60 protein-coding genes and 5 tRNA genes (2 of these 65 cut by a window edge) are annotated in these 55,375 nt (G+C 62.5%); 57 read left to right on the top strand and 8 right to left on the bottom strand.

The genetic code is table 11. The features are described from left to right. The 5 genes from ppk2 to hemA form a co-directional block, all read right to left on the bottom strand. A protein-coding gene (ppk2, locus tag NYR97_RS13895; RefSeq protein ID WP_205392299.1) for a polyphosphate kinase 2 crosses the window boundary here: on the bottom strand, positions 1-86 show its start. Its footprint begins 697 nt before the window's first position; 86 of the gene's 783 nt are visible here — the first part of the coding sequence; the start codon lies at positions 84-86; the stop codon falls past the left edge of the window. A gap of 32 nt (positions 87-118) precedes the next feature. Next, complete coding sequence (gene moaB, locus NYR97_RS13900; protein WP_006451977.1) at positions 119-637, bottom strand: molybdenum cofactor biosynthesis protein B; 519 nt, start codon at positions 635-637, stop codon at positions 119-121. A gap of 635 nt (positions 638-1,272) precedes the next feature. Continuing rightward, a complete protein-coding gene (locus NYR97_RS13905) occupies positions 1,273-2,979 on the bottom strand; it encodes an O-linked N-acetylglucosamine transferase, SPINDLY family protein (protein WP_316693955.1) in 1,707 nt (568 codons plus the stop codon). Then, positions 2,976-4,061: a peptide chain release factor 1 gene (gene prfA, locus NYR97_RS13910; RefSeq protein WP_316693957.1), complete on the bottom strand. Its 1,086-nt coding sequence runs from the start codon at positions 4,059-4,061 to the stop codon at positions 2,976-2,978. Before prfA ends, NYR97_RS13905 begins: the two co-directional genes overlap by 4 nt. After that, on the bottom strand, positions 4,039-5,337 hold the full coding sequence (gene hemA, locus NYR97_RS13915; protein ID WP_316693959.1) for a glutamyl-tRNA reductase: 1,299 nt from the start codon (positions 5,335-5,337) through the stop codon (positions 4,039-4,041). Before hemA ends, prfA begins: the two co-directional genes overlap by 23 nt. Positions 5,338-5,402: 65 nt before the next feature. On the opposite strand from hemA, the gene NYR97_RS13920 reads away from it, so the two are divergent. The 55 genes from NYR97_RS13920 to NYR97_RS14190 all read left to right on the top strand — a co-directional run bounded on the left by NYR97_RS13920 (position 5,403) and on the right by NYR97_RS14190 (position 49,591). After that, a complete protein-coding gene (locus NYR97_RS13920) occupies positions 5,403-7,091 on the top strand; it encodes a tetratricopeptide repeat protein (protein WP_316693960.1) in 1,689 nt (562 codons plus the stop codon). Further along, positions 7,088-7,744 carry a lipoprotein insertase outer membrane protein LolB gene (gene lolB, locus NYR97_RS13925; RefSeq protein WP_316693961.1) on the top strand — a complete coding sequence of 219 codons (657 nt, stop codon included), beginning with the start codon at positions 7,088-7,090 and terminating at the stop codon, positions 7,742-7,744. The genes NYR97_RS13920 and lolB overlap by 4 nt, the downstream gene beginning before the upstream one ends. Further along, entirely contained in the window at positions 7,726-8,613 is an 888-nt protein-coding gene (ispE, locus tag NYR97_RS13930) for a 4-(cytidine 5'-diphospho)-2-C-methyl-D-erythritol kinase (protein ID WP_205392294.1), read from the top strand. The genes lolB and ispE overlap by 19 nt, the downstream gene beginning before the upstream one ends. Before the next feature lie 3 nt (positions 8,614-8,616). Next, positions 8,617-8,693, top strand: a tRNA-Gln gene (locus tag NYR97_RS13935). Between the two features lie 131 nt (positions 8,694-8,824). Further along, positions 8,825-9,784, top strand: a complete 960-nt coding sequence (locus NYR97_RS13940; RefSeq protein ID WP_006450614.1) for a ribose-phosphate diphosphokinase — start codon at positions 8,825-8,827, stop codon at positions 9,782-9,784. A 112-nt stretch (positions 9,785-9,896) separates the two neighbouring features. Continuing rightward, entirely contained in the window at positions 9,897-10,532 is a 636-nt protein-coding gene (locus NYR97_RS13945) for a 50S ribosomal protein L25/general stress protein Ctc (RefSeq protein ID WP_104614987.1), read from the top strand. A 51-nt stretch (positions 10,533-10,583) separates the two neighbouring features. Continuing rightward, positions 10,584-11,162: an aminoacyl-tRNA hydrolase gene (pth, locus tag NYR97_RS13950; RefSeq protein ID WP_316693963.1), complete on the top strand. Its 579-nt coding sequence runs from the start codon at positions 10,584-10,586 to the stop codon at positions 11,160-11,162. Positions 11,163-11,239: 77 nt separating this feature from the next. Then, positions 11,240-12,331, top strand: coding sequence for a redox-regulated ATPase YchF (gene ychF, locus NYR97_RS13955; protein ID WP_316693965.1), 1,092 nt, complete (start codon positions 11,240-11,242; stop codon positions 12,329-12,331). Between the two features lie 153 nt (positions 12,332-12,484). Further along, positions 12,485-12,570, top strand: a tRNA-Tyr gene (locus tag NYR97_RS13960). 28 nt (positions 12,571-12,598) lie between these two features. Then, a tRNA-Gly gene (locus NYR97_RS13965) sits at positions 12,599-12,672 on the top strand. A gap of 33 nt (positions 12,673-12,705) precedes the next feature. Further along, a tRNA-Thr gene (locus tag NYR97_RS13970) sits at positions 12,706-12,781 on the top strand. 46 nt (positions 12,782-12,827) lie between these two features. Continuing rightward, positions 12,828-14,018, top strand: a complete 1,191-nt coding sequence (tuf, locus tag NYR97_RS13975) for an elongation factor Tu (protein WP_316693967.1) — start codon at positions 12,828-12,830, stop codon at positions 14,016-14,018. 106 nt (positions 14,019-14,124) lie between these two features. Then, positions 14,125-14,200: transfer RNA gene (locus tag NYR97_RS13980), tRNA-Trp, on the top strand. A gap of 49 nt (positions 14,201-14,249) precedes the next feature. Continuing rightward, the gene (secE, locus tag NYR97_RS13985; protein WP_006450619.1) at positions 14,250-14,660 is read left to right on the top strand and encodes a preprotein translocase subunit SecE; all 411 of its coding nucleotides are present in this window, start codon (positions 14,250-14,252) and stop codon (positions 14,658-14,660) included. Positions 14,661-14,673: 13 nt separating this feature from the next. Then, entirely contained in the window at positions 14,674-15,231 is a 558-nt protein-coding gene (nusG, locus tag NYR97_RS13990; RefSeq protein WP_043908886.1) for a transcription termination/antitermination protein NusG, read from the top strand. A gap of 198 nt (positions 15,232-15,429) precedes the next feature. After that, positions 15,430-15,858: a 50S ribosomal protein L11 gene (gene rplK, locus NYR97_RS13995; protein WP_176339532.1), complete on the top strand. Its 429-nt coding sequence runs from the start codon at positions 15,430-15,432 to the stop codon at positions 15,856-15,858. Positions 15,859-15,861: 3 nt separating this feature from the next. Beyond that, positions 15,862-16,560, top strand: a complete 699-nt coding sequence (gene rplA, locus NYR97_RS14000) for a 50S ribosomal protein L1 (RefSeq protein ID WP_006450622.1) — start codon at positions 15,862-15,864, stop codon at positions 16,558-16,560. 549 nt (positions 16,561-17,109) lie between these two features. Next, positions 17,110-17,643, top strand: a complete 534-nt coding sequence (gene rplJ, locus NYR97_RS14005) for a 50S ribosomal protein L10 (protein ID WP_104582264.1) — start codon at positions 17,110-17,112, stop codon at positions 17,641-17,643. A 54-nt stretch (positions 17,644-17,697) separates the two neighbouring features. Then, positions 17,698-18,063, top strand: a complete 366-nt coding sequence (gene rplL, locus NYR97_RS14010) for a 50S ribosomal protein L7/L12 (RefSeq protein WP_115039900.1) — start codon at positions 17,698-17,700, stop codon at positions 18,061-18,063. Positions 18,064-18,363: 300 nt separating this feature from the next. Next, complete coding sequence (gene rpoB, locus NYR97_RS14015; protein ID WP_205392287.1) at positions 18,364-22,515, top strand: DNA-directed RNA polymerase subunit beta; 4,152 nt, start codon at positions 18,364-18,366, stop codon at positions 22,513-22,515. Between the two features lie 100 nt (positions 22,516-22,615). Further along, the gene (gene rpoC / locus NYR97_RS14020; RefSeq protein ID WP_316693981.1) at positions 22,616-26,833 is read left to right on the top strand and encodes a DNA-directed RNA polymerase subunit beta'; all 4,218 of its coding nucleotides are present in this window, start codon (positions 22,616-22,618) and stop codon (positions 26,831-26,833) included. Between the two features lie 222 nt (positions 26,834-27,055). Then, positions 27,056-27,430 (top strand): 30S ribosomal protein S12, encoded by a 375-nt coding sequence (rpsL, locus tag NYR97_RS14025; protein ID WP_006450628.1) that lies wholly within the window; start codon positions 27,056-27,058, stop codon positions 27,428-27,430. A gap of 12 nt (positions 27,431-27,442) precedes the next feature. Continuing rightward, positions 27,443-27,910, top strand: coding sequence for a 30S ribosomal protein S7 (gene rpsG, locus NYR97_RS14030; protein ID WP_006450629.1), 468 nt, complete (start codon positions 27,443-27,445; stop codon positions 27,908-27,910). Positions 27,911-28,050: 140 nt separating this feature from the next. Then, positions 28,051-30,168, top strand: coding sequence for an elongation factor G (fusA, locus tag NYR97_RS14035; protein WP_205392285.1), 2,118 nt, complete (start codon positions 28,051-28,053; stop codon positions 30,166-30,168). A gap of 49 nt (positions 30,169-30,217) precedes the next feature. Then, positions 30,218-31,408, top strand: a complete 1,191-nt coding sequence (gene tuf / locus NYR97_RS14040) for an elongation factor Tu (protein ID WP_316693967.1) — start codon at positions 30,218-30,220, stop codon at positions 31,406-31,408. Between the two features lie 465 nt (positions 31,409-31,873). Next, positions 31,874-32,188 carry a 30S ribosomal protein S10 gene (rpsJ, locus tag NYR97_RS14045; RefSeq protein WP_101363637.1) on the top strand — a complete coding sequence of 105 codons (315 nt, stop codon included), beginning with the start codon at positions 31,874-31,876 and terminating at the stop codon, positions 32,186-32,188. 11 nt (positions 32,189-32,199) lie between these two features. Next, the gene (rplC, locus tag NYR97_RS14050) at positions 32,200-32,850 is read left to right on the top strand and encodes a 50S ribosomal protein L3 (RefSeq protein WP_006450633.1); all 651 of its coding nucleotides are present in this window, start codon (positions 32,200-32,202) and stop codon (positions 32,848-32,850) included. A 12-nt stretch (positions 32,851-32,862) separates the two neighbouring features. Continuing rightward, positions 32,863-33,468 carry a 50S ribosomal protein L4 gene (gene rplD / locus NYR97_RS14055; RefSeq protein ID WP_023902821.1) on the top strand — a complete coding sequence of 202 codons (606 nt, stop codon included), beginning with the start codon at positions 32,863-32,865 and terminating at the stop codon, positions 33,466-33,468. Beyond that, complete coding sequence (rplW, locus tag NYR97_RS14060) at positions 33,465-33,764, top strand: 50S ribosomal protein L23 (RefSeq protein ID WP_002811694.1); 300 nt, start codon at positions 33,465-33,467, stop codon at positions 33,762-33,764. Before rplD ends, rplW begins: the two co-directional genes overlap by 4 nt. Positions 33,765-33,774: 10 nt before the next feature. After that, positions 33,775-34,602 (top strand): 50S ribosomal protein L2, encoded by an 828-nt coding sequence (rplB, locus tag NYR97_RS14065; protein ID WP_003486715.1) that lies wholly within the window; start codon positions 33,775-33,777, stop codon positions 34,600-34,602. Positions 34,603-34,608: 6 nt separating this feature from the next. Further along, complete coding sequence (gene rpsS, locus NYR97_RS14070; protein ID WP_005993369.1) at positions 34,609-34,878, top strand: 30S ribosomal protein S19; 270 nt, start codon at positions 34,609-34,611, stop codon at positions 34,876-34,878. 12 nt (positions 34,879-34,890) lie between these two features. Beyond that, on the top strand, positions 34,891-35,226 hold the full coding sequence (gene rplV, locus NYR97_RS14075; protein ID WP_002811686.1) for a 50S ribosomal protein L22: 336 nt from the start codon (positions 34,891-34,893) through the stop codon (positions 35,224-35,226). 17 nt (positions 35,227-35,243) lie between these two features. After that, complete coding sequence (rpsC, locus tag NYR97_RS14080) at positions 35,244-35,978, top strand: 30S ribosomal protein S3 (protein WP_006450636.1); 735 nt, start codon at positions 35,244-35,246, stop codon at positions 35,976-35,978. 5 nt (positions 35,979-35,983) lie between these two features. After that, positions 35,984-36,397, top strand: coding sequence for a 50S ribosomal protein L16 (gene rplP / locus NYR97_RS14085; RefSeq protein ID WP_006450637.1), 414 nt, complete (start codon positions 35,984-35,986; stop codon positions 36,395-36,397). After that, complete coding sequence (gene rpmC / locus NYR97_RS14090) at positions 36,397-36,582, top strand: 50S ribosomal protein L29 (RefSeq protein ID WP_006450638.1); 186 nt, start codon at positions 36,397-36,399, stop codon at positions 36,580-36,582. Before rplP ends, rpmC begins: the two co-directional genes overlap by 1 nt. Before the next feature lie 11 nt (positions 36,583-36,593). Further along, positions 36,594-36,863, top strand: a complete 270-nt coding sequence (gene rpsQ, locus NYR97_RS14095; protein ID WP_005993374.1) for a 30S ribosomal protein S17 — start codon at positions 36,594-36,596, stop codon at positions 36,861-36,863. A gap of 14 nt (positions 36,864-36,877) precedes the next feature. Continuing rightward, on the top strand, positions 36,878-37,246 hold the full coding sequence (rplN, locus tag NYR97_RS14100; RefSeq protein WP_003486699.1) for a 50S ribosomal protein L14: 369 nt from the start codon (positions 36,878-36,880) through the stop codon (positions 37,244-37,246). A gap of 15 nt (positions 37,247-37,261) precedes the next feature. Continuing rightward, positions 37,262-37,579, top strand: a complete 318-nt coding sequence (gene rplX / locus NYR97_RS14105; protein ID WP_006450639.1) for a 50S ribosomal protein L24 — start codon at positions 37,262-37,264, stop codon at positions 37,577-37,579. 11 nt (positions 37,580-37,590) lie between these two features. Beyond that, the gene (rplE, locus tag NYR97_RS14110; RefSeq protein WP_006450640.1) at positions 37,591-38,133 is read left to right on the top strand and encodes a 50S ribosomal protein L5; all 543 of its coding nucleotides are present in this window, start codon (positions 37,591-37,593) and stop codon (positions 38,131-38,133) included. Positions 38,134-38,151: 18 nt separating this feature from the next. Next, positions 38,152-38,457, top strand: coding sequence for a 30S ribosomal protein S14 (gene rpsN / locus NYR97_RS14115; RefSeq protein ID WP_005917137.1), 306 nt, complete (start codon positions 38,152-38,154; stop codon positions 38,455-38,457). Positions 38,458-38,661: 204 nt separating this feature from the next. Further along, entirely contained in the window at positions 38,662-39,060 is a 399-nt protein-coding gene (gene rpsH / locus NYR97_RS14120; RefSeq protein WP_006450641.1) for a 30S ribosomal protein S8, read from the top strand. 15 nt (positions 39,061-39,075) lie between these two features. Further along, a complete protein-coding gene (rplF, locus tag NYR97_RS14125) occupies positions 39,076-39,603 on the top strand; it encodes a 50S ribosomal protein L6 (RefSeq protein WP_006450642.1) in 528 nt (175 codons plus the stop codon). Positions 39,604-39,694: 91 nt separating this feature from the next. Beyond that, positions 39,695-40,054, top strand: coding sequence for a 50S ribosomal protein L18 (gene rplR, locus NYR97_RS14130; protein WP_006450644.1), 360 nt, complete (start codon positions 39,695-39,697; stop codon positions 40,052-40,054). 158 nt (positions 40,055-40,212) lie between these two features. Then, positions 40,213-40,755: a 30S ribosomal protein S5 gene (rpsE, locus tag NYR97_RS14135; protein ID WP_003486682.1), complete on the top strand. Its 543-nt coding sequence runs from the start codon at positions 40,213-40,215 to the stop codon at positions 40,753-40,755. Beyond that, a complete protein-coding gene (gene rpmD / locus NYR97_RS14140) occupies positions 40,748-40,939 on the top strand; it encodes a 50S ribosomal protein L30 (RefSeq protein ID WP_006450646.1) in 192 nt (63 codons plus the stop codon). Before rpsE ends, rpmD begins: the two co-directional genes overlap by 8 nt. 4 nt (positions 40,940-40,943) lie before the next feature. Further along, a complete protein-coding gene (rplO, locus tag NYR97_RS14145) occupies positions 40,944-41,387 on the top strand; it encodes a 50S ribosomal protein L15 (RefSeq protein WP_012439114.1) in 444 nt (147 codons plus the stop codon). A gap of 7 nt (positions 41,388-41,394) precedes the next feature. Continuing rightward, positions 41,395-42,762: a preprotein translocase subunit SecY gene (secY, locus tag NYR97_RS14150; protein WP_023902825.1), complete on the top strand. Its 1,368-nt coding sequence runs from the start codon at positions 41,395-41,397 to the stop codon at positions 42,760-42,762. A 333-nt stretch (positions 42,763-43,095) separates the two neighbouring features. Beyond that, the gene (rpsM, locus tag NYR97_RS14155) at positions 43,096-43,452 is read left to right on the top strand and encodes a 30S ribosomal protein S13 (protein WP_003486672.1); all 357 of its coding nucleotides are present in this window, start codon (positions 43,096-43,098) and stop codon (positions 43,450-43,452) included. A 10-nt stretch (positions 43,453-43,462) separates the two neighbouring features. Then, positions 43,463-43,855 carry a 30S ribosomal protein S11 gene (gene rpsK, locus NYR97_RS14160; protein ID WP_002811645.1) on the top strand — a complete coding sequence of 131 codons (393 nt, stop codon included), beginning with the start codon at positions 43,463-43,465 and terminating at the stop codon, positions 43,853-43,855. A gap of 14 nt (positions 43,856-43,869) precedes the next feature. Next, complete coding sequence (gene rpsD, locus NYR97_RS14165; protein WP_002811641.1) at positions 43,870-44,496, top strand: 30S ribosomal protein S4; 627 nt, start codon at positions 43,870-43,872, stop codon at positions 44,494-44,496. 53 nt (positions 44,497-44,549) lie between these two features. After that, positions 44,550-45,548 carry a DNA-directed RNA polymerase subunit alpha gene (locus tag NYR97_RS14170; protein WP_023902826.1) on the top strand — a complete coding sequence of 333 codons (999 nt, stop codon included), beginning with the start codon at positions 44,550-44,552 and terminating at the stop codon, positions 45,546-45,548. Between the two features lie 181 nt (positions 45,549-45,729). After that, the gene (gene rplQ / locus NYR97_RS14175) at positions 45,730-46,113 is read left to right on the top strand and encodes a 50S ribosomal protein L17 (RefSeq protein ID WP_003486665.1); all 384 of its coding nucleotides are present in this window, start codon (positions 45,730-45,732) and stop codon (positions 46,111-46,113) included. A 312-nt stretch (positions 46,114-46,425) separates the two neighbouring features. Next, positions 46,426-46,944, top strand: coding sequence for a disulfide bond formation protein B (locus NYR97_RS14180; RefSeq protein WP_210762149.1), 519 nt, complete (start codon positions 46,426-46,428; stop codon positions 46,942-46,944). A gap of 43 nt (positions 46,945-46,987) precedes the next feature. Further along, positions 46,988-48,379: a class II 3-deoxy-7-phosphoheptulonate synthase gene (locus tag NYR97_RS14185; protein ID WP_316694006.1), complete on the top strand. Its 1,392-nt coding sequence runs from the start codon at positions 46,988-46,990 to the stop codon at positions 48,377-48,379. A gap of 84 nt (positions 48,380-48,463) precedes the next feature. Next, positions 48,464-49,591 (top strand): mechanosensitive ion channel family protein, encoded by a 1,128-nt coding sequence (locus NYR97_RS14190; protein ID WP_316694008.1) that lies wholly within the window; start codon positions 48,464-48,466, stop codon positions 49,589-49,591. Here NYR97_RS14190 and NYR97_RS14195 read toward each other — a convergent pair. The 3 genes from NYR97_RS14195 to typA form a co-directional block, all read right to left on the bottom strand. Next, positions 49,581-51,203, bottom strand: a complete 1,623-nt coding sequence (locus tag NYR97_RS14195; RefSeq protein ID WP_316698233.1) for an amidase — start codon at positions 51,201-51,203, stop codon at positions 49,581-49,583. The two genes, NYR97_RS14190 and NYR97_RS14195, sit on opposite strands and share 11 nt — an antisense overlap. A 105-nt stretch (positions 51,204-51,308) precedes the next feature. Next, positions 51,309-51,728, bottom strand: coding sequence for a DUF2127 domain-containing protein (locus tag NYR97_RS14200; RefSeq protein WP_180336502.1), 420 nt, complete (start codon positions 51,726-51,728; stop codon positions 51,309-51,311). A 72-nt stretch (positions 51,729-51,800) separates the two neighbouring features. After that, positions 51,801-53,630 carry a translational GTPase TypA gene (gene typA / locus NYR97_RS14205; protein WP_006450655.1) on the bottom strand — a complete coding sequence of 610 codons (1,830 nt, stop codon included), beginning with the start codon at positions 53,628-53,630 and terminating at the stop codon, positions 51,801-51,803. A 219-nt stretch (positions 53,631-53,849) separates the two neighbouring features. On the opposite strand from typA, the gene NYR97_RS14210 reads away from it, so the two are divergent. Beyond that, on the top strand, positions 53,850-54,344 hold the full coding sequence (locus NYR97_RS14210) for a peptidylprolyl isomerase (RefSeq protein ID WP_006450656.1): 495 nt from the start codon (positions 53,850-53,852) through the stop codon (positions 54,342-54,344). A gap of 116 nt (positions 54,345-54,460) precedes the next feature. After that, positions 54,461-55,375 carry the 5' portion of a malate dehydrogenase gene (locus tag NYR97_RS14215; RefSeq protein WP_006450657.1) on the top strand. 72 nt of this gene lie beyond the right edge of the window, so the window shows 915 of its 987 coding nt (coding positions 1-915); it begins with the start codon at positions 54,461-54,463; the stop codon falls past the right edge of the window.

The following is a 55,375-nucleotide window of genomic DNA, read 5'->3' on the forward strand; positions in this document are numbered from 1 at the left end:
TGCCGCAGCCAGCGCGCCATGTTGACCAGTTCAAGCTGCAGCGGTGCCAGCAGTTTTTTGTAGGCCTTGCGTTTCAGGTGCGACATGCGCGTTCCAACAACGGTGGAGAGCGCGCAGGCTATTCGCCCAGACGTGGACGCAGTGTCGCCAGATTGCAGGGCTTGGTGCGCGCATCCAGTTGTGCACGCACGATCTTTTCCCAGGCCGTGCGGCAGGCCGAGGTGGAGCCGGGCAGGCAGAACACGAAGCTGTGATTGGCCAGGCCTGCGAATGCGCGCGACTGCAGCGACGAGGTGCCGATTTCTTCCACGCTGATGGCGCGAAACAATTCGCCAAACCCGGGCATGGTCTTGTCCAGCAAGGGCGTGATCGCCTCCGGCGTGCTGTCACGGCCGGTAAAGCCGGTGCCGCCGGTGATCAGGATGCCGTCGACCTGCGCATCGGCAATCCAGTTCGAGACGATCGCGCGCATGCGGTAACGGTCGTCCGGGCATAACGCGCGTTCGTGCAGCACGTGACCGTCGTGAGTGAGGGCTTCGACCAGATAATCGCCGGAGCGGTCATCGGCCAGGCTGCGGCTGTCGGACACCGTCAGCACGCACAGGTGCAAGGGAATGAAGTCGAGATTGGAAGGCATGCCGCCAGCCTAGCGAGCCTGGACGGCCGGGTACAGCAGTACGGCGTGAAGCTGCACAAAGTCAGTCGCAGTCGAGGATCCGCCGATACTGGCAATTAGCAAATGACAGTTCGTGGCAAATCGATAAGCCGCTCTCCCTGGGGGCGAGAAGGCACAGCTTGCGCGCCACTGGTGTGCGTGCCGCCGAGCGCCCACGCCGCAAGGTTAGACGCCCCTCTCCCTCCGTGAGAGGGGTTGGGGTGAGGGTACGGCGAAGCACGATGCCTGTCGGTACTGGCTTCGGACGGTACTAGCTTCGGCAAGGGGCGCCAGCGTGGCCGGGGATCGGCTCCTCGGCTCGGTCAGACATCCTGTCTGACTCGCCGCCGCGGCACATCCCTGTGCCGCTCTCCGCCAATCCCCAGCCACGCTGCCGCCTCGGCACTTCATTACTGTGACTTCGAGGATTTGAACGCGATATTGAGGAAGTTGGCTGGAGCCCCTCTCCCGTTGGGGCGAGGAGGCACAGCTTGCGCGCCACGGCGCGCGGGCCTTGGAGCGCCCGCGCCGCAAGCGCGGGCCGGGGCGTGGAGCGGGGGTTGGGGGTGAGGGTACGGCGGAAGACAACCATCTATTTTGACAGCAAAAAGCCCGCGCTAAATCCCCAGCCAACCATGACGCCGCGCGAGTGCCTGCGACAACTCAGCAAAATCATCCGCAAACCCATCCATCTCAAACACCCCAGACTCCCGCCGAAGCACATCCACCCGCTCACGCAACGCATGCAGCGCCGCCGGATCACTCGCCAACGCCACCGCCTTGGCAACAAACGCCGCATCGTCCGCCACATTCATCTCATCCAACCCAAGATGATGATTCAAGCTGCCGGCTACGCGCGTCGCAAACGTCTCTCCAGGCGTCGTCAACACCGGGCAGCCCGCCCACAATGCATCGGACGCGGTGGTATGCGCGTTGTAAGGATGCGTATCCAGGAACAGGTCCGCATGCCGATAGCGCGCCAGATACTGCGCATGCGGCAACTTCGGCATGAACACCAACCGCTGCGCATCCACGCCCTGCAACTGCGCCACCGCATGCAAGCGCGCGTCCGCTTCGCCTGGTCCGGACAACAGCCACAGCACGCTGCCCGGCACCGCGCGCAGCACCGCCAGCATGCGCGTCATGCTGCGCGGATTGAGCTTGTAGCTATTGTTGAAGCAGCACAGCACCACGCCCTGCTCGGGTAGGCCGCACTGCGTACGCGACGGCGGTTCGGCAACTACGCGCGAGGTGTCCGACGGCTGAAATGCACCTTGCAAGCGCAACACGTGCTCGCTGTAGAACGGCTCCAGCGACGGCGGCAGCGCGAATGCATCGCCCAGCACGTAGTCCATCCACGGCGCGCCCGAGGTGCCCGGATACGCCAGCCAATTGAGTTGCACCGGCGCTGGCCGCAGCGCGAACACTTCCGGTCGCCCGCCGCCGCCCCAGCCGCGTAGATCGAACAACAGATCGATGCCCTGGTCGCGGATGTGTTGCGCAGTGGCCAGATGCCCGAGCGCGGTGACATCGTGCAAGGCCGTGGCTTGCGCCAGGCGCGCGCGAATCTCGCTGCGGTCGTCATGGCTGGTCGCAAACAGATGCACTTGCAAGGTCGGCTGACGCCGCTGCAGCGCTTCGAATAACACCACTGTCAGCAAGCCGGTGGGATGTGCACCAAACCCATTGGAGACGAAGCCGACCCGCAACGCGCCCCGGCGGCGCACGGCAGTCGGTGGTAGCGGGCGCAGGACGGAAGCAATCGTCTGCGCGCGCGTTCGTGCACACGCGAGCTGTTCGGCAGCGCTGGCGTCCTCGCTCAGGAAGGCGAACGGTTCCACCGCCGCAACGCCCTGCGCCACCGCGGCACGCACCTGCGCAGCCAGTGCATCCAGCTCGCGCCAATCGCACAGGCGGCGGCGCCAGTTGAGCAATTGCGCAGTGATATATGGCTCGTCGGGCAGCAAGTGATGTGCACGCGTATACGCGGCCGCCGCAGCTTCGGCCTGGCCGGCGTCTTCCAATGCATGCCCAAGCCACAACGCAATGCCCGGATGCTGCGGCACCAGGTCCGATGCCTGCTGCAACAACGCCGCCGCCTCGGCATGCCGTTGCTGCGCCCAGCGCACCCGTCCAAGCCGCGCCACTGCTTCCGGATGGCCCGGATGCAGTGTAATTGCACGTTGCACCGCGGCTTCGCCGGCAGCGATCGCGCCCATGCCGAGTTCGGCGTCGGCCAGCATCAGCCAGGCGATGAAATCGCCCGGCTGGTGTCGCACCGCCTCGCGCAGCTGCAACAGCTCGCGCGGGACCTGCGCACTCACGGGCTGTCGCTCAACCGCGCCAGTTCGTCGGCCTGATGTTCGTGCAGTAAGCGTGCGATCAAGGCATCCAGATCGCCTTCGATGATGTTGGGCAGGTCGTACAACGTGAGGCCTTCCACGCGGTGGTCGGTGATGCGGCCCTGCGGGAAGCTATAGGTGCGGATGCGTTGGCTACGGTCGCCGCTACCTACCTGCAATTTGCGCGTCTGCGCTTCGGCCGCCGCGGCCTTGCTGCGTTCGGCTTCCACCAGCTGCGCCTTCAGTCGCTTCATCGCCTTGTCGCGATTGGCGTGCTGGCTGCGCTCGGTCTGGCATTCCACCACCACGCCGCTGGGCACATGGGTGATGCGGATCGCCGATTCGGTCTTGTTGACGTGCTGGCCGCCTGCGCCGGACGAGCGAAAGGTATCGACCTTCAAATCCGCCGGATTAATCACGATCTCTTCCACATCGTCGGCTTCGGGGATGATCGCCACCGTGGCCGCCGAGGTGTGGATGCGGCCCTGCGATTCGGTGGCCGGCACGCGCTGTACGCGGTGCGTGCCGGATTCGAACTTCAACCGCGAATACGCACCGCGCCCGACCACCCGCGCCACCACCTCCTTGTAGCCGCCGTGTTCGCCGGGACTGTCGGATTCGATCTCCACTTTCCAGCCCTGACGCTCGGCATAGCGGGCATACATGCGGAACAGATCGCCGGCAAAGAGTGCCGCCTCGTCGCCGCCGGTGCCGGCGCGCACTTCCAGGAACAGATTGCCTTCGTCGCGCGGGTCGCGCGGCACCAGCAGCAGGGCTAGCTGCGCGTCCAGCTCCTCCAGGCGTGCCTGTGCGGCAGCGATTTCCTCTTCGGCCAGCTCGCGCATTTCCGGATCGTTGCGCATGGCTTCGGCTGCGCCCAGATCGGCCTTGGCGCGCGCTTCGTCTTCCAGGGCGACGGCCAACGGCTCCAGCTGCGACAGCTCGCGCGACAGCGTGCGGAACTTGTCGTTGTTGCTCACCACCTCGGGGTCGGAGAGCAGGTGCTGCAGTTCTTCGCGGCGCTCGGCCAGCGCTTCGAGCTTACGGCGCAGGGTCGGCGTCATCAGTCCTCACGATCGGGGTAGCTACAGGGGGATGTTGGTAACCGGGTTTTTCCGGAAACAGCCGGTCGGCCGCGCTGGTCAGTTCTAGGTCGTTGTTGAGCGCCGCATCGCGTAATGCGGCAGTTGGCGGATGCAGCAAACGGTTGGTCAGCGCATGCGCCAGTTGTTCTAGGACTTCATCAGCTGGCTTGCCGTTGTGCAATTGCTGGCGCGCCTTGGCCAGCAATTCGTCGCGGGTGCTGTCGCCGAACGCGCGCAGCCGTTTGAGCGGCGCCTGGCGCGCGTTAGCCTGCACCGTTTCGACATAGCGCGCGACCTGCAGATCGATGATCGCTTCGGCCTGGTTGGCGGCTTCGCGGCGGCCGCGGCGGTTGTCTTCCACCGCGCGTTCCAGATCGTCCACCGTGTACAGGTAGGCATCGCCGAGCTCGGCCACCGAGGCCTCGATATCGCGCGGCACTGCCAGGTCGAACAACAGCATCGGCTTGCGTTTGCGCGCGCGCAATGCCTGTTCCACCTGCAGCCGGGTCACGATCGGCTCGCGTGCGGCGGTGGCCGAAAACACCACGTCGGCCTCGGCCAGATGGCGGTCCAGATCGGTCAGCGGCAATGCATAGCCACCGTGCTGGCTGGCCAGCGTCTGCGCATGTGCAAGGGTGCGGTTGGCGATCAGCAAGCGGCGCACGCGGCCCTCGCTCAGGTGCTTGGCGGCCAGCTCGATGGTTTCGCCAGCGCCGATCAGCAGCACCGTGGATTCGTTGAGCCGCGCGAAGGATTCCTGCGCCAGCCGTACCGCAGTGGAGGCCACCGAGATCGGATTGGCGCCGACACGGGTGTCGGTGCGCGCACGCTTGGCCACCGAGAAGGTCTGCTGGAACAGGCGGTCCAGCCCGCTGCCCAGCGCGCCGTGCGCACGCGCCACCGTCCAGGCGTCCTTCACCTGACCCAGAATCTGCGGCTCGCCCAGCACCATCGAATCCAGCCCGGTGGCGACGCGAAACAGATGCCGCACCGCCTCCTCTTCCTGATGCTGATACAGATAACCGCTCAAGCCCGGCGCATGCGTCTCCAGCCAGGTCACCAGGCTGTGCGGGTCGTCGGCCATCGCGTACAGCTCGGTGCGATTGCAGGTGGACAGCAACGCGGCCTCGCGCACCTGCGGCAACGCGCGCAAGGATTCGAGCGCGCGCGGCAGCGCCTCACCTGCAAACGCCGCGCGTTCGCGCAGGTCCACAGGTGCGGTCTGGTGATTCAGTCCGAGCACCCACAACGTCATTGTTCAGTTGCTTGCGATAAGCTGGCGGCCATTCAGGGCCCCATTTTACGGCCCGGTTGCCCCCGATGCCTGTACCGATTCGCATCCTGAGTGTTCTTTTGCTGGTAGCAGTCTCCGCCAACGCCATTGCAGCACCCAAAAAAGCCCCGCCCACGCCGCCGACCAGCAGCGCCGGCACCACCTCGCTGGAACCGGTGCTCGCCGGTGAATTCGCATTGCAGGCCGGGCAGTTGGACGATGCCGCCCGCGCCTATCTGGACGCGGCCAAGGCCGAAGCCGGCGACGCCGGGCTGGCCGAACGCGCCGCCCGCATCGCCATGCTGGCCAACGACGATGCCCGCGCGGTCGAAGCCCTGGCGCTGTGGCGCGCGCGCGCGCCCTCGTCGATGGCCATGCGCAGCACCGAAGCCTCGCTGGCCCTGCGTCGTAACGACCTGCGCACCGCACGCCGCGACCTGCTCGGCCTGCTCAAGGAGCCCGACCCGCGCGGCTGGCGCTTCGCGCTGATTGCCCTGGCCAATGGCGGGCGCGAGCCGGAAGCTTCGGCCGACGCGCTCGAAGACCTGGTCAAGGCCGGCGCTATCCCCAATCAGATCGAAGCCTGGCAGGAATTCGGCCGGCTCGCCCTGCGCATGGAGCGCCCGGCGCTGGCCAAGCGCATCGTCGACGAAGTGGTGCGCCGCTTCCCCGAAGAGCCGCGCGTGGCCTTGTTGCACGCCACCCAGCTGCAGCAGGAAGGCAAGAACGACGAAGCGCTGGCGCTGCTGAAGAACATCGAGCCGCAAGCGGTGAATGACTCCGAACTGCGTGGTGCGCTGGCATTCGCCTACGACGCCATGGGCCAGACCGAGGCGGCTGCGCGGGTGCTGTCTACCGGGCCGCAGGACACCCAGACCTACGGGCTGCGTGCCTCCATGCTCGCCAAGGAAAAGGACCGCACCTCGCTGGAGGCGCTGTACGGCGAACTCAAGCGCAACGCCACCAAGCCCGATCCGGACCGCCGCCTGCTGCTCGGCAAGATCGCCGAGTTCCTCAAGCGTTACGACGAAGCAGTGGAGTGGTATCGCGGCGTGCCCGGCGGCCCGCAGCTGAGCGAAGCGCGTCTGCGCGCGGCCAGCGCACTGTACGAACTGGGCCGCAAGCCCGAGGCGCTTGCCGAAGCCCGCGCGCTGCAGGGCGATGCCAGCGCCGACGACGATGCGCGTCGCGACGCCTATGTGCTCGAAGCCGAGCTGCACCAGCGTGCCGGCGATGCATCGGGGGAACTGGATGCTTTCGAGCGTGGCCTGGCTGCATATCCGGACGATGGCGCGCTGCTGTACGCCCGCGGCCTGGCCTGGGAACGCCGCGACGACGTCCCCCGTGCCGAGGCCGATCTACGCAAGATCCTGGTCGCCGAGCCGGAAAATGTCGGGGCGCTCAACGCGCTGGGCTACACCCTGGCCGACCGCACCACGCGCTACAAGGAAGCGCTGGCGCTGATCGACCGCGCCCGCACTGCCGATCCGGACAACCCGGCCATCGTCGACAGCTACGGCTGGGTGCTGTACCGCATGGGTCGCCTGAAGGAAGCCCTGGTGCAGCTGCGCCGCGCCTGGGCGCTGGTCAAGGACCCGGAAATCGCCGCGCATGTCGGCGAAGTGCTGTGGGTCAGCGGCAAGCAGGACGAGGCACGGCGCTATTTCGATGAAGCGCGCCGTCTCGATCCCGACAACCGCGCGCTGCAGCGCGCCGTGGAGAAGTTCGGGCTATGAGGGGGGGGGGAGTCCGCACACTGGCCCTGAGCGGGCTGGTGCTCGCAGGCTTGTCCGGCTGCGTGAGCGTGCCGCGCGGGCAGGGCAGTGGTGCGGCCGTGGTCGAGCAGGTCTCCGATGGCGCGCGTCAGGCCGAAGCCGCACGTCAGGCTTGGCTGCAGGCGCACCCGAACTGGTCGTTCCAGGGCCGGGTGGCGATCAGCAAGGGCAGCAATGGCGGCAGCGGCCGCATCGACTGGCAGCAGGACGGCCCGCGCTATCGCGTGCAGCTCAGCGCGCCGGTGACCCGGCAGAGCTGGGTGCTCACCGGCGACACCACCACCGGCGCCGGGCGTCTGGAAGGCCTGGAAGGCGGCCCTCGCAGCGGCGCCGACGCCGAGCAGGTACTGCTGGAAGCAACCGGATGGACCATCCCGGTCAACCAGATGCCCGATTGGGTGCGCGCACTGCGGATCGCCGGTGCGGGCGCCGAGCGCGTGGATCTGGATGCCGCCGGCCGGCCGCGCACCGTGCAGCAGGACGGCTGGATTATCGACTTTCTCGCCTGGGCCCCGGCCAGCGCCGGCCAGCCCGAGCTGCCGCAGCGCATCGAAGCCCGCAACGGCGAGGCCAAGGTGCGCCTGCTCATCGACCAATGGACGGTCTCGCCCTGATGTCAGCGTTGGAAGCGGGGTGGTCGGCGTGGCCTGCGCCGGCCAAGCTCAATCTGTTTTTGCAGATCGTCGGCCGTCGCGCCGATGGCTATCACCTGCTGCAAACCGTGTTCCGGCTGCTGGACTGGGGGGACACCATTCATCTTCGTCTGCGCAGCGACGGCCTGATCGGGCGCATCGGCGACAGTCTGCCGGGCGTGGCCGAGGACGATGATCTGGTGATCCGCGCCGCGCGCCTACTGCAATCCAGCGCTGGCGCGCAGGCCGGCGCCGACATCCGGGTCGACAAACGCATCCCTGCCGGCGGCGGTTTCGGCGGCGGGTCGTCGGATGCGGCCACCGTGCTGGTCGCGCTCAATGCCTTGTGGGGACTGGGTTTGCCGGTCGAAGCCCTGGCCGAACTGGGCTTGCGGCTTGGCGCCGACGTGCCGGTGTTCGTGCGCGGACACAACGCCTGGGCCGAAGGCATCGGCGAACAACTGACCCCGATCAGCCTCTCGAAAGCATCCTATGTGCTGGTCGATCCAGGCATTCACGTGCCCACACCCGTTTTATTTCAATCACAGGAATTGACGCGGGATGCTGCGCCCGTGAAAATAGCGGACTTCGCTTCGGGTTCTCTGCTCGACAATGCGTTCGAGCCGGTCCTCCGGCGCCGTGAACCCGCCATCGAGGCAGTGTTCCAGGCGCTTTCCAGGATCGGGACGCCGCGTTTGACCGGGTCAGGGAGCGGTTGTTTCGTCGAATTCGCCACGCGCGCTGCTGCAGAGCAGGCCTTGGCGCAGTTGCCGGACAACCTGAGGGCGTGGGTCGTGGAAGGTGCAGCGCACTCGCCACTGCTCGACGCACTGGACGCGAGACAGGTTTGATGCAGGGGCGTCGCCAAGAGGCCCAAGGCACCAGGTTTTGATCCTGGCATTCGTAGGTTCGAATCCTACCGCCCCTGCCAATTATGCAGATCCCTCTGCAAGAGCCCGCACATCCTTGTGCGGGGATTGAACAAAAAAGCCTGGCGTTGATTTGGCTTTGGCCCGCTCCACCATCGACCCGCACGCTCTTCGCCGCCGCCCGAGAGATCTCATGCAAGACCAACGTAATCTGCTGGTGTTCTCCGGCAATGCCAACAAGCCGCTTGCCAAGAGCATCTGCAAGGAGCTTGGTGTTCGCATGGGCAAGGCGCTGGTCACGCGCTTTTCCGATGGTGAGGTGCAGGTCGAAATCGAAGAGAGTGTGCGCCGGCAGGAAGTGTTCGTCATCCAGCCGACCTGCGCGCCAAGCGCCGAAAACCTGATGGAACTGCTGGTGCTGATCGACGCGCTCAAGCGCGCCAGCGCCGCGTCGGTGACCGCAGTCATCCCGTATTTCGGCTACTCGCGCCAGGACCGCCGCATGCGCTCCTCGCGCGTGCCGATCACCGCCAAGGTCGCCGCCAAGATGATCTGCGCAATGGAGGCCGACCGCGTGCTGACGGTCGATCTGCACGCCGACCAGATCCAGGGCTTCTTCGACGTGCCGGTCGACAACGTCTACGCCTCGCCGCTGCTGCTGGCCGACATCTGGCGCGCCTACGGCACCGACAACCTGATCGTGGTGTCGCCGGACGTGGGCGGTGTGGTGCGTGCGCGCGCCGTCGCCAAGCGCCTGGACGATGCGGATCTGGCCATCATCGACAAGCGCCGTCCGCGCGCCAATGTGGCCACGGTGATGAACATCATCGGCGACGTGCAGGGCAAGACCTGCGTGCTGGTCGACGACCTGGTCGATACCGCCGGTACCCTGTGCGCAGCCGCCGCAGCGCTGAAGCAGCGCGGCGCGCTCAAGGTGGTGGCCTATATCACCCACCCTGTGCTGTCCGGCCCGGCGGTGGACAACATCAACAATTCGCAGCTCGACGAGCTGGTGGTCACCGACACGATTCCGTTGAACGAAGCGGCGCGCACCTGCGCCAAGATTCGTCAGCTGAGCGTGGCCGAGCTGCTGGCCGAGACCATTCGCCGCATCGCCTTCGGCGAATCGGTGAGTTCGCTCTACGTCGACTGATCCTCATCATTCGGTGCCCGGTGCTCCGGGTGCCTGCACGACGTCTCACCTGGTCGCGGGTGAGACGCTTCATCGCCGCGAGGCGATATTCCAAACCAGGTAGTGAAATCCAATGGCAAAGACACATGAAATCAAGGTCGAGCGCCGCGCGAACGAGGGGAAGGGTGCGAGCCGCCGCCTACGTCACGCTGGCGTCATCCCGGCCATCGTCTACGGTGGCGAACTCGAGCCGGTCAGCATCCAGCTCAACCACGAGCAGATCTGGCTTGCCCAGCAGAACGAGTGGTTCTACTCGTCGATCCTCGACCTGAACCTCAATGGCGACGTGCAGCAGGTGCTGCTGCGTGACATGCAGCGCCATCCGTTCAAGCAGCTGATCATCCACATCGACTTCCAGCGCGTCAGCGCCAACGAGAAGCTCAGCGCCGCTGTGCCGCTGCACTTCGTCAACGAAGCAACCTCGCCGGCCGGTAAGTCCAGCGAAGTGGTCGTGACCCACGAACTGAACGAAGTTCAGGTCGTCTGCCTGCCGAAGGATCTGCCGGAGTTCATCGAAGTGGACCTCGGCGCCCTGGAAGTGGGCAACGTGATCCATCTGTCCGAGATCAAGCTGCCGGCCGGCGTGGAAATTCCGGAGCTGAAGCTGGGCAAGGAACACGACGTAGCCGTGGTCGCTGCCAAGCACGTGCGTGTCGAGGAAGAAGACGCTGCCGGTGAAGAAGGCAGCGAAGGCGCCGAGACCAAGTAATCCGTTGGCCGATCCCTCGCACTGCGCGGGGGACCGGCTGCGGTCACTGGCATGTCTGCACTCCGCCTGCTTGTCGGACTCGGGAATCCCGGTCCGGAACACGCGCAAACCCGGCACAACGCCGGGTTTCGTTTCGTCGATGCCCTCGTCGAGCGCCATGGCGCGCGCTGGGGGCTGGATGCCAAGTTGTTCGGCGAGACCGCCAAGGTCGAGATCGCCGGGCATCCGGTCTGGCTGCTCAAGCCGGCCACTTTCATGAATCTCAGCGGTAAATCGATCACCGCCGCGTTGCGGTTCTGGAAGGTCGAGCCTGCACAGCTGCTCGTTGCACACGACGAACTGGATCTGGCGCCGGGCACTGCGCGGCTCAAGTTCGGTGGTGGCCACGGCGGCCAGAATGGTCTGCGCGATACCATCCGCCTGCTGGGGCACGGCAAATTTCACCGCTTGCGTGTCGGCATTGGTCATCCCGGTCACAAGGATCGCGTGGTGCCATGGGTGCTGGGACGGGCAGGGCGCGACGACGATGCGGCAATCGGCACTGCAGTGGATGCCGCCATCGATGTGCTGCCGCTGGCAATGGAAGGTAATTTCAACGAGGCGATGAAGCGCCTGCATACGGAAAAATAGAGAATGGGGAATCGGGAATGGGAGGAGCGCTGCTCTTGCCATTCTCGATTCCCGATTCTCCATTCACTGGAAAACCCATGGGTATCAAATGCGGCATCGTCGGCCTGCCCAACGTCGGCAAGTCGACCCTGTTCAATGCGCTGACCAAGGCCGGCATCGCTGCGGCCAATTTCCCGTTCTGCACCATCGAGCCGAACGTCGGCATCGTGCCGGTGCCGGATCTGCGGCTGAACCAGCTGGCTGAGATCGTCAAGCCGCAAAAGCTGGTCCCGACTGCGGTCGAGTTCGTCGATATCGCCGGCCTGGTGGCGGGTGCGGCAAGCGGCGAGGGACTGGGCAACAAGTTCCTGGCGCATATCCGCGAAGTCGATGCGATCACCCACGTGGTGCGTTGCTTCGAGAACGACGACGTCATCCACGTGAACAACAAGGTCGATCCGATCGCCGATATCGAAACCATCGATACCGAGCTGGCATTGGCCGATCTGGATAGCGTGGAAAAGGCGCTCAACCGTGCCGAGCGCAGTGCCAAGGGTGGCGACAAGGATGCAGCGGCACGCAAGCCGGTGCTGGCCAAGTTGCAGGCCGCGTTGGCCGATGGCAAGGCCGGGCGCGCCGCCGGGCTGGACGAGGAAGAAAAGGCGCTGGTGCGCGATCTGTTCCTGCTCACGCTCAAGCCGGTGATGTACATCGCCAACGTGCTCGAAGACGGTTTCGAAAACAACCCGCACCTGGATGCGGTGCGTGCGCATGCAGCGACCGAAGGTGCCGAAGTGGTGCCGGTCTCGGCGGCGATCGAGGAAGAACTGTCGCAGCTCGACGACGAAGATCGCGACACCTTCCTGGCCGACCTGGGCCTGGCCGAGCCTGGCTTGAATCGCGTCATTCGCGCGGCCTACAAGCTGCTTGGCCTGCAGACCTACTTCACCGCAGGCGTCAAGGAAGTGCGCGCGTGGACGGTCAAGGCCGGCTCCACTGCGCCGCAGGCGGCAGCGGTGATCCATACCGATTTCGAGAAGGGCTTCATCCGCGCCGAGACGATCGGTTTCGACGATTTCATCAAGTACCGTGGCGAAACCGGCGCGCGTGATGCCGGTCGTCTGCGGCTGGAAGGCAAGGAATATCGCGTCAAGGAAGGTGATGTGCTGCACTTCCGCTTCAACGTCTGAACGGGTGCGCGCGGCCCGCATGGCTGCGCACATTCAGGCGTGACAAATAGCGCGAAATTTTTGTTGACACTGCTTGTCTCTCACAACAAAATAGCGGGCTGCTTCACCCCGAACCGAATCGCTTCATCGCGCCCCGGTCCGGTAGTAAAAGCTGGAGGGATACCCAAGCGGCCAACGGGGGCAGACTGTAAATCTGCTGGCTTACGCCTTCGGTGGTTCGAATCCACCTCCCTCCACCAGTTCATGTTGTGTCTTGCAGTTCCCGGCGCGGGAGTAGTTCAACGGTAGAACCTCAGCCTTCCAAGCTGATGGTGCGGGTTCGATTCCCGTCTCCCGCTCCATTGAACGTAAATGCATGGCATAATGCAAAACTCGCTCACGTAGCTCAGTCGGTAGAGCACCTCCTTGGTAAGGAGGAGGTCGAAGGTTCGATTCCTTTCGTGAGCACCATTACTCAATCGTCTTCAACTTCAAACGATTACCGAGACACGCACCCATGGCAAAAGCTAAATTTCTTCGCGAAAAGCTGCACGTTAACGTCGGCACCATCGGTCACGTCGACCATGGCAAGACCACGTTGACCGCTGCGCTGACCAAGATCGGTGCCGAGCGTTTCGGTGGCGAGTTCAAGGCGTACGACGCGATCGACGCAGCGCCGGAAGAGAAGGCGCGTGGTATCACGATCTCGACCGCGCACGTCGAGTACGAATCCGCAAACCGTCACTACGCGCACGTCGATTGCCCCGGCCACGCCGACTACGTCAAGAACATGATCACCGGTGCAGCGCAGATGGACGGCGCGATCCTGGTGTGTTCGGCTGCCGATGGCCCGATGCCGCAGACCCGTGAGCACATCCTGCTCTCGCGTCAGGTCGGTGTGCCGCACATCGTCGTGTTCCTGAACAAGGCCGACATGGTCGACGACGCCGAGCTGCTTGAGCTGGTCGAAATGGAAGTGCGTGAGCTCCTGAGCAAGTACGACTTCCCGGGCGACGACACTCCGATCATTCACGGTTCGGCCCGTCTGGCGCTTGATGGCGATCAGAGCGACATCGGTGTGCCGGCGATCCTGAAGCTGGTCGAGGCTCTGGATACCTTCATTCCGGATCCGACCCGCGACGTCGACCGTCCGTTCCTGATGCCGGTCGAAGACGTGTTCTCGATCTCGGGTCGTGGCACCGTGGTGACCGGTCGTATCGAGCGCGGCATCATCAAGGTCGGCGACGAAATCGAAATCGTCGGTATCCGCGACACGCAGAAGACCACGGTCACGGGCGTGGAAATGTTCCGCAAGCTGCTGGACCAGGGTCAGGCAGGCGACAACGCCGGTCTGCTGCTGCGCGGCACCAAGCGTGACGACGTCGAGCGCGGCCAGGTGCTGTGCAAGCCGGGTTCGATCAAGCCGCACACCGAGTTCGAAGCCGAGGTCTACGTGCTGTCCAAGGATGAGGGTGGCCGTCATACCCCGTTCTTCAAGGGCTACCGTCCGCAGTTCTACTTCCGCACCACCGACATCACTGGCGCCTGCCAGTTGCCGGAAGGCGTGGAGATGGTGATGCCGGGCGACAACGTGAAGATGGTCGTGACCCTGATCAACCCGGTCGCGATGGACGAAGGTCTGCGCTTCGCGATTCGTGAGGGTGGCCGTACCGTCGGCGCCGGCGTGGTTGCCAAGATCATCAAGTAAGTGCCTGCATCCAGCCGCCTCGCGGTGGCTGGATTCAAACGAATGGCGGGCCGGCTGAACCTCGGTCCGCCTTCGTTGTCTTAGGGTTTGCGGTAAACGAGTACATACGCCAGTAGCTCAATTGGCAGAGCAGCGGTCTCCAAAACCGCAGGTTGGGGGTTCGAGTCCCTCCTGGCGTGCCACTCCTCTTTCCGGCCCAGTAATTCGGGTCAGATCGGTAACTAGAGCCGGATGAATAGCAAAATCGAGCCTTCCAAAAGCGCGTCTGCTGCCAGCGCTGATATCGTGAAATACGTCCTCTCCGCGCTCCTGGTGATTGCGGGGTTGTTTGTGTGGTTCTGGTTTTCTGCGCCTGAACGGGCAACCCAGTTTGGAGCCTGGACGCCGCAATTGCGCGCGCTGGCTGTGATCGTTGGGTTGGCGGCGGGTGCGTTTGTGTTTCTGGGGACCGGCAAAGGCCGCGAAACCCGTGAATTCATGTCCGAATCCAGGTTCGAGTTGCGCAAGGTGGTCTGGCCGACGCGCCAGGAAGCCATTCGTACCACCTGGGTCGTGATTGTTGTTGTGATCATTCTGAGTTTGCTGTTGGGCGGCTTCGATTTCGTCATCCAGAAGCTCACGCAGTGGTTCCTGGCTCGTTGAGGAGAATCAAGCAGTGAAGCGTTGGTATGTCGTTCACGCCTATTCAGGCTTTGAAAAATCTGTTGCGCAGGCCTTGCGCGACCGCATCGTACGCGCCGAAATGGAAGAGCGTTTCGGTGACGTCCTGGTGCCGACCGAAGAAGTCATCGAGATGCGCGCCGGCCAGAAGCGTCGGTCCGAGCGCAAGTTCTTCCCCGGCTATGTGCTGGTGCAGATCGAGACGCACGAAGAAGCCGGTATCCCGCGTATCGACAATGAAAGCTGGCACCTGGTGAAGGAAACTTCCAAGGTGATGGGTTTCATTGGTGGCACGGCCGATCGCCCGTTGCCGATTCGTGACGAAGAGGCGGATGCAATCCTGCAGCGTGTGCAGGATGGTGTCGAGAAGCCGCGTCCGAAGGTGTTGTTCGAGCCGGGTCAGATGGTGCGCGTCACCGATGGTCCGTTCAACGACTTCAATGGCGTTGTTGAAGAAGTCAATTACGAGAAGAGCCGGTTGCGGGTTGCCGTACTCATCTTTGGTCGCTCCACGCCGGTCGAGCTCGAGTTCGGTCAGGTCGAGAAGGGCTGACCCAGTCGGGTGCTGCCTAGGCACCCGCAACAATTGCTGCTATAGTGAGCGGCTCGCTCACCTGGCGAACCGCCGGGAAACAATGGCTGCCGTATGGCAGCCATCTGCGTGTTACCAGAAACGTGAAGCCGGGACACGTGATTTCCCGGTCCGATGGGGAGCCTGTCGTCAAGGCGCTAGCACCCGGAGAGTATCGAAATGGGTAAGAAAGTCGTTGGTTATGTAAAGCTGCAGGTCAAGGCCGGTCAGGCCAACCCTGCGCCGCCGGTCGGCCCTGCACTGGGTCAGCGCGGTCTGAACATCATGGAGTTCTGCAAGGCATTCAATGCAGCGACGTCCAAGCTGGAGCCGGGTTTGCCGACGCCGGTGATCATCACTGCGTATTCCGACCGTACCTTCACCTTCGTCACCAAGAGCACCCCGGCCAGCGTGCTGCTCAAGAAGGCCGCAGGTGTGACCTCCGGCTCCAAGCGTCCCAACACCGACAAGGTGGGCAAGGTGACGCGCAAGCAGCTGGAAGAGATCGCCAAGACCAAGGAAGCCGATCTGACTGCGGCCGAGCTGGAAGCAGCGGTGCGTACGATTGCGGGTTCTGCCCGCAGCATGGGTTTGACGGTGGAGGGCTAAGACATGGCACAGAGCAAGCGCGTTAAGGCCATTGCGGCCGCTGTCGTTCCGGGCAAGACCTATGCCTTCGATGACGCAATCAAGATCCTGAAGACCGTGACCAAGGCCAAGTTCGTCGAGTCGATCGACGTTGCTGTGCGCCTGGGCGTGGACGCCAAGAAATCCGACCAGCAGGTGCGCGGTTCCACCGTGCTGCCCGCCGGTACCGGCAAGAGCGTGCGCGTTGCAGTGTTCGCACCGGCCGGCGCCAAGGCTGACGAAGCCCTGGCTGCAGGCGCGGAGGCAGTGGGCATGGACGACCTGGCCGAGAAGATGCAGGCCGGCGATCTGAGCTACGACGTGGTCATCGCCACCCCGGACGCAATGCGTGTCGTCGGTAAGCTCGGCACGTTGTTGGGCCCGCGCGGCCTGATGCCGAACCCCAAGGTCGGCACCGTGTCTGCCAACCCGGGTGAAGCGGTCAAGAACGCCAAGTCGGGTCAGGTGCGCTACCGCACCGACAAGGCCGGCATCATCCACTGCACCATCGGCAAGGCCAGCTTCGATGACGAAGCGCTGAAGTCGAACCTGCAGGCGCTGCTGCTGGACCTGATCAAGGCCAAGCCGGCCACCTCCAAGGGAACCTACCTGCAGAAGGTGTCGGTCAGCTCGACGATGGGTCCTGGCGTCACGGTCGACCAGTCCAGCCTTGCGTTGAAGTAAGTCGAAGGGGCAGGCCTGTCATGGGCCTGACCCATCGATGGAGTACAGCATTGTTTTTCCGGCCCGGGTCACCGTGTGCTGGGAGTCCGTTCCCTCCTTTGGGGTAACGGACATTTTGAAGGCGATCGCCGGCATGTCCGGCGGTAGCCGTCAAAGACCGCAGGCGCGGTCAGCGCAGATCGACGACGGGCAGGGATGCTCACATTGGCAAGGAGTCGCCGTCGATGCAGCGGGGTCGCTTAATCAGGTTCGTATGAGCCGGCCGGCGTAGATGGTGTCGCCCTTCTGGAGCTTTCTGGTTTACGCGCGTCTGGGACATCCCGGATCGAGCCCACTCCAGGTCTAGAAAGGCCACCAAAGGAACATCGGTCGATGTTCCCGGCTTCCAGGATGGAGGCTGCCCTGGACCGCAACCGGCAGGAGCCGCGAGCGGAGTAGTTTGAAGCGGGGATTGGAGATTCAGCATTGGGGATTGGCAGAAGCGGCTTCATCGGCTCTGACGAATCCCGAATCGCTAATCCCGAATCCCGGCTTTAACGGAGGAGTGCAATGGCTCTCAATCTGTCTCAGAAGCAAGAAGTAGTCGCCGAGCTGGCAGACATCGCCGCCAAGGCCCACTCCTTGATCGCCGCCGAATACGCTGGCATCACGGTCTCCCAGATGACCGCGATGCGCAAGCAGGCCCGCGAAACCGGCGTGTTCTTGAAAGTTGTCAAGAACACCCTGGCTGCGCGCGCCGTTGAAGGTACCGAGTTCGCTGTCGTCGCTGACAAGCTGGTCGGTCCTTTGCTGTATGCGTTTTCGATGGAGGAGCCCGGCGCTGCCGGTCGCCTGATCAAGGAATTCGCCAAGGGCAACGACAAGTTGCAGGCCAAGGTCGTGTCCATCGGCGGGGAACTGTTCCCGGCTGGTCACGTCGACGTGTTGGCATCGCTGCCGACCCGCGACCAGGCCCTGGCCATGCTGGCCCGCGTGCTGTCCGAACCGGCTGCCATGTTCGCCCGTGCCGTCAAGGCCGTGGGCGACAAGCAGGGTGGTGGCGACGAAGCCGCCGCGCCGGTCGCCGAGACTGCCGAAGCTTGATGTCCTAGCGTTCGCTAGAACCCCAATCCAGAAAATCATTTAAAGGTAATCACAATGTCCCTTACCAACGAACAGATCGTCGAAGCCATCGCCGAGAAGTCCCTGATGGAAGTGATGGAGCTGGTCAAGGCCATCGAAGAGAAGTTCGGCGTCTCCGCCGCCGCTCCGGTCGCTGCTGCTGCAGCTGGCCCGGCTGCCGTGGTTGAAGAGCAGACCGAGTTCAACGTGGTGCTGGTCAGCGCCGGTGGCAACAAGGTTGCTGCCATTAAGGCTGTCCGCGCCGTGACCGGCCTGGGCCTGAAGGAAGCCAAGGATCTGACCGAAGCCGGTGGCATCCTGAAGGAAGGCGCAACCAAGGAAGAAGCCGAGAAGATCAAGAAGGAACTGACCGAAGCCGGCGCGACCGTCGAAGTCAAGTAAGCAGCATCTTGCATCGCCAGCGTTTCAGGGTGATGCACTGAAGGCTGGGAGCGTAAAGCTCCCGGCCTTTGGCCGTTTCGGGCGGGAATCGAGAATCGGATTGGGGAATCGCAAATGCAACATCGCGTGCTCATCCGATTCCCATTTCTCCATTCCCGACTCCCGGCCTCACCGAGTTGGTAGTTGGAAGTAGCAAGAGAAGGCGTGCTGGTGCCGGCAATACCAGCGACTTCCAACTGACAATTTTGTTATTTCAGGGCCGCGGCGACGCTGCCCCCGCAACCTAGGGTGGAAGACCTCATGACGTCTTATTCGTTCACCGAAAAAAAGCGTATCCGCAAGGATTTCGGTAAGCAGCGCTCGATTCTCGAAGTGCCGTTCCTGCTTGCGATCCAGGTGGACTCCTACCGCGAATTCCTGCAGGAAGACGTGGAGCAGAACAAGCGTAAGGACCTCGGTCTGCACGCAGCGCTGAAGTCGGTGTTCCCGATTTCCAGCTACAGCGGCAACGCCGCGTTGGAATACGTCGGTTACAAGCTGGGTCAGCCGGTGTTCGACGAGCGTGAATGCCGTCAGCGTGGCATGAGCTATGGCGCGCCGCTGCGCGTGACCGTGCGCCTGGTGATCTACGACCGCGAGTCGTCGACCAAGGCCATCAAGTACGTGAAGGAGCAGGAGGTCTATCTGGGCGAAATCCCGCTGATGACCGACAACGGTACCTTCATCGTCAACGGCACCGAGCGCGTGATCGTCTCGCAGCTGCACCGTTCGCCGGGTGTGTTCTTCGACCACGACCGTGGCAAGACCCACAGCTCGGGCAAGCTGCTGTACAGCGCCCGCATCATTCCGTACCGCGGCTCGTGGCTGGACTTCGAGTTCGACCCGAAGGATGCGCTGTTCACCCGTATCGACCGTCGTCGCAAGCTGCCGGTGTCGATCCTGCTGCGTGCGCTTGGCTACAACAACGAAGAGATGTTGGCCGAGTTCTTCGAGATCAACACCTTCCACATCAATCCGGACGAAGGCGTGCAGCTGGAGCTGGTGCCGGAGCGTCTGCGTGGCGAAACGCTGAACTTCGACCTGGCCGATGGCGACAAGGTCATCGTGGAAGCTGGCAAGCGCATTACCGCGCGTCACGTCAAGCAGCTCGAAGCCGCCGGCGTCGCCGCGCTGGCCGTGCCGGACGATTACCTGGTCACGCGCATCCTGTCGCACGACGTGGTCGATAGCTCGACCGGCGAATTGCTGGCCAATGCCAACGATGAAATCACCGAAGACCAGCTGGCTGCGTTCCGCAAGGCCGGTGTTGATGCGGTCGGCACCCTGTGGGTGAACGATCTGGACCGTGGCCCGTACCTGTCCAACACCCTGCGCATCGATCCGACCAAGACCCAGCTGGAAGCGCTGGTCGAGATCTACCGCATGATGCGTCCGGGCGAACCGCCGACCAAGGAAGCTGCGCAGAACCTGTTCCACAATCTGTTCTTCACCTTCGAGCGCTACGACCTGTCCACGGTCGGCCGGATGAAGTTCAACCGTCGCGTCGGCCGCAAGGACGTGCTGGGCGAGTCGGTGCTGTACGACAAGAAATACTTTGCCGAGCGCAACGACGAAGAGTCCAAGCGTCTGGTCGCCGAGCACACCGACACCTCCGACATTCTGGAAGTGCTCAAGGTGCTCACCGAAATCCGCAACGGTCGCGGCGTGGTCGATGACATCGATCACCTGGGCAACCGTCGCGTGCGTTCGGTCGGCGAAATGGCCGAGAACGTGTTCCGGGTGGGCCTGGTCCGCGTCGAGCGCGCGGTCAAGGAGCGGTTGTCGATGGCCGAATCCGAAGGCCTGACCCCGCAGGAGCTGATCAACGCCAAGCCGGTGGCTGCCGCGATCAAGGAATTCTTCGGCTCCTCGCAGCTGTCGCAGTTCATGGATCAGAACAACCCGCTGTCGGAAGTGACGCACAAGCGTCGCGTCTCCGCACTGGGCCCGGGCGGTCTGACCCGCGAGCGCGCCGGCTTCGAAGTGCGCGACGTGCATCCGACCCATTACGGCCGCGTCTGCACCATCGAAACGCCGGAAGGTCCGAATATCGGCCTGATCAACTCGCTGGCCGTGTTCGCCCGCACCAACCAGTACGGCTTCCTCGAGACGCCGTACCGCAAGGTGCTGGACGGCAAGGTCTCCGACGACGTCGAGTATCTGTCGGCGATCGAAGAAAACGAGTACGTGATCGCCCAGGCGAACGCGCTGACCGATGCCAAGAACATGCTCACCGAGCAGTTCGTGCCGTGCCGGTTCCAGGGCGAGTCGCTGCTGAAGCCGCCGGCCGAAGTGCACTTCATGGACGTCTCGCCGATGCAGACCGTGTCGGTCGCCGCGGCGCTGGTGCCGTTCCTGGAGCACGACGACGCCAACCGCGCATTGATGGGCGCCAACATGCAGCGCCAGGCCGTGCCGACGCTGCGTTCGCAAAAGCCGCTGGTCGGTACCGGCATCGAGCGTGCGGTTGCGCGCGACTCGGGCGTGACGGTGAATGCCCTGCGTGGTGGCGTAATCGAGCAGATCGACGCGGCCCGCATCGTGGTCAAGGTCAACGAGGCAGAAATCGGCGGCGGCACCGATGCCGGCGTGGATATCTACAACCTGATCAAGTACACCCGCTCCAACCAGAACACCTGCATCAACCAGCGTCCGCTGGTGAACGTGGGTGACGTGATCGCGCGCGGCGACGTGCTGGCCGATGGCCCGTCCACCGACATCGGTGAGCTGGCGCTGGGCCAGAACATGCTGATCGCGTTCATGCCGTGGAACGGCTACAACTTCGAAGACTCCATCCTGCTCTCCGAGCGCGTGGTGGAAGAGGATCGTTACACCACGATCCACATCGAGGAACTGACCTGCGTGGCGCGCGACACCAAGCTGGGGCCGGAGGAAATTTCCGCCGACATCCCGAACGTGTCCGAGCAGGCCTTGAACCGTCTGGACGAAAGCGGCGTGGTGTACATCGGTGCGGAAGTGCGCGCCGGCGACATCATGGTCGGCAAGGTCACGCCGAAGGGCGAAAGCCAGCTGACTCCGGAAGAAAAGCTGTTGCGTGCGATCTTCGGTGAGAAGGCGTCCGACGTGAAGGACAGCTCGCTGCGCGTGCCTCCGGGCATGGACGGCACCGTCATCGACGTGCAGGTCTTCACCCGCGACGGCATCGAGAAGGACAAGCGTGCGCGTCAGATCGAAGAGTCCGAAATCAAGCGCGTCAAGAAGGACTTCGACGACCAGTTCCGTATCCTGGAGGCGGCCATCTACGCACGTCTGCGCTCGCAGATCGTGGGCAAGGTCGCCAACGGCGGTCCGAACCTGAAGAAGGGCGACAACGTCACCGACGCGTATCTGGACGGGCTGAAGAAGTCCGATTGGTTCCAGCTGCGCATGAAGGACGAAGACGCCGCCGATGCCATCGAACGTGCGCAGAAGCAGATCCAGGCGCACGAGAAGGAATTCGAAGCACGCTTCGCCGACAAGCGCGGCAAGATCACCCAGGGCGACGACCTCGCACCGGGCGTGCTGAAGATGGTCAAGGTGTTCCTGGCAGTGAAGCGCCGCATCCAGCCGGGCGACAAGATGGCAGGCCGCCACGGCAACAAGGGTGTGGTCTCCAACGTCGTGCCGGTCGAGGACATGCCGTACATGGCCACCGGCGAGCCGGTGGACATCGTGCTGAACCCGCTCGGCGTGCCGTCGCGTATGAACATCGGTCAGATTCTGGAAGTGCATCTGGGCTGGGCCGCCAAGGGCCTGGGTCGCAAGATCCAGCGCATGCTGGAGGCACAGGCCGCAGTCAGCGAACTGCGCAAGTTCCTGGACGACATCTACAACCACGACAGCGCGATCAATGCACAGCGCGTGGATCTGTCGCAGTTCAGCGATGAGGAATTGCTCAACCTGGGCAAGAACCTGATCGATGGCGTGCCGATGGCCACTCCGGTGTTCGACGGCGCCAGCGAAGCGGAAATCAAGCGCATGCTGGAACTTGCCGAACTGCCGCAGAGCGGTCAGACCCAGTTGTACGACGGTCGGACCGGCGAAGCGTTCGATCGCAAGACCACGGTCGGCTACATGCACTACCTGAAGTTGAACCACTTGGTCGACGACAAGATGCATGCACGCTCGACCGGTCCGTACTCGCTCGTCACCCAGCAGCCGCTGGGCGGCAAGGCGCAGTTCGGCGGTCAGCGCTTCGGTGAGATGGAAGTCTGGGCGCTGGAAGCCTACGGCGCGGCCTACACCCTGCAGGAAATGCTGACGGTGAAGTCCGACGACGTGCAGGGCCGCAACCAGATGTACAAGAACATCGTCGATGGTGAGCACGAGATGGTCGCGGGCATGCCGGAATCCTTCAACGTGTTGGTGAAGGAAATCCGCTCGCTGGCGATCAACATGGAACTGGAAGAGTGATCGAGCTGGATCCAGGTGCCGCAGCGCGGTGCCTGGATCCGGAACGTAATGCCCTCGGTTTCATCTCAGATACGAAATTCCTCCGACCCGGAGATATCCAATGAAAGACCTGCTCAACCTCTTTAATCAACAGCGCCAGACGCTGGATTTCGACGCGATCAAGATCGCGCTGGCCTCGCCGGACCTGATCCGTTCGTGGTCCTACGGCGAAGTGAAGAAGCCCGAAACCATCAACTACCGCACCTTCAAGCCGGAGCGTGACGGCCTGTTCTGCGCCGCGATCTTCGGTCCGATCAAGGACTACGAATGCCTGTGCGGCAAGTACAAGCGCATGAAGCACCGTGGCGTGGTCTGCGAAAAGTGCGGCACCGAAGTCACCCTGGCCAAGGTGCGTCGTGAGCGCATGGGTCATATCGACCTGGCTTCGCCGGTCGCGCACATCTGGTTCCTCAAGTCGCTGCCCTCGCGCATCGGTTTGATGCTGGACATGACCCTGCGCGATATCGAGCGCGTGCTGTACTTCGAAGCCTACGTGGTCACCGAGCCGGGCCTGACCCCGCTCGAGCGCCGCCAGCTGCTGACCGAAGAGCAGTACCTGACCGCGCGCCAGGAGTACAACGACGACTTCGACGCCGCCATGGGCGCCGAGGCCGTGTACGAACTGCTGCGCACGATCGAGCTGCAGTCCGAAATGACCCGTCTGCGCGAAGAAATCGCCAGCACCGGTTCGGAAACCAAGCTCAAGCGTCTGACCAAGCGCATCAAGCTGATCGAAGCCTTCCTGGAATCGGGTAACCGTCCGGAGTGGATGGTCATGACCGTGCTGCCGGTGCTGCCGCCGGACCTGCGTCCGCTGGTGCCGCTGGATGGTGGCCGCTTCGCGACCTCGGATCTGAACGATCTGTACCGCCGCGTGATCAACCGCAACAACCGTCTGCGTCGTCTGCTCGAGCTCAATGCGCCGGACATCATCGTGCGCAATGAAAAGCGCATGCTGCAGGAATCGGTCGATGCGCTGCTGGACAACGGCCGTCGCGGCCGCGCCATCACCGGTACCAACAAGCGTCCGCTGAAGTCGCTGGCCGACATGATCAAGGGCAAGCAGGGCCGGTTCCGTCAGAACCTGCTCGGCAAGCGCGTGGACTACTCCGGTCGTTCGGTCATCACCGTCGGTCCGTACCTCAAGCTGCACCAGTGCGGGCTGCCGAAGAAGATGGCGCTGGAGCTGTTCAAGCCGTTCGTGTTCGCCAAGCTGCAGCGTCGCGGCCTGGCCACCACCATCAAGGCCGCCAAGAAGCTGGTCGAGCGCGAAGAAGCCGAAGTCTGGGACATCCTGGAAGAAGTCATCCGCGAGCATCCGGTGCTGTTGAATCGTGCGCCGACCCTGCACCGTCTGGGCATCCAGGCGTTCGAGCCGGTGTTGATCGAAGGCAAGGCCATCCAGCTGCATCCGCTGGTGTGTACCGCCTTCAACGCCGATTTCGACGGTGACCAGATGGCCGTCCACGTGCCGCTCTCGCTGGAAGCCCAGCTGGAAGCGCGTGCGCTGATGATGTCCACCAACAACATCCTGTCGCCGGCCAACGGCGAGCCGATCATCGTGCCGTCGCAGGACGTGGTGTTGGGCCTGTACTACATGAGCCGCGCCCTGGAGAACAAGAAGGGCGAGGGCATGGTGTTCGCCAACACCAGCGAAGTGAAGCGCGCCTACGACAACCGCGTGGTGGAACTGCACGCCAAGGTCAAGGTCCGTATCACCCAGGTGGACGTGGACGCGGTCGATGGCAAGCGCACCAGCGGTACCTCGATCGTGGACACCACGGTCGGTCGTGCGCTGCTGAGCGAAATCCTGCCCGAAGGCCTGCCGTTCCAGCTGGCCAACACCGAGATGACCAAGAAGAACATCTCGCGTCTGATCAACTCCAGCTACCGTCTGCTTGGCTTGAAGGACACCGTCGTGTTCGCCGACAAGCTGATGTACACCGGCTATGCCTACGCCACCCGTGCAGGCGTGTCGATCGGCATCGACGACATGCTGATCCCGGACGAAAAGAAGGGCATCCTCACCGAGGCCGAAGCCGAAGTGCTGGAAATCCAGGAGCAGTACCAGTCGGGTCTGGTCACTGCCGGCGAGCGCTACAACAAGGTCGTGGACATCTGGTCGCGCACCAGCGAGCGCATCGCCAAGGCGATGATGGACACCATCGGTACCGAGAAGGTCGAAAATGCCAAGGGCGAGACCATCGACCAGAAGTCGATGAATTCGCTGTACATCATGGCCGACTCCGGTGCGCGTGGTAGCCAGGCGCAGATCCGTCAGCTGGCCGGTATGCGCGGCCTGATGGCGCGTCCGGACGGCTCGATCATCGAGACGCCGATCAAGGCCAACTTCCGCGAAGGCCTGAACGTGCAGGAGTACTTCAACTCCACCCACGGTGCCCGTAAGGGTCTGGCCGATACCGCGCTGAAGACCGCGAACTCGGGTTACCTGACCCGTCGTCTGGTCGACGTGGCGCAGGACGTGGTCATTACCGAAGTCGACTGCGGCACCACCGAAGGGTTGATCATGACCCCGATCGTGGAAGGCGGCGATGTGGTCGAGCCATTGAAGGAGCGCGTGCTGGGCCGTGTGGTGGCCGAGGACGTGTACCTGCCGGGCAACGACGAAGAACCGATCGTCACCCGCAACACGCTGCTCGACGAAGCCTGGGTCGCCAAGCTGGAAGAGGCCAGCGTGCAGTCGGTGAAGGTGCGTTCGACCATCAGCTGCGAGTCCTCGTTCGGCGTGTGCGCACGCTGCTACGGTCGCGATCTTGCACGTGGTCACCAGGTCAACATCGGTGAAGCGGTGGGCGTCATCGCCGCGCAGTCGATCGGTGAGCCGGGTACCCAGCTGACCATGCGTACGTTCCACATCGGTGGTGCGGCATCGCGTGCGGCGGCGGTGGACAACATCACCGTCAAGACCACCGGTTCGGTGAAGTTCAACAACCTCAAGTCGGTGGCGCATGCCAGCGGCGCGCTGGTCGCTGTCTCGCGTTCGGGCGAACTGTCCGTGCTAGACGGCCATGGCCGCGAGCGCGAGCGTTACAAGCTGCCGTACGGCGCCACCATCACCGCCAAGGATGGTGATGCGGTCAAGGCCGGGCAGGGCGTTGCCAACTGGGATCCGCATAACCACCCGATCGTGTCGGAAGTGGCCGGTTTCATCCGCTTCATCGACTTCGTCGACGGCGTCACCGTCATCGAGAAGACCGACGAACTGACCGGTCTGGCCTCGCGCGAAATCACCGACCCGAAGCGTCGCGGTGCACATGCCAAGGAACTGCGTCCGATCGTGCGCATCGTCGATGGCAAGGGCAATGATCTGACGATCCCGAACACGGATCTGCCGGCCCAGTACCTGTTGCCGCCGCGCTCCATCGTCAACCTGCAGGACGGCGCCGCCGTCGGCGTGGGCGACGTGGTCGCCAAGATCCCGCAGGAAGCGTCCAAGACCCGCGACATCACCGGTGGTCTGCCGCGCGTTGCCGACCTGTTCGAAGCGCGCAAGCCGAAGGATCCGGCGATCCTGGCCGAGCGTTCGGGCATCATCAGCTTCGGTAAGGACACCAAGGGCAAGCAGCGCCTGATCATCAAGGACACCGATGGTTCGGAACACGAAGAGCTGATCCCCAAGTACCGCCAGATCATCGTGTTCGAAGGCGAGCATGTGACCAAGGGCGAGACCGTGGTGGACGGCGAGCCGAGCCCGCAGGACATCCTGCGTCTGCTGGGTGTCGAGCCGCTGGCCGCGTATCTGGTCAAGGAAATCCAGGACGTGTATCGCCTGCAGGGCGTGAAGATCAACGACAAGCACATTGAGGTGATCACCCGCCAGATGCTGCGCAAGGTCGAGATCACCGACCAGGGCACCAGCAAGTTCCTCAACGGCGAGCAGGTCGAGCGCCAGCGCGTCATCGAGGAAAATGCCCGCCTGGTCAAGCGCAACGAACTGCCGGCCAAGTACGATCCGGTGCTGCTGGGTATCACCAAGGCCTCGTTGGCCACCGAGTCGTTCATCTCGGCGGCCTCGTTCCAGGAGACCACCCGCGTGTTGACCGAGGCTGCCGTGCGCGGCACCCGCGACAACCTGCGCGGTCTGAAGGAAAACGTGATCGTGGGTCGTCTGATCCCGGCCGGTACGGGTCTGGCGTATCACGCCGGACGTCGCAAGTCTGCGGGTCTGACCGACTCGGAAATGGAAACGCTGTCGGGCAAGCCGACGGTTGCCGAACCGGTCGCAGCCGTGGCCGACGCTGGCGCGGACGAGGAGTAAGCGCTCCGACGGCGGTCGCAAGACCGCCGTAAGCCAAGCGAAAAGGAGGGCAGGAGGCCCTCCGTTTTCCGGCCTTTGGATGGGCCAGCAGGGTTAGATTTCCGTGAAGTTGACGGAGTTTCGTCCTGCCAGCTATACTTCCCTGTCTCGGCGGGCCGTTTTTCGGCCTGCCTTTGTTTTCGTGCAAGGCCGTCTCGGCCTCTCAATCAGAAGAATCAACTGATGACGACGATCAATCAGCTGGTCCGCAAGCCTCGGCAAGCGACCACCTACAAGAGTGCCTCCCCGGCACTGGACAAGTGTCCGCAGCGCCGCGGCGTCTGCACACGCGTCTATACCACTACCCCGAAGAAGCCGAACTCGGCCCTGCGTAAGGTCGCCAAGGTGCGCCTGACGAATCAGGAAGAGATCATCAGCTACATCGGTGGTGAAGGCCACAACCTGCAGGAGCACTCCGTGGTCCTGATCCGCGGTGGCCGCGTCAAGGATCTTCCCGGTGTGCGTTATCACACCGTCCGTGGTTCGCTGGACGCCGCCGGCGTCGCAAAGCGCCGTCAAGGTCGTTCCAAGTACGGCGCCAAGCGCCCGAAGAGCTAAGGAAACACTCCAATGTCCCGTAAAGGTTCTACTCCGCAGCGCACCGTCCTGCCTGATCCAAAGCATGGCAGCGAAACCATTGCCCGCTTCATCAATATGGTGATGCAAAGTGGCAAGAAGTCGGTTGCTGAGAAAATTGTCTATGGCGCGATGGACGTCATTGGCGAAAAGAATCCGAATGCCGTCGAGCTGGTGCAGAAAGCACTGGACAACGTGGCCCCGGCTGTCGAAGTTAAATCGCGTCGCGTCGGTGGTGCTACCTATCAGGTGCCCGTCGAAGTGCGCTCCTCCCGTCGCACGGCGCTGGCAATGCGCTGGTTGATCGATTCCGCGCGCAAGCGTGGCGAGAACACCATGCCGCGCAAGCTGGCTGCAGAACTGTTGGACGCCTCGGAAAGCCGCGGCGGCGCGATCAAGAAGCGCGAAGAGACGCACCGTATGGCGGAGGCGAACAAGGCGTTCGCACACTACCGCTGGTGACCTCGTGGGCCTTGGTAACGGGGCCCTTCAGCACCATCTGAGTGCTGTTTGCGACGCGCGATTAGCGTCGCATCTAAATCCGAAGGCCGCCGAAAGGCGGCGTTCGGCCATCCGAAATCCAAGAAATTGAGAGGCTCCCCGTGGCCCGCACCACCCCTATCGAGCGTTACCGCAACTTCGGCATCATGGCCCACATCGATGCCGGCAAGACCACCACCTCCGAGCGCATCCTGTTCTACACCGGTGTCAGTCACAAGATCGGCGAAGTCCATGACGGCGCTGCAGTGATGGACTGGATGGAGCAGGAGCAGGAGCGTGGTATCACCATCACCTCCGCTGCGACCACCGCGTTCTGGTCGGGTATGGACAAGTCCATGCCGCAGCATCGCCTCAACATCATCGATACCCCCGGGCACGTCGACTTCACCATCGAAGTGGAGCGCTCCTTGCGCGTGCTCGACGGTGCGGTGTTCGTGCTGTGCGCCGTGGGTGGCGTACAGCCGCAGTCCGAGACCGTGTGGCGCCAGGCCAACAAGTATTCCGTGCCGCGCATGGCCTTCGTCAACAAGATGGACCGTACCGGTGCCAACTTCGACAAGGTTGTCGAGCAGCTGAAGGCCCGTCTGGGTGCCTACGCCGTGCCGATGCAGGTGCCGATCGGTGCTGAAGACGGTTTCGAGGGCGTGGTCGACCTGCTGAAGATGAAGGCGATTCATTGGGATGTTGCCTCGCAGGGCACTACCTTCGAATACGGTGACATTCCGGCCGATCTGGTCGAGATTGCGACCGAGGCACGTTCGTTCATGGTTGAAGCGGCTGCAGAAGCCAGCGAAGACCTGATGGACAAGTACCTCAACGAAGGCGACCTGACCGAAGAAGAGATCCTGGTGGGTCTGCGCGAGCGCACCCTGAAGGTCGAGATCGTGCCGGTGTTTTGTGGCTCGGCGTTCAAGAACAAGGGCGTGCAGGCCATGCTCGACGGCGTCGTGCACCTGTTGCCGTCGCCGGCCGACCGTCCGCCGGTCCAGGGCATCGACGAAGACGAGAAGGAAGACACCCGTCCGGCGACCGATACCGCGCCGTTCTCGGCGTTGGCGTTCAAGATCATGACCGACCCGTTCGTGGGCTCGCTGACGTTCTTCCGTGTCTATTCGGGCACGCTGAACTCCGGCGACCAGGTCTATAACCCGGTCAAGTCGAAGAAAGAGCGCGTGGGTCGCATCCTGCAGATGCATTCCAACAACCGCGAAGAGATCAAGGAAGTGCGCGCTGGTGACATCGCCGCGGCCGTGGGTCTGAAGGACGTCACTACCGGCGATACGTTGTGTGCGCAGGACAAGATCATCACCCTGGAGCGCATGGTGTTCCCGGAGCCGGTGATCTCGATGGCGGTGGAGCCCAAGACCAAGTCGGACCAGGAAAAGATGGGTACGGCACTGGGTCGTCTGGCGCAGGAAGATCCTTCTTTCCGCGTCAAGACCGACGAAGAATCCGGCCAGACCATCATCTCCGGCATGGGCGAGCTGCACCTGGACATCATCGTCGACCGCATGCGTCGCGAGTTCAATGTCGAGGCCAACGTCGGCAAGCCGCAGGTTGCGTATCGCGAAACGATCCGCAAGACCGACGTCAAGTCCGACTACAAGCACGCCAAGCAGTCCGGTGGTAAGGGTCAGTACGGTCACGTGGTGATCGAGCTGTCGCCGATGACCGAAGAAGATCGCAAGAACGACAACGTCAAAGACGATTTCCTCTTCATCAACGACATCACCGGCGGCATCATCCCGAAGGAATTCATCCCCTCGGTCGAAAAGGGCCTGCGCGAAACGATCACTAGTGGTCCGATCGCCGGCTTCCCGGTGGTGGGCGTCAAGGTCAAGCTGGTGTTCGGCTCGTACCATGACGTCGACTCCTCGGAAATGGCGTTCAAGCTGGCCGCGTCGATGGCGTTCAAGCAGGGCTTTGCTAAAGCCAGCCCGGTGTTGCTTGAGCCGATCATGAAGGTCGAGATCGTCAGCCCGGAGGATTACCTGGGTGACGTGATGGGCGACGTGAGCCGTCGTCGTGGCGTGTTGCAGGGTCAGGACGACAGCCCGTCGGGCAAGATCATCAATGCGATGATTCCGCTGGGTGAGATGTTCGGTTATGCGACTTCGCTGCGCTCGATGAGCCAGGGCCGCGCCACGTTCTCGATGGAATTCGACCATTACGAAGAGGCGCCGACCAACATCGCCGACGCCGTCACCAAGAAGGGCTGAGTTCGCTCAGCCGCTTCGCACAAAATTTTCTAATTAGAGGTAGTGAGTCATGGCAAAAGCTAAATTTCTTCGCGAAAAGCTGCACGTTAACGTCGGCACCATCGGTCACGTCGACCATGGCAAGACCACGTTGACCGCTGCGCTGACCAAGATCGGTGCCGAGCGTTTCGGTGGCGAGTTCAAGGCGTACGACGCGATCGACGCAGCGCCGGAAGAGAAGGCGCGTGGTATCACGATCTCGACCGCGCACGTCGAGTACGAATCCGCAAACCGTCACTACGCGCACGTCGATTGCCCCGGCCACGCCGACTACGTCAAGAACATGATCACCGGTGCAGCGCAGATGGACGGCGCGATCCTGGTGTGTTCGGCTGCCGATGGCCCGATGCCGCAGACCCGTGAGCACATCCTGCTCTCGCGTCAGGTCGGTGTGCCGCACATCGTCGTGTTCCTGAACAAGGCCGACATGGTCGACGACGCCGAGCTGCTTGAGCTGGTCGAAATGGAAGTGCGTGAGCTCCTGAGCAAGTACGACTTCCCGGGCGACGACACTCCGATCATTCACGGTTCGGCCCGTCTGGCGCTTGATGGCGATCAGAGCGACATCGGTGTGCCGGCGATCCTGAAGCTGGTCGAGGCTCTGGATACCTTCATTCCGGATCCGACCCGCGACGTCGACCGTCCGTTCCTGATGCCGGTCGAAGACGTGTTCTCGATCTCGGGTCGTGGCACCGTGGTGACCGGTCGTATCGAGCGCGGCATCATCAAGGTCGGCGACGAAATCGAAATCGTCGGTATCCGCGACACGCAGAAGACCACGGTCACGGGCGTGGAAATGTTCCGCAAGCTGCTGGACCAGGGTCAGGCAGGCGACAACGCCGGTCTGCTGCTGCGCGGCACCAAGCGTGACGACGTCGAGCGCGGCCAGGTGCTGTGCAAGCCGGGTTCGATCAAGCCGCACACCGAGTTCGAAGCCGAGGTCTACGTGCTGTCCAAGGATGAGGGTGGCCGTCATACCCCGTTCTTCAAGGGCTACCGTCCGCAGTTCTACTTCCGCACCACCGACATCACTGGCGCCTGCCAGTTGCCGGAAGGCGTGGAGATGGTGATGCCGGGCGACAACGTGAAGATGGTCGTGACCCTGATCAACCCGGTCGCGATGGACGAAGGTCTGCGCTTCGCGATTCGTGAAGGTGGCCGTACCGTCGGCGCCGGCGTGGTTGCCAAGATCATCAAGTAAGTGCCTGCGATCCGGCGACGCCTCGTCGCCGGATCAGCACGTAAGCAACGCAAAGGTCGGCGCAAGCCGACCTTTTTTGTTGAGCGCAAAATATGCGCGTGCAATGTAATTCGCAGGGTAGAGCGCTTGCGCAGGTAAAGACACCTCGCTATAATGCGCGGCTCGGTGTCCCTGGGTAGGGCGCAGAGTTACAGCGAAAAGAACGGCAGGACGCCGCTCGTGTTCGCCAGACCGGGAAGGTCGCGTTGCATGGAGCACTCAACAACTCACGTGTTGTTGACGGTGCTCTCGTTGCGCACTATACTTTTCCGTCTGGGCAGACCGGTTTACCGGCCTGCCTGAGTTTTTGGGCGGAGGAAATGCCCTCGCTGGCAGGACGCACGGCGATTTCATCTACGTAGGAATATCGGGGCAGGTATCCCAGAGGCCTTGCCCGTCGCTCTTTTAATGAAGGAATCTTCCGTCATGTCGGAACAGCAAAAGATCCGGATTCGGTTGAAGGCGTTCGATCATCGATTGATCGACCGTTCGGCCAGCGAGATCGTCGAAACGGCCAAGCGGACCGGCGCGCAAGTGCGTGGCCCGATCCCGTTGCCGACCAAGATCGAACGTTACACCATCCTCGTATCCCCGCATGCCGACAAGGATGCGCGTGACCAATACGAAACCCGCACGCACAAGCGTGTGCTCGATATCGTCGACCCGAACGACAAGACCGTGGACGCGCTGATGAAGCTCGAACTCGCGGCTGGCGTCGACGTCCAGATCAAGCTGACCTGAGGACTACGACCATGACGAAGAAATATTCGTTGGGCTTCGTAGGCCGCAAGGCTGGTATGAGCCGCGTCTTTACTGAAGACGGCCGCTCGGTACCGGTCACGCTGATCGAAGCAACTCCAAACCGCATCGCGCAGATCAAGACCGTCGAAGCTGACGGCTACAGCGCAGTGCAGATTACCGTTGGTGCCCGTCGCGCCGCACTGGTCAACAAGCCGGCTGCTGGCCACTTCGCCAAGGCGAAGGTGGAAGCGGGTCGCGGCCTGTGGGAATTCCGCGTTGAAGATGCGCAGCTCGGCGATTTCGCCGTTGGCGGCGAAATCAAGGCGGACATCTTCGAGGTCGGCCAGAAGGTCGACGTCCAGGGCGTCACCAAGGGTAAGGGTTTCCAGGGCACCATCAAGCGCTACAACTTCCGTATGGGCGATGCAACTCACGGTAACTCGCTGTCGCATCGCGCGCCGGGTTCGTTGGGTCAGCGCCAGACCCCGGGTCGTGTTTTCCCGGGCAAGAAGATGTCGGGCCACATGGGCGCCGTGCAGCAAAGCACGCAGAACCTGGAAGTGGTCAAGGTCGACGTCGAACGTGGTCTGATTGCTATCCGCGGCGCCGTGCCTGGCGCAGCTGGTGGCGACGTGATCGTCCGTCCGGCGAGCAAGGCATAAGGAGAGATGACGATGGAACTCGTTATCACGGGTAGTAACAACAAGGTCTCGGTCTCCGATGCCGTGTTCGGTCGCGAATTCAGCGAAGATCTGGTTCACCAGGTCGTCGTCGCTTATCGCAATGCCGGCCGCGCTGGTACCAAGGCTCAGAAGACGCGTTCGGAAGTTGCGGGCACGACCAAGAAGTCGAAGAAGCAGAAGGGCGGCGGTGCGCGTCATGGCGCGTTGACGGCTCCGATCTTCGTCGGTGGCGGCGTGACCTTCGCGGCCAAGCCGCGCAGCTTCGAACAGAAAGTCAACCGCAAGATGTACCGTGCGGCCATCTGCGCGATCTTCTCTGAGCTTAATCGCCAGGGTCGCCTGATGATCGTCGAGGCGTTTGACGTCGAAGCAACCAAGACCCAGGGTCTGATCGAGAAGCTGAAGGGACTGGATGTGGGCAAGCGCCCGCTGATCGTCACTGAAGAAGCCTCCGAGCACCTGTACCTGTCCGCCCGCAATCTGCCGTATGTGCAGGTGCGTGATGTGCAGGGTCTGGATCCGGTCGCTCTGGTCGGGGCCGATACGGTCGTGATCACCGCCGATGCGGTCAAGAAGATCGAGGAGTGGCTGGCATGAGCAGCAACGAAAAAATCTTCAGCGTGCTGCGTGCTCCGCGAGTCTCTGAAAAGACCGCGCGCCTGCAGGAAATCTCCAACCAGTATGTCTTCGAAGTTTCGAACGAAGCCACCAAAGCCGATGTAAAGGCCGCGGTTGAGCAGCTGTTCGACGTCAAGGTCAAAGCTGTCAACGTGGTCAACGTCAAGGGCAAGAGCAAGTCCTTCCGTAACCGTGCTGGTAGCCGCGGCAATTGGCGCAAGGCGTACGTCCGCCTGGTTGATGGTCAGTCCATCGACGTAACGGCTAAGGCCTGAGGTCCATCCCATGCCATTGATGAAGTTCAAACCCACCTCTCCCGGCCGTCGTTCCGCCGTGCGTGTGGTTACTCCCGATCTGCACAAGGGTGCACCGCACGCGGCGCTGCTCGATTCGCAGAGCAAGTCCGGTGGTCGTAACCACCATGGCCGCATCACCGTGCGTCACGTCGGTGGTGGTCACAAGCAGCATTACCGCATCATCGACTTCAAGCGCAACAAGGAAGGCATTCCGGCGCGTGTGGAGCGGATCGAATACGATCCGAACCGTACCGCTCATATCGCCCTGCTGTGCTATGTCGACGGCGAGCGTCGCTACATCATTGCCCCCAAGGGCTTGAAGGCTGGCGATCAGGTCATTGCCGGTGCCAACGCACCGATCAAGACCGGCAACACGCTGCCGCTGCGCAACATCCCGGTCGGTACGACGGTTCACGGTATCGAGCTGAAGCCGGGTAAGGGCGCTCAGATCGCACGTGCTGCCGGTGCTGCCGTCCAGCTGGTCGCTCGCGAAGGCATCTATGCCACGCTGCGTCTGCGCTCGGGCGAAATGCGCAAGGTGCCGGTCGAGTGCCGCGCCACCATCGGTGAAGTCGGCAACGACGAGCACAACCTCGAGAAGCTGGGCAAGGCTGGCGCCAAGCGCTGGCGCGGTGTTCGTCCGACCGTTCGCGGTGCGGCCATGAACCCGGTCGATCACCCCCACGGTGGTGGTGAAGCGAAGGCTGGTCAGGGTAATCCGCATCCGGTCACCCCGTGGGGTGTTCCGACCAAGGGTTACAAGACGCGCAAGAACAAGCGCACCCAGCAATTCATCGTCCGCGATCGTAGGGGCTAATCGACCATGGCACGTTCACTCAAGAAGGGCCCGTTCGTCGATCACCACCTTGCAAAGAAGGTGGAGTCTGCTGCGGGTAGCAAGAAGCCGATCAAGACCTGGTCGCGCCGTTCGATGATCCTGCCCGAAATGGTAGGCATCACCATCGCCGTGCATAACGGCAAGAACCACATTCCGGTGCTCGTCAACGAGAATATGGTCGGCCACAAGCTCGGCGAATTTGCCGTCACCCGGACCTTCAAGGGTCACGGTGGCGACAAGAAGTCGAGCAGGTAAGGAGAGATGACGATGGAAGCGAAAGCAATCCTGCGCACCGCGCGCATCTCCCCGCAGAAGGCCCGCCTGGTCGCTGATCAGGTGCGTGGACTGTCCGCCGAACGTGCGGTCAATCTGCTGAAGTTCTCGGACAAGAAGGCTGCACACCTGATCAAAAAGGTGGTGGAGTCGGCTATTGCCAATGCCGAGAACAATCAGGGCGCGGATGTCGACGAGCTGAAGGTCAAGACCATCATGGTTGATGAGGGTCCCTCCCTGAAGCGTTTCATGGCGCGGGCGAAAGGCCGCGGTACCCGCATCCTCAAGCGCACCAGTCACATCACTGTGATTGTTGGCGCCGCCAAGTAAGCGGAAAGGAAAAGACCATGGGTCATAAAGTTCATCCGACTGGAATCCGTCTTGGCATCGCCAAGGACTGGAATTCCAAGTGGTACGCAAACAAGGCCGACTTCGCCGGTTATCTGGCAGCCGACTTGAAAGTGCGTGAAATGCTGCGCAAGAAGCTCGCGCAGGCAGGTATCAGCAAGATCTTGATCGAGCGCCCTGCCAAAACCGCCCGCGTGACGATCCACACTGCCCGTCCGGGCGTGGTGATCGGCAAGCGTGGTGAGGACATCGAAAAGCTGCGTAAGGAAGTGAGCGCGATGATGGGTGTTCCTGCCCACATCAACGTCACCGAAGTGCGCAAGCCGGAGCTGGATGCGCAGCTGGTCGCCGAGTCGATCGCGCAGCAGCTTGAGCGTCGCATCATGTTCCGCCGTGCAATGAAGCGCTCGGTCGGTAACGCGATGCGCCTGGGTGCCCTGGGCATCAAGGTCAACGTGGCTGGCCGCCTCAACGGTGCAGAAATCGCCCGTTCGGAGTGGTACCGCGAAGGCCGCGTGCCGCTGCACACGCTACGTGCCGACATTGATTACGGTTTTGCCGAGGCGTCCACGACGTACGGCATCATCGGTATCAAGGTCTGGATCTATAAGGGTGAGGTCTTTGACTTCTCCCAGGTTGGCCAGGAGAAGCAGGACGACAGCCCGCGCAACGATCGTAACGATCGCGGCGACCGTGGTGACCGTCCTTCGCGCCCGGCTCGTGAAGCGAGGTAACGGCAATGTTGCAACCCAAGCGAACCAAATATCGCAAGATGCACAAGGGCCGTAACGACGGCCTGGCATGGAGCGGAAACGCCGTCAGCTTCGGCGAGTACGGCCTCAAGGCAACCGCGCACGGTCAGCTGACCGCGCGTCAGATTGAAGCAGCACGTCGTACGATCAGCCGCCACGTCAAAAAGGGCGGCAAGATGTGGATTCGTGTGTTCCCCGACAAGCCGATCACCAAGAAGCCGATCGAAGTCCGCATGGGCTCCGGTAAGGGCAACGTGGAGTACTGGGTCGCGCAGATTCAGCCGGGTCGCATGATCTATGAAATCGAAGGTATTCCCGAAGATGTCGCACGTGAGGCATTCCGCCTTGCCGCCGCGAAGCTGTCGGTGACTACCACTTTCGTGACCCGGACGGTGCGCTGATGGACATCAAACAACTCCGCGAGAAGTCGGCTGACGAACTGAAGGCCCACCTGACCGATTTGCGTAAGGAGCAATTCTCGCTCCGTATGCAGCAGGTCACCGGCCAGCTGCCGAAGACCCACGATACCCGCCGGGTACGCCGCGAGATTGCTCGCGTCAAGTACCTGCTCGGCAGCACCAAGTAAGGACGGCCGCGATGAGCGATAACAACGAAAAGCAAGCGCTGCGCACGGTCGAAGGCCGTGTCGTCAGCAACAAGATGGACAAGACGGTCACCGTGTTGGTGGAGCGCCAGGTCAAGCATGCTCTGTACGGCAAGTACATCAAGCGCTCGACCAAGCTGCACGCACACGACGCCGACAATGCCTGTAATGAAGGCGACGTCGTGCGTGTGACCGAGATTGCTCCAATGTCCAAGACCAAGAACTGGCGGGTGGTTGAAATCGTCACCCGTTCGGCCGGCTAAGGGAGATCTGAATCATGATCCAGATGCAGAGCTACCTCGATGTGGCCGACAATTCGGGTGCCAAGGAAGTGATGTGCATCAAGGTGCTGGGCGGCTCGAAGCGCCGCTACGCACACATTGGTGACATCATCAAGGTGACCGTCAAGGACGCCATTCCGCGTGGCAAGGTCAAGAAAGGCGAAGTCTATGACGCCGTCGTGGTGCGTACCCGCAAGGGTGTGCGCCGTCCCGACGGTTCGCTGATTCGCTTCGATGGCAACGCCGCTGTGTTGTTGAACAATAAGCAGGAGCCGATCGGGACCCGCATCTTCGGGCCGGTGACGCGCGAGCTGCGTTCCGAGAAGTTCATGAAGATCGTCTCGCTCGCTCCCGAAGTGCTGTGAGCGGAGGACATATACATGGCTAACCGTATCAAGAAGGGCGACCAGGTCGTCATCAACACCGGCAAGGACAAGGGTAAGCAGGGTGAAGTTGTGCGTGTGGATGGCGATCGCGTGATCGTTTCCAACGCCAACATCATCAAGCGCCATACCAAGCCGAATCCGCAGGCGGGTGTCGCCGGCGGCGTGGTCGAGCGTGAAGCGTCGATCCATATCTCCAACGTCAATATCGTCAACCCGGCAACGGGCAAGGGCGAGCGCGTTGGCTTCAAGGTGCTGGAGGATGGACGCAAATTGCGTGTGTTCCGCTCCAGCGGTGAGGCGCTCGACGCCTGAGGAATGAGATCATGAATACGCGTCTCGAGAAGTTTTACAAGGAAAACGTGGTGCCGGCCCTGATGAAGGAGTTCGGCTACACCAATCCGATGCAGGTGCCGAGGCTGGTCAAGGTCACGCTCAACATGGGCGTGGGCGAGGCGGCAACCAACAAGAAGATTCTGGAAAATGCAGTCGGCGACATGTCCAAGATCTCCGGTCAAAAGCCGGTGGTCACCAAGTCGCGCGTTTCGGTCGCATCGTTCAAGATCCGTGACGGTTGGCCGATCGGCTGCAAGACCACGTTGCGTCGCGCCAAGATGTACGAGTTCCTGGATCGTCTGATCAACATCTCGCTGCCGCGCGTGCGCGACTTCCGTGGTGTTTCCGGTCGTTCCTTTGACGGTCGTGGCAATTTCAACATGGGTGTGAAGGAACAGATCATCTTCCCGGAAATCGATTTCGACGCTGTCGATGCGATCCGCGGTATGGATATCGCCATCACCACCACCGCCAAGACGGATGCGGAAGCGAAGGCGCTGCTGGCAGCGTTCAAGTTCCCGTTCCGTAACTGACCGTAGAGGACATCCGAAATGGCAAAGACCTCCATGATCCACCGCGACATCAAGCGTGCAAAGCTGGCGAAGAAATTCGCCGGCAAGCGTGATGCGCTGAAGAAGATCCTATCCAGTCAGGATGCGTCCTACGAAGAGAAGATCGATGCGTCGACAAAGTTGCAGAAGCTGCCGCGCGATTCGTCGCCGAGCCGCCACCGCAACCGTTGCGAACTTTCCGGTCGTCCGCGCGGTGTCTATCGCAAGTTCGGTCTGGGTCGCAACATGCTGCGCAAGGCCACGATGAACGGCGACGTTCCGGGCTTGCGTAAGGCAAGCTGGTAACAGCTTTCCGGCCGTTCGCGGCCGGTTTGAACAGGATTGTTCTGTTCAACAAGGGAGTCCGACGCAAGTCGGGCTCTTTTGTCGTATACTTCCGCTTCTGTCTTGCCTGTACAGGCGTGGCATGGCGTAAAGGGTCCTGGCCCATCCCCAGGAAAACACAAGATTTTCGCGAAAGCGGATATCGGTGCACTCAAAGGTACTCATATGAGCATGACTGATCCCATCGCCGACCTGCTGGTACGCATCAAGAATGCGGCCGCGGTTGGTAAGCAGACGGTGAAATTGCCGTCGTCCAAGATCAAGGTTGCGATCGCCCAGGTCCTGAAGGACGAGGGTTACATCACCGACCTGCGCGTGACAGCAACCGAGAACAACAAGTCGGAGCTGGAAATCGTGCTGAAGTATTTCGAAGGCCGTCCGGTCATCGAGACCTTGAAGCGTTTCTCGCGCTCGGGTCTGCGCCAGTACCGCGGCAAGACCGAGCTGCCCAAGGTCCTGGGTGGACTGGGCGTCGCCATCATCTCCACGTCGAAAGGCATCATGACCGATGCGCAGGCTCGCGAAGCCGGCGTTGGTGGTGAAGTCCTGTGCTTCGTGGCCTAAGGGAAGGAATCGAACATGTCCCGTGTAGCCAAGAAGCCTGTGTCCCTTCCGAAGGGTGTTGAGCTCAACGTCCAGCCCGAGCTGGTCAGCGTCAAGGGCCCGAAAGGCACCCTGACCCTGCCGAAGCCGGTTGGCGTCGAAATCGCCATCGACGGCGATGTTGCAACCCTGTCGGCCAACGATCCGTCGCAGCTGGCCATCACCGGCACCGTGCGCGCCATCCTGGCCAATATGGTCAAGGGTGTGTCCGACGGCTTCGAGCGCAAGCTCGAGCTGGTCGGCGTCGGTTACCGCGCCGCCATGCAGGGCAAGGATCTGAGCCTGGCGCTCGGTTTCTCGCACCCGCTGGTATTCGTGGCGCCGGAAGGCATCACGCTGTCGACCCCGACCCAGACCGAAATTCTGGTCCAGGGTGCCGACAAGCAGCGCGTCGGCGAAGTCGCCGCCAAGATTCGCGGTTTCCGTCCGCCGGAGCCCTACAAGGGCAAGGGTGTGAAGTACGCCGGTGAAGTCATCATTCGCAAGGAAGCCAAGAAGGCGTAAGGCAGGTCCCTCTGCTAGGAGCCCGGCCATCCATGGCCGGACTTTTCAATGCAAAAGCCTGTTTTCCTTCAGCTTCCGTAGGATAAATATCATGAGCATCAACAAGAACATCGCCCGTCTGCGTCGCGCCAAGTCCACCCGTTCGCACATCCGTGAGCTGGGCGTCGCCCGCTTGTCGGTGCTGCGCACCGGTCAGCATCTGTATGCACAGGTCTTCACTGCCGACGGCTCCAAGGTGATCGCTGCTGCGAACACGCTGCAGGCCGACGTCAAGGAAGGTCTGAAGAACGGCAAGAACAGCGATGCGGCCGTCAAGGTTGGCAAGCTGATCGCCGAGCGCGCCAAGGCTGCGGGTATCGAGAAGGTCGCATTCGATCGCTCGGGCTACCGCTACCACGGCCGTATCAAGGCGCTGGCTGACGCAGCTCGCGAAGGCGGCTTGAAGTTCTAAGCACTGCTGCGAATGTGGCCAGCGGCCACATTCGCGTTACCGCCGGCAGGGAGATGCCGGACCGTCCCGTTCTTTTGTAACGGTGCCGGGAACACAGTTCCATTCCACAACCATAAGCGGCCCCGAGCCGTACATACTCAATCAATCAAGGAATCAAGATGGCAGAAGAACGTGCACCGCGGGGTCGTGATCGCGACCGTAACCGCGAAGAGAAAGTCGACGATGGCATGATCGAAAAGCTGGTCGCGGTCAATCGCGTCAGCAAGACGGTCAAGGGCGGTCGCCAGTTCACCTTCACCGCGTTGACCGTGGTCGGCGATGGTCTCGGTAAGGTTGGTTTCGGTTACGGCAAGGCGCGCGAAGTGCCGGTCGCCATCCAGAAGTCGATGGAGCAGGCACGCAAGAACCTGGCCACTGTCGATCTGAACAATGGCACCTTGTGGCATGCCGTCAAGTCCGGTCATGGCGCAGCTCGCGTCTACATGCAGCCTGCTTCGGAAGGTACCGGCGTCATCGCTGGCGGCGCCATGCGCGCTGTGTTGGAAGCGGTGGGTGTCAAGAACGTGCTGGCCAAGGCGGTTGGTTCGCGTAATCCGATCAACCTGGTGCGTGCAACGCTGAAGGGTCTGTCGGAAGTGCAGTCGCCGGCGCGTGTTGCGGCCAAGCGCGGCAAGAAGGTGGAGGAGCTCAACCATGGCTAAGGACACTGGCAAGACTGTGAAGGTGCGCCTGGTGCGCGGCCTACGTGGTACCCAGTCGCGTCACCGCCTGTCGGTGCATGCGTTGGGCCTGAATAAGATCAACGATGTGCGTGAACTCAAGGACAGCCCGCAGGTGCGTGGCCTGATCAATACGGTTCACTACCTCGTTAAGGTTGAGGACTAATCCCATGACTATGCATCTCAATGACCTCAAGCCCGCTGACGGCGCCCGTACCGAGCGCACGCGCGTCGGTCGCGGCATCGGCTCCGGCCTTGGCAAGACCTGTGGCCGCGGCCACAAGGGCTCGTTCGCTCGCAAGGGTGGCGGCAAGATCAAGGCGGGTTTCGAAGGCGGCCAGACGCCGATGCAGCGTCGTCTGCCGAAGATCGGTTTCCGTTCCAAAATGGCGCGTGACAGCGCTGAAGTGTTGTCCTACCAGCTGGATAAGCTGGAAGCCGGTGAGATCGACTTTGCAGCGTTGCGTGCGGCCAATCTGGTCCCGAGCCGCGCCAAGAAGGCGAAGATCGTGCTGAAGGGCGAGCTGAGCAAGAAGTTCGTGCTGAAGGGTGTCGCTGCGACTGCAGGCGCCAAGGCAGCAATCGAAGCTGCCGGCGGCAGCGTAGAGGAGTAATCGGCAGATGGCGCAGGCTGGCATTGGTAACCTCGGTGGCGGGCTTGGCAAGTTCACGGAACTTCGCCAGCGGCTGTTGTTCGTCCTCGGGGCATTGATCGTCTATCGCATCGGCTGCTACGTGCCGGTGCCTGGCGTGAATCCCGATGCCATGCTTTCGTTGATGCAGGCGCAGGGTGGCGGCATCGTGGACATGTTCAACATGTTCTCGGGCGGCGCCCTGCACCGTTTCAGTATTTTTGCGTTGAACGTGATGCCGTATATTTCGGCATCGATCGTGATCCAGTTGGCCACGCACATCTTTCCCGCGCTCAAGGCGATGCAGAAAGAAGGCGAATCCGGCCGACGCAAGATCACCCAGTATTCGCGCATCGGTGCGGTGCTTCTGGCAGTAGTGCAGGGCGGCAGTATCGCGCTGGCACTGCAGAATCAGACCGCGCCGGGTGGCGCCCCGGTGGTGTACGCGCCGGGCATGGGCTTTGTGCTGACTGCAGTGATTGCACTGACCGCCGGCACCATCTTCTTGATGTGGGTTGGCGAGCAGGTGACTGAGCGCGGCATCGGTAACGGAGTGTCGCTGATCATCTTCGCCGGCATCGTCGCAGGGCTTCCGTCGGGCGCAATCCAGACTGTCGAAGCGTTCCGCGAAGGCAATCTGAGCTTCATCTCGTTGTTGCTGATCGTCATCACCATCCTGGCGTTTACGCTGTTTGTGGTGTTTGTCGAACGTGGTCAGCGGCGTATCACGGTCAATTACGCGCGTCGCCAAGGCGGCCGCAATGCCTACATGAATCAGACCTCGTTCCTGCCGTTGAAGCTCAACATGGCAGGCGTGATTCCGCCGATCTTCGCATCCAGCATCCTGGCATTCCCGGCGACGTTGTCGATGTGGTCAGGTCAGGCAGCATCGGGCAGTGGTGTGGGTTCGTGGTTGCAGAAGATCGCCAACGCGCTTGGACCCGGTGAGCCAGTGCATATGCTGGTGTTCGCCGCACTGATCATCGGCTTCGCATTCTTCTATACCGCGCTTGTGTTCAACTCGCAGGAAACTGCGGATAACCTCAAGAAGTCCGGTGCATTGATTCCGGGTATTCGTCCGGGCAAGGCCACTGCGGACTATGTGGACGGCGTGCTGACGCGTTTGACTGCGGCCGGTTCGTTGTACCTGGTGATCGTCTGCCTGCTGCCGGAAATCATGCGCACGCAGCTCGGCACCTCGTTCCACTTCGGTGGCACCTCGCTGTTGATCGCGGTGGTGGTGGTGATGGACTTCATTGCGCAGATCCAGGCGCATCTGATGTCGCACCAGTATGAGAGTTTGCTGAAGAAAGCCAACCTCAAGGGCGGCTCGCGCGGCGGTCTGGCGCGCGGTTAAGTGGTAGACTAGAACTTCATTACGTGAAGACGGCCTGGTTCCCGGGCCACGATCTTCCGATCAGAAGGGCGGCTCGCGCGACGTCTCGCGCGCGGGTGTGACGAGGTGGTCCTGTGCGGGAGTAGTACAGGCGATTCGGAGAAGTTTTCTGGATCAACATCGTCCGGCGCCGGAGCGAGGGCACACTCCCCACGCCGGGTCCATGGAACTTTCTGGTTCCACGGGCTTCAAAGCAATCCGAGGCCTTGCTACAATTCCGAGTTCACTTTTGATCCATCCTGCCGGATGGCGCCTGGGCGCCGTCGGGCCATCACTCAGTTGGAGAATCGCGTCATGGCGCGTATTGCAGGCGTCAACCTGCCAGCCCAGAAGCACGTCTGGGTCGGGTTGCAAAGCATCTACGGCATCGGCCGTACCCGTTCGAAGAAGCTCTGCGAATCCGCAGGCGTTACCTCGACCACGAAGATTCGTGATCTGTCCGAACCCGAAATCGAGCGCTTGCGCGCCGAAGTCGGCAAGTATGTCGTCGAAGGCGACCTGCGCCGTGAAATCGGTATCGCGATCAAGCGGCTGATGGATCTGGGCTGCTACCGCGGTCTGCGTCATCGTCGTGGTCTCCCGCTGCGTGGTCAGCGTACCCGTACCAACGCCCGCACCCGCAAGGGTCCGCGCAAGGCGATCAGGAAGTAAGGGATAGATCATGGCAAAGCCAGCAGAAAAGAAAACGAAGAAGAAGATCAAGCGCGTCATCACTGACGGCGTCGCCCACGTCCACGCTTCGTTCAACAACACCATCATCACCATCACCGATCGCCAGGGCAATGCGCTGTCGTGGGCTACGTCCGGCGGCGCCGGGTTCCGTGGTTCGCGTAAGTCGACCCCGTTCGCTGCTCAGGTTGCCGCCGAAAAGGCTGGCCGCGCTGCGCTCGATTACGGCGTGAAGTCGCTGGAAGTGCGTATCAAGGGTCCGGGTCCGGGCCGTGAGTCGGCCGTGCGTTCGTTGAACAACGTGGGCTACAAGATCACCAACATCATCGACGTGACGCCAATCCCGCACAACGGGTGCCGTCCGCCGAAGAAGCGTCGCGTCTAAGGGAGCGATAAGAAATGGCTCGTTATATCGGTCCTACCTGTAAGCTCGCCCGCCGCGAAGGCGCCGACCTTTCCCTCAAGAGCCCGGCGCGTGCGCTGGACTCCAAGTGCAAGCTTGAGCAAAAGCCCGGCCAACACGGCGCGGCTCGCAAAGGCAAGCTCTCCGACTACGCTACCCAGCTGCGTGAAAAGCAGAAGGTCAAGCGCATCTACGGTTTGCTGGAACGTCAGTTCCGCAACTACTACAAGAAGGCCTCGACCAAGAAGGGCAACACTGGCGAGAACCTGCTGCAGTTGTTGGAAACCCGTCTGGACAACGTCTGCTATCGCATGGGCTTTGCCGTCACCCGTCCGGCCGCGCGCCAGCTGGTGTCGCACCGTGGCGTGCTGGTCAATGGCAAGTCGGTGAATCTGGCTTCGTACCAGATCAAGGCTGGCGATGCGATCACGTTGTCGGAAAAAGCACAGAAGCAGCTCCGCGTGCAGGAAGCCCTGACCGTGGCTGAGCAGCACGACATGACGCCGTCGTGGGTTGAAGTCGATTCGAAGAAGTTCAGCGGCGTGTTCAAGGCTGTTCCGGATCGTGCCGACCTGCCTTCGGATATCAACGAAGCGCTGATCGTCGAGTTGTATTCGAAGTAATTCACATTGGAGAGCCTCCGGCACCGCCGGAGGTTCGCAGGAGACCCCGCAACATGACGGTTACCGCCAACCAGGTTCTGCGCCCCCGTGGTCCGCAGATCGAACGTCTTACCGACAATCGCGCAAAGGTCGTGATCGAGCCCTTGGAGCGCGGTTACGGGCACACGCTGGGCAATGCCCTGCGTCGTGTGCTGTTGTCGTCGATCCCGGGTTTTGCGATCACCGAGGTCGAGATCGATGGCGTGCTGCACGAGTACACCACGGTCGAAGGGCTGCAGGAAGACGTGCTTGACGTCCTGCTCAACCTGAAAGACGTGGCGATTCGTATGCACAGTGGCGATAGCGCCACGCTGTCGCTGTCCAAGCAGGGTCCGGGTACGGTCACTGCGGCCGACATCAGGACCGATCACAACGTCGAGATCGTCAACGGCGACCATGTGATCTGCCACCTGACCAAGGACACGGCGCTGAACATGCGCCTGAAGATCGAGCGTGGCTTCGGCTATCAGCCGGCTGCCGCACGTCGTCGTCCGGACGAAGAGACCCGTACCATCGGTCGTCTGATGCTGGATGCGTCGTTCTCGCCGGTGCGTCGCGTTGCCTATGCCGTGGAAGCTGCGCGTGTGGAACAGCGCACCGACCTCGACAAGTTGGTGATCGATATCGAAACCAACGGCACGATCGATGCCGAGGAAGCCGTGCGCACCGCCGCCGACATCCTCAGCGATCAGCTGTCGGTGTTCGGTGATTTCACCCACCGCGATCGCGGTGCGGCCAAGCCGGCTGCCAGCGGCGTGGATCCGGTGCTGCTGCGCCCGATCGACGACCTCGAGCTGACCGTGCGTTCGGCCAACTGCCTGAAGGCCGAAAGCATCTACTACATCGGCGATCTGATCCAGAAGACCGAAGTGGAGCTGCTCAAGACCCCGAATCTGGGCAAGAAGTCGCTCACCGAAATCAAGGAAGTGCTGGCACAGCGCGGCCTTGCACTGGGCATGAAGCTGGAGAACTGGCCGCCGGCCGGTGTCGCTCAGCACGGCATGCTTGGTTAATGTGTCAAGGCATGGGCGTCTTCGGGCGCCCATGTTTGTTTTTTCCACATCGACGGGCCAAAGCCCGCGGTGACATCCGGTCAAAGGACGGCCGGCTCGGACCAACCGCAGTCCATTCAACAGCGCCAGGATGGCGACAACGTCTCTCAAGCAGTCTCAATATTCCTAGGGAATCACACTCATGCGTCACCAGAAATCCGGTCGTAAGTTCAACCGTACCAGCGCTCACCGCGAAGCCATGTTCCGCAATATGGCCGCTTCGCTGTTCAAGCACGAGCTGATCAAGACCACCTTGCCGAAGGCCAAGGAACTGCGTCGCGTCGCCGAGCCGCTGATCACCATCGGCAAGGTCGATGGCGTTGCCAATCGTCGTCTGGCGTTCGCGCGCCTGCGCGACAAGGAAGCAGTGGGCAAGCTGTTCGTCGAGCTGGGCCCGCGTTACGCGACCCGTCCCGGCGGCTACCTGCGTATCCTGAAGGCCGGCTTCCGTGCCGGTGACAATGCGCCGATGGCGTATGTCGAACTGGTCGACCGTCCGGTCGTCGCCGAGGAAGTGGCCGAGTAATCGGATCGCTCTTCGCAAGGATTCATGAAAAAGCCCGGCTAGCGCCGGGCTTTTTCATGTGTGCGTCGAACGTGATTGCGTTGGTGGCAGGGATGCGTAGGGCTACGCAATGACGGCAGCTCGCGGTCGCCAGATGCCGGGTCGGTGCTGCTTTGCTGCTGGATGCGATCATGGGCAGGTGTTGTGTTGATGCTGTCAGGCAGATGTGCGCTGTGTGCTTGGCGCCCTCCGAGCCGGCAGACGCAGGCTTGCGTGGTCATGGCGGCGGCGATGGCAGATAATCGATGACTCGATCCTAGGCAAGCGGTAACGATGAATCCATTTCGTTGGGGTTTCCGGGCACAGTTTCTGCTGGGCTTTCTTGCATGCGCAGGATTGCTTGCCTATGCGATCTACGTGCAGCTGCATCTTGGGCTTGAACCATGCCCGCTGTGCATTTTCCAGCGCATCGCATTTGCGGCACTGGCGGTGTTTTTCCTGCTGGGTGCGTTGCATGGGCCACGCGCTGCGGGCACGCGCAAGCTCTATGGTGTGCTGAGTTTCGTCGCTGCCGGCGTGGGCATGGGTATCGCGGCGCGGCATGTCTGGGTGCAGATCCGGCCCAAGGACATGATGTCCTCGTGCGGGCCGCCGCTGAGCTTTCTGAGCGAGACGATGGGGCCGTTCGAGGTGTTTCGCACCGTGCTGACCGGCACCGGCGACTGCGGCAATATCGATTGGCGCTTCCTGGGCCTGAGCATGCCGATGTGGAGCATGCTGTGGTTCGTGGCGCTGGCGCTGTGGGCGCTGTATGCCGGGTTCAAGCAACGCGGTCAGCGCAAGTTGTTCTAACCGTTCCGGCAATGGCCGGCGCCCGAGATTTCTGGAGTTCACGATGTCCGCTTCCCTTCATCCGTCCGTCAACGAGGCAGACCACTGGTCGCCGCAGACTTGGCGCCAGCGTCCGGCGCTGCAGATGCCGACCTACCCGGACGCAGCTGCGTTGGAGCACACCTTGGACGAGTTGCGGCAGCTGCCGCCGCTGGTGACCTCGTGGGAAATCTTTGCGCTCAAGCGCCAGCTGGCCGAAGCCCAGGAAGGCAAGCGTTTTCTTCTGCAAGGTGGCGATTGCGCGGAGAATTTCAGCGATTGCGAATCGGGCACGATCTCCAATCGCTTGAAAGTTCTGCTGCAAATGAGCCTGGTGCTGGTGCACGGCCTGCACCTACCGGTAGTGCGCGTAGGACGCTTTGCCGGGCAGTACGCCAAGCCGCGTTCGGCCGACACCGAAACCCGCGACGGGGTGACCTTGCCGAGTTATCGCGGCGATGTGATCAATGCGCCAGCGTTCACCGAAGCGGCGCGCATACCGGATCCGCGCCGCATGATCACCGCGCATTCGCGCTCGGCGATGACGATGAATTTCGTGCGCGCCTTGATCGACGGCGGCTTCGCCGACCTGCACCACCCCGAATACTGGAATCTGGATTGGGTGGGCTATTCGCCGCTGGCGGCGGACTACCAGAAGATGGTGTCCTCGATCGGCGATGCAGTGCGCTTCATGGAAACCCTGTCCGGGGCGGAGGTGTACAACCTCAATCGCATCGATTTCTACACCTCGCACGAGGCGCTGTTGCTGCCGTACGAGGAAGGCCTGACCCGTCAGGTGCCGCGCCAGTGGGGCTGGTTCAACCTGAGCACGCATTACCCGTGGATCGGCATGCGCACCGCTGCGCTGGATGGCGCGCATGTTGAGTACTTGCGTGGCGTGCGCAATCCGATCGCGATCAAGGTGGGGCCGTCGGTGCAGCCGGACCAGTTGCTGCGTCTGATCGACGTGCTCAATCCGGAAGACGAACCCGGCCGCTTGAGCTTCATCCATCGTATGGGCGCATCGCAGATCGCCGAAAAGTTGCCGCCGCTGCTGGATGCGGTCAAGCGCGATGGGCGGCGGGTGCTGTGGGTGTGCGATGCGATGCACGGCAATACCGAAAGTACCGGAAATGGCTACAAAACAAGGCGTTTCGACAATATCCGCAGCGAGGTGGAGTTGTCGTTCGATCTGCACGCGGCGGCCGGGACGCGGCTGGGCGGCGTGCATCTGGAATTGACCGGCGAAGACGTCACCGAGTGCACCGGCGGCGCGCGCGAGTTGACCGAGCGCGATCTGGAGCGCGCCTACCGTTCCAGTGTGGATCCGCGCTTGAATTACGAGCAGTCGCTCGAGATCGCGATGGCGATCGTGCGCAAGCAACAACAGGTGGTGGCGCAACCGCTGGGCGCGTGATTTCAATGTGCGTATGACGTGATGCTCATGCCGCTTGCGGCATGATCCTGCAGCCACCCCTCTTTCCCCCACAGGAGGAACGGTTTGACTGCCGATTGGAACGTCATCCGCGAATACGCAATCCCGCTTGGTGCCTCGCTACTGGCGGGCATCGTCGTCTGGTCGTTGATGCTGTGGCTGTTTCGCCGCATGCAGGGCCGCGACTACCGCCGCGCGCGCATCATCCGCGTGGTCACGCTGCCGGCTGCCTTCATCCTGCCGCTGCTGTTCTTGCGTATCGCCACGGAAGCAACGCCGCTGGAGGGCAAGGGACTCGCGGCACTGCAAAGTTTGCTGCACGTGGGAATCGTCGGCTGCATTACCTGGCTGCTGGTACGCGCGGTAGCAGCCGGCGAGGCGGCAATCCTGCGCAGCAACCCGATCGAGGTGTCCGACAACCTCACCGCACGGCGTATTCAGACCCAGACACGCGTGCTGAGCCGGGTGGTGATGGGCGCGGTGATCCTGCTCGGCATCTCGGTGGTATTGCTTGGCTTCGAGCAAGTGCGCCAGATCGGCAAGACGCTGCTGGCCTCGGCCGGCATCATCGGGCTGGTCGCCGGTATCGCGGCCAAGCCGGTATTCGGCAACTTGATTGCCGGTCTGCAGATTGCGTTGACCCAGCCGATCCGGCTGGACGATGTGGTGATTGTGGAAGGCGAGTGGGGTCGCATCGAGGAGATCGGCAGCTCGTATGTAGTGGTGCGGATCTGGGACGAGCGGCGCATGGTGGTGCCGTTGACCTGGTGGATCGAGCACCCGTTCCAGAACTGGACACGCAGCAGCGCCGATCTGCTCGGTACCGCGTTCCTGTGGCTGGATTACCGCACCCCGATCGCGGCGGTGCGCGCGGAGCTTGAGCGCATCTGCAAAAGCGAGCCGCTCTGGGATGGTCGCGTGTGCGTGACCCAGGTGACCGAGACCAGCGAGAGCACGATCCAGGTGCGTCTGCTGGTGAGTGCACGTAATTCCGGCGATGCGTTCGATCTGCGCTGCATCGCGCGCGAGCGCATGATCGACTTCCTCACCCGTGAGCACGCTTACGCGCTGCCCAGGATCCGCGCCGAGATCGCGGCACAGGAAAAACCGCCGGTGCATGCAGCCGCGCCGATCGGCCAGGAAAGCGTGCGCTCTCCCGGTGCCGAAGACGGCGAGCCTGCGACTACGGTTTAGGCACCGGCACGGCCGTGGACGCAGCGGCCGGTGCGCTCGGCGCATAGCTGGGCGCAAAGCGCGCCTTGCTGCGTTGCTCGTAGGCGTAGGCCAGTTCGATCAAGCGCGGCTCGCTCCAGGCGCTGCCCATGAACAGCAGGCCGAGCGGCAGGCCCCGGGTCTGCCCCATCGGCACGCTCAGGCTGGGATAACCGGCCACCGCGGCGGCACCGTAACCGGCGCCGGGAAAGGTATCGCCCTTGACCAGATCGGTGACCCAGGCGGCGCCGGTGGTCGGTACGATCAGCGCATCCAGGCGATGGGCCTTCAGTGCGGCGTCGATGCCTTCGGGCCCGGCCAGCCGTTTGGCGGTGGCGCGCGCAGTGAGATACGCGGGGTCTTCCAGGCCGGGTGTGGCCTGCGCCTGCTCGAACAGCTCCTGCGCGAAGTAGGGCATCTCGCGCTGCGCATGCGTGCGATTGAAGGCGATCAGCTGTTCCAGGCTCGACACCGGTGCGGCGTGGCTGCGCAGATAGGCATTCAACCCGGCCTTGAATTCGACCAACAATACCGTCTGCTCAGCGGTATCCCACTTGCCATCGGTGGCCAGGCTGGTTTCGATGACCGTGGCACCCGCCGCACGCAGGCTTTGCACGGCGCGATCCAGCACTGCGGCAATGGTGGGATCTTCGCGCAGCGAGTTGCGCAACAGGCCCAGTCGCGCGCCACGCAAGCCATCGGGTTTGAGGTGCGCGAGATAGTCCGGTATTGAAGACGGCGCATCGCGTGTGGCCGGATCCTGCGGATCGGGTGCGGCGATCGCCTGCAGCAACGCGGCAGCATCGGCAACGCTGCGCGTCATCGGGCCGGCGGTGTCCTGGCTGGCCGAGATCGGGATGATACCGTCGCGGCTGATCAGGCCCACGGTCGGTTTGACTCCGACCAATCCATTTACCGAGGCCGGGCAGGTGATGCTGCCGTCGGTCTCGGTGCCGATGCCGACGGTGGCCAGGCTGGCGGCGATCGCCGCGCCGGTGCCGGCACTGGAGCCGCAGGGATTGCGATCCAGCGCGTAAGGATTGCGGGTCAGGCCGCCACGCGCGCTCCAACCGGAGCTGGACTTGGTGGAGCGAAAATTGGCCCACTCACTCAAATTGGTCTTGCCCAGGATCACCGCGCCGGCCGTGCGCAGGCGCTGCACCAGAAACGCATCGCGGCTGGGCTTGAAATCGGCCAGGGCCAGCGAGCCGGCGCTGTTGACCATCGGCACAGCATCGATGTTGTCCTTGAGCAAGACGGGAATGCCATGCAAGGGCCCGCGCACGCGGCCGGCGCGGCGTTCGGCGTCCAATGCGCGGGCGTTCGCTTCGGCCTGCGGATTGAGTTCGATCACCGAGTTGAGTTTGGGGCCGGCACGATCGAGCGTGGCGATGCGCTGCAGGTACGCGCGCGTCAGTGCCAGGCTGCTGGTCTTGCCGGAAGCCATCCGCGCCTGCAGGCCGGCGATATCGGCATCGGTCAGATCCAGTTGCTCGGCGGTCGCGTTCGCATCGACCTGTGTCGGGCCGTCAACCGGCGCAGGGCCATCGGCATGCGCACAGCCGCACAGCGCAAGCAGTAGCGCAAAGGACAAGGTGGTGGATCGCATTGATGGTCTTCCCCTGAGACTGTTCGCAGGCTAACGGCGCTGCGTCGGGGTGACAATGTGTAGGACGTGCCCGCAGGCGGGCAGGGTGCGTCAGCGACGCCGGCGCTTGAGCAGATCGCGTGCCAGCACGCCGACCACGATCAGATTGATTGCCAGTACGCCCCAGGCGGTCCAGCCGGGATGGCGGACGATGGCGTAGATATCGAATGGCAGATAGATGGCCGCCGACAGGCAGCCCAATACCGAGGCCCATGCCTTGGCACGCCACAACCCCCAGGCTTCCACCACATGCAGCAGGCCGTAGGCCAGCATGGCGGCAGCGGCCAGATGGACAGCGTCGGGACTGATGGTCTTGAGCAACGACGGCAGTGCGCCGTGGTCGGGATCCAGACTAAAACGGCGGATCAGGGTACTGACCGCGTTTTGCAGCGGGAGCGGGCCCAGAATTTCCAGGCCCGTCGCCGCCAACAGCGCAAGCGTCCCTTTGACCGCCTCTAGCAAGGCGATCACATGCAGCCCCGGATGCGCACGCGGATCCGGGCTGTAGGGTTTGTTGCTCACGACCGTGGGCTAACCAGCAACTCAGCCCGAACGGCCGGAGCGCTTGCGATCACTTTCGGTCAGGCCCTTCTTGCGCAGACGGATTTCCTTCGGGGTGACTTCGACCAGCTCGTCGTCCTCGATGAAGTCCAGTGCCTGCTCCAACGTGTACTTGATCGCCGGGGTCAGCTTGATCGCATCGTCCTTGCCCGAGGCGCGCATGTTGGTCAGCGGCTTGGTCTTGATCGCATTGACGGTCAGATCGTTGTCCTTGGAGTGGATACCGACCAGCTGCCCTTCGTACACGTTGTCGCCTTCGGCAGCGAACAGACGGCCACGCTCTTCCAACGGCCCCAGCGCATAGGCGGGGGTGGCGCCTGCAGCGTTGGCAATCATCACGCCGTTCTGGCGCTTGGCGATCGCGCCCTGTTCCTTCGGACCGTAATGGTCGAACACGTGGAACAGCAGGCCCGAGCCCTGGGTCAGGGTGCGGAACTCGTTCTGGAAGCCGATCAGACCACGCGCCGGGATCATGTAATCCAGACGCACACGGCCTTTGCCGTCGGACTCCATGTTCTTCAGCTGGCCCTTGCGGCTGCCCAGCTTTTCCATCACGCCGCCCTGGTGCTGCTCTTCGATATCGACCACAAGCTGTTCGATCGGCTCCATCTGCTTGCCGTCGATCTCCTTGATGATCACTTCCGGACGCGACACGGCCAGCTCGTAGCCTTCACGACGCATGTTTTCGATCAGCACCGACAGATGCAGTTCGCCACGGCCGGAGACCAGGAACTTGTCGGCGTCGGAACCTTCCTCGACCTTCAGCGCCACGTTGTGCACCTTCTCGCGGTCCAGACGGTCGCGCAGCTGGCGGCTGGTCAGGAACTTGCCGCCGGACAGGTCCTTATTGCCGGCGAACGGCGAGTTGTTGACCTGGAAGGTCATCGAGATGGTCGGCTCGTCCACGGTGAGCGGCGGCAGGCCTTCCGGCGCGTCGAGCGCGCACACGGTGTCGGAAATGGTCAGCTCGGACACGCCGGAGATTGCCACGATGTCGCCGGCCTCGGCGGTGTCCTGCTCGATGCGCTCCAGGCCCAGGAAGCCCAGCACCTGCAGCACCTTGCCCTGACGCTTCTTGCCTTCGCGGTCGATCACGCTGACCGGCATGTTCTTCTTCAACACGCCGCGCTGGATGCGGCCGATGCCGATCACGCCGACGAAGTTGTTGTAATCGAGCTGGCTGATGCGCATCTGGAACGGGCCGTCCGGATCCACGTCCGGTGCCGACACGTGCTGCATGATCGCTTCGTACAGCGGGGTCATGTCGCCGTCGCGCACGCTCGAATCCAGGCTGGCGTAGCCATTCAATGCAGAGGTGTAGACGATCGGGAAATCCAGTTGCTCGTCGGTTGCGCCGAGCTTGTCGAACAGGTCGAACACCTGATCGATCACCCAGTCCGGGCGCGCGCCCGGACGGTCGATCTTGTTGACCACCACGATCGGCTTGAAGCCCATCGCAAAGGCCTTCTGGGTCACGAAGCGCGTCTGCGGCATCGGGCCGTCCATCGCGTCGACCAGGATCAGCACCGAGTCCACCATCGACAGCACGCGCTCGACTTCGCCACCGAAGTCGGCGTGTCCCGGGGTGTCGACGATGTTGATGCGGTTGCCGTTCCAGGTGATGGCCGTGTTCTTGGCCAGGATCGTGATGCCACGTTCCTTTTCCTGATCGTTGCTGTCCATCACGCGCTCAGCCAACACGGTGCGTTCGGACAGGGTGCCGGACTGCTTCAGCAGGCAGTCGACGAGGGTGGTCTTGCCGTGGTCGACGTGCGCGACGATGGCGATATTGCGGAGTTTTTCGATGGACATGCGGAAAGGGCCCCTGTCTGGCGCCAGTCTTGAGAAGGTAAGCCCGACATTATAGCGGTTTCGTTGCCGTGCCGTTGCGCCCGGCCGTCAGATGGTTCAAAACGCCCATTCAGCTTGCTGTGCACCCCCCCGACAATGGTCGTACGACTGCACGGCCGGCTGCACGCCCGGGTGTATTCTAATGGGCTGTCATACACCCTGAAACCTGCAAGGATTTCCATGTCCCTGATTGCCCATTTCGACACCACCCGCGGCCCGATCGTGGTTGAGCTGTTCGCCGACAAGGCCCCGCTGACCGTTGCCAATTTCGTCAACCTGGTCCAGCGCGGCTTCTACGACGGCTTGAGCTTCCACCGCGTCATCGCCGACTTCATGATCCAGGGCGGCTGCCCGGAAGGCTCCGGCCGCGGCGGCCCAGGCTATCGTTTCGAAGATGAAGCCAACAACGGCGTCGGTCACGACCGCGGCGTGCTGTCCATGGCCAATGCCGGCCCCAATACCAACGGCAGCCAGTTCTTCATCACCCATGTCGCCACCAACTGGCTGGACGGCAAGCACACCGTGTTCGGCAAGGTCACCCAGGGCCTGGATGTGGTCGATGCGGTCGCCCAGGGCGATGTGATCAACAAGGTGACGATCGAAGGCGACACCGACGCCGTGCTGGCCGCCAAGGCCGACCGCGTCGCGGAGTGGAACAAGATCCTCGCCGCCTGATGTCTTTCCCCGAACGGCCGCCAAGTGCGGCCGTTCGCTTGTCACTGCGCGCCGCCAGGCTTTGCGCCACGCCAGCGTGCACCTCCACCCACGTTTTTTAGCAGAGGAAACTCCCCATGAAAGCACCTGTTCGTGTTGCCGTGACCGGCGCTGCCGGCCAGATCGGCTATGCCCTGCTGTTCCGCATCGCCTCCGGCGAAATGCTGGGCAAGGATCAGCCGGTGATCCTGCAATTGCTGGAACTGTCCAATGAAAAGGCCCAGGCCGCGCTCAAGGGCGTGATCATGGAGCTGGAAGACTGCGCATTCCCGCTGCTGGCCGGCGTGGTCGGCACCGACGACGCCGAAGTGGCGTTCAAGGACATCGACGTTGCACTGCTGGTTGGCGCGCGTCCGCGCGGCCCGGGCATGGAGCGCAAGGACCTGCTGCTGGAAAACGCCAAGATCTTCACCGCGCAGGGCGCGGCCCTGAACAAGGTCGCCAAGCGTGACGTCAAGGTGCTGGTGGTCGGTAACCCGGCCAACACCAATGCCTACATCGCGATGAAGTCGGCGCCGGATCTGAACCCGAAGAACTTCACCGCCATGCTGCGTCTGGACCACAACCGCGCGCTAAGCCAGCTGTCGCAAAAGCTCGGCAAGCCGGTCGGCGGTATCGAGAAGCTGGTGGTGTGGGGCAACCACAGCCCGACCATGTACCCGGACTACCGTTTCGCCACCTCCGATGGCGCGTCCATCGGCGATGCGATCAACGACCAGGAATGGAACGCGTCCACCTTCATCCCGACCGTGGGCAAGCGCGGTGCGGCGATCATCGAAGCGCGCGGCCTGTCCTCGGCTGCGTCGGCCGCCAATGCCGCCATCGATCACGTGCGTGATTGGGTGCTGGGCAGCGACGGCAAGTGGGTGACCATGGGTGTGCCGTCCGACGGCTCCTACGGCATTCCCGAAGGCGTGATCTTCGGCTTCCCGGTGATCACCGCCAATGGCGAGTACACCCTGGTCAAGGATCTGCCGATCGACGACTTCAGC

The sequence above is a fragment of the Xanthomonas hydrangeae genome (assembly GCF_032697525.1).
GTDB lineage: Bacteria > Pseudomonadota > Gammaproteobacteria > Xanthomonadales > Xanthomonadaceae > Xanthomonas > Xanthomonas hydrangeae.

Excerpts from the sequence above, each read along its gene's own strand:
- moaB (WP_006451977.1), bottom strand. The coding sequence starts at position 637 with ATGCCTTCCAATCTCGACTTCATTCCCTTGCACCTGTGCGTGCTGACG.
- prfA (WP_316693957.1), bottom strand. The coding sequence starts at position 4,061 with ATGACGCCGACCCTGCGCCGTAAGCTCGAAGCGCTGGCCGAGCGCCGC.
- hemA (WP_316693959.1), bottom strand. The coding sequence starts at position 5,337 with ATGACGTTGTGGGTGCTCGGACTGAATCACCAGACCGCACCTGTGGAC.
- NYR97_RS13920 (WP_316693960.1), top strand. The coding sequence starts at position 5,403 with ATGCCTGTACCGATTCGCATCCTGAGTGTTCTTTTGCTGGTAGCAGTC.
- lolB (WP_316693961.1), top strand. The coding sequence starts at position 7,088 with ATGAGGGGGGGGGGAGTCCGCACACTGGCCCTGAGCGGGCTGGTGCTC.
- ispE (WP_205392294.1), top strand. The coding sequence starts at position 7,726 with ATGGACGGTCTCGCCCTGATGTCAGCGTTGGAAGCGGGGTGGTCGGCG.
- NYR97_RS13940 (WP_006450614.1), top strand. The coding sequence starts at position 8,825 with ATGCAAGACCAACGTAATCTGCTGGTGTTCTCCGGCAATGCCAACAAG.
- NYR97_RS13945 (WP_104614987.1), top strand. The coding sequence starts at position 9,897 with ATGGCAAAGACACATGAAATCAAGGTCGAGCGCCGCGCGAACGAGGGG.
- pth (WP_316693963.1), top strand. The coding sequence starts at position 10,584 with ATGTCTGCACTCCGCCTGCTTGTCGGACTCGGGAATCCCGGTCCGGAA.
- ychF (WP_316693965.1), top strand. The coding sequence starts at position 11,240 with ATGGGTATCAAATGCGGCATCGTCGGCCTGCCCAACGTCGGCAAGTCG.
- tuf (WP_316693967.1), top strand. The coding sequence starts at position 12,828 with ATGGCAAAAGCTAAATTTCTTCGCGAAAAGCTGCACGTTAACGTCGGC.
- secE (WP_006450619.1), top strand. The coding sequence starts at position 14,250 with ATGAATAGCAAAATCGAGCCTTCCAAAAGCGCGTCTGCTGCCAGCGCT.
- rplK (WP_176339532.1), top strand. The coding sequence starts at position 15,430 with ATGGGTAAGAAAGTCGTTGGTTATGTAAAGCTGCAGGTCAAGGCCGGT.
- rplA (WP_006450622.1), top strand. The coding sequence starts at position 15,862 with ATGGCACAGAGCAAGCGCGTTAAGGCCATTGCGGCCGCTGTCGTTCCG.
- rplJ (WP_104582264.1), top strand. The coding sequence starts at position 17,110 with ATGGCTCTCAATCTGTCTCAGAAGCAAGAAGTAGTCGCCGAGCTGGCA.
- rplL (WP_115039900.1), top strand. The coding sequence starts at position 17,698 with ATGTCCCTTACCAACGAACAGATCGTCGAAGCCATCGCCGAGAAGTCC.
- rpoB (WP_205392287.1), top strand. The coding sequence starts at position 18,364 with ATGACGTCTTATTCGTTCACCGAAAAAAAGCGTATCCGCAAGGATTTC.
- rpoC (WP_316693981.1), top strand. The coding sequence starts at position 22,616 with ATGAAAGACCTGCTCAACCTCTTTAATCAACAGCGCCAGACGCTGGAT.
- rpsL (WP_006450628.1), top strand. The coding sequence starts at position 27,056 with ATGACGACGATCAATCAGCTGGTCCGCAAGCCTCGGCAAGCGACCACC.
- rpsG (WP_006450629.1), top strand. The coding sequence starts at position 27,443 with ATGTCCCGTAAAGGTTCTACTCCGCAGCGCACCGTCCTGCCTGATCCA.
- tuf (WP_316693967.1), top strand. The coding sequence starts at position 30,218 with ATGGCAAAAGCTAAATTTCTTCGCGAAAAGCTGCACGTTAACGTCGGC.
- rpsJ (WP_101363637.1), top strand. The coding sequence starts at position 31,874 with ATGTCGGAACAGCAAAAGATCCGGATTCGGTTGAAGGCGTTCGATCAT.
- rplC (WP_006450633.1), top strand. The coding sequence starts at position 32,200 with ATGACGAAGAAATATTCGTTGGGCTTCGTAGGCCGCAAGGCTGGTATG.
- rplD (WP_023902821.1), top strand. The coding sequence starts at position 32,863 with ATGGAACTCGTTATCACGGGTAGTAACAACAAGGTCTCGGTCTCCGAT.
- rplW (WP_002811694.1), top strand. The coding sequence starts at position 33,465 with ATGAGCAGCAACGAAAAAATCTTCAGCGTGCTGCGTGCTCCGCGAGTC.
- rplB (WP_003486715.1), top strand. The coding sequence starts at position 33,775 with ATGCCATTGATGAAGTTCAAACCCACCTCTCCCGGCCGTCGTTCCGCC.
- rpsS (WP_005993369.1), top strand. The coding sequence starts at position 34,609 with ATGGCACGTTCACTCAAGAAGGGCCCGTTCGTCGATCACCACCTTGCA.
- rplV (WP_002811686.1), top strand. The coding sequence starts at position 34,891 with ATGGAAGCGAAAGCAATCCTGCGCACCGCGCGCATCTCCCCGCAGAAG.
- rpsC (WP_006450636.1), top strand. The coding sequence starts at position 35,244 with ATGGGTCATAAAGTTCATCCGACTGGAATCCGTCTTGGCATCGCCAAG.
- rplP (WP_006450637.1), top strand. The coding sequence starts at position 35,984 with ATGTTGCAACCCAAGCGAACCAAATATCGCAAGATGCACAAGGGCCGT.
- rpmC (WP_006450638.1), top strand. The coding sequence starts at position 36,397 with ATGGACATCAAACAACTCCGCGAGAAGTCGGCTGACGAACTGAAGGCC.
- rpsQ (WP_005993374.1), top strand. The coding sequence starts at position 36,594 with ATGAGCGATAACAACGAAAAGCAAGCGCTGCGCACGGTCGAAGGCCGT.
- rplN (WP_003486699.1), top strand. The coding sequence starts at position 36,878 with ATGATCCAGATGCAGAGCTACCTCGATGTGGCCGACAATTCGGGTGCC.
- rplX (WP_006450639.1), top strand. The coding sequence starts at position 37,262 with ATGGCTAACCGTATCAAGAAGGGCGACCAGGTCGTCATCAACACCGGC.
- rplE (WP_006450640.1), top strand. The coding sequence starts at position 37,591 with ATGAATACGCGTCTCGAGAAGTTTTACAAGGAAAACGTGGTGCCGGCC.
- rpsN (WP_005917137.1), top strand. The coding sequence starts at position 38,152 with ATGGCAAAGACCTCCATGATCCACCGCGACATCAAGCGTGCAAAGCTG.
- rpsH (WP_006450641.1), top strand. The coding sequence starts at position 38,662 with ATGAGCATGACTGATCCCATCGCCGACCTGCTGGTACGCATCAAGAAT.
- rplF (WP_006450642.1), top strand. The coding sequence starts at position 39,076 with ATGTCCCGTGTAGCCAAGAAGCCTGTGTCCCTTCCGAAGGGTGTTGAG.
- rplR (WP_006450644.1), top strand. The coding sequence starts at position 39,695 with ATGAGCATCAACAAGAACATCGCCCGTCTGCGTCGCGCCAAGTCCACC.
- rpsE (WP_003486682.1), top strand. The coding sequence starts at position 40,213 with ATGGCAGAAGAACGTGCACCGCGGGGTCGTGATCGCGACCGTAACCGC.
- rpmD (WP_006450646.1), top strand. The coding sequence starts at position 40,748 with ATGGCTAAGGACACTGGCAAGACTGTGAAGGTGCGCCTGGTGCGCGGC.
- rplO (WP_012439114.1), top strand. The coding sequence starts at position 40,944 with ATGACTATGCATCTCAATGACCTCAAGCCCGCTGACGGCGCCCGTACC.
- secY (WP_023902825.1), top strand. The coding sequence starts at position 41,395 with ATGGCGCAGGCTGGCATTGGTAACCTCGGTGGCGGGCTTGGCAAGTTC.
- rpsM (WP_003486672.1), top strand. The coding sequence starts at position 43,096 with ATGGCGCGTATTGCAGGCGTCAACCTGCCAGCCCAGAAGCACGTCTGG.
- rpsK (WP_002811645.1), top strand. The coding sequence starts at position 43,463 with ATGGCAAAGCCAGCAGAAAAGAAAACGAAGAAGAAGATCAAGCGCGTC.
- rpsD (WP_002811641.1), top strand. The coding sequence starts at position 43,870 with ATGGCTCGTTATATCGGTCCTACCTGTAAGCTCGCCCGCCGCGAAGGC.
- NYR97_RS14170 (WP_023902826.1), top strand. The coding sequence starts at position 44,550 with ATGACGGTTACCGCCAACCAGGTTCTGCGCCCCCGTGGTCCGCAGATC.
- rplQ (WP_003486665.1), top strand. The coding sequence starts at position 45,730 with ATGCGTCACCAGAAATCCGGTCGTAAGTTCAACCGTACCAGCGCTCAC.
- NYR97_RS14180 (WP_210762149.1), top strand. The coding sequence starts at position 46,426 with ATGAATCCATTTCGTTGGGGTTTCCGGGCACAGTTTCTGCTGGGCTTT.
- NYR97_RS14185 (WP_316694006.1), top strand. The coding sequence starts at position 46,988 with ATGTCCGCTTCCCTTCATCCGTCCGTCAACGAGGCAGACCACTGGTCG.
- typA (WP_006450655.1), bottom strand. The coding sequence starts at position 53,630 with ATGTCCATCGAAAAACTCCGCAATATCGCCATCGTCGCGCACGTCGAC.
- NYR97_RS14210 (WP_006450656.1), top strand. The coding sequence starts at position 53,850 with ATGTCCCTGATTGCCCATTTCGACACCACCCGCGGCCCGATCGTGGTT.